Origin of the sequence: Palleniella muris (genome assembly GCF_004792655.1) — a bacterium.
GTDB classification, from domain to species: Bacteria; Bacteroidota; Bacteroidia; order Bacteroidales; family Bacteroidaceae; genus Prevotella; species Prevotella muris_A.
On the sequence record NZ_SRZC01000002.1, the window covers coordinates 1 to 57671 of the forward strand.

General features: G+C 48.0%; 40 protein-coding genes, 2 tRNA genes and 3 pseudogenes (1 of these 45 running past the window's edge). 19 read left to right on the top strand and 26 right to left on the bottom strand.

Features of this window, described 5'->3' with window-relative positions; all coding sequences use genetic code 11:
• Positions 1-932: 932 nt before the first annotated feature.
• The 10 genes and pseudogenes from E5358_RS01075 to E5358_RS01120 form a co-directional block, all read right to left on the bottom strand.
• The gene (locus E5358_RS01075; RefSeq protein WP_135938530.1) at positions 933-3092 is read right to left on the bottom strand and encodes an elongation factor G; all 2160 of its coding nucleotides are present in this window, start codon (positions 3090-3092) and stop codon (positions 933-935) included.
• 303 nt (positions 3093-3395) lie between these two features.
• Positions 3396-4679 (bottom strand): annotated as a pseudogene (locus tag E5358_RS01080) (ATP-binding protein); the annotation flags it as partial.
• 133 nt (positions 4680-4812) lie between these two features.
• The gene (locus E5358_RS01085; protein WP_135938531.1) at positions 4813-5763 is read right to left on the bottom strand and encodes a glucosaminidase domain-containing protein; all 951 of its coding nucleotides are present in this window, start codon (positions 5761-5763) and stop codon (positions 4813-4815) included.
• Between the two features lie 61 nt (positions 5764-5824).
• Positions 5825-5896, bottom strand: a tRNA-Glu gene (locus tag E5358_RS01090).
• 25 nt (positions 5897-5921) lie between these two features.
• Positions 5922-6008, bottom strand: a tRNA-Ser gene (locus tag E5358_RS01095).
• Between the two features lie 399 nt (positions 6009-6407).
• Positions 6408-7187, bottom strand: a complete 780-nt coding sequence (locus E5358_RS01100) for an antibiotic biosynthesis monooxygenase (RefSeq protein WP_135938532.1) — start codon at positions 7185-7187, stop codon at positions 6408-6410.
• Entirely contained in the window at positions 7177-8208 is a 1032-nt protein-coding gene (locus E5358_RS01105) for an amidohydrolase family protein (protein ID WP_277821117.1), read from the bottom strand. The genes E5358_RS01100 and E5358_RS01105 overlap by 11 nt, the downstream gene beginning before the upstream one ends.
• Positions 8205-9149: an aldo/keto reductase gene (locus E5358_RS01110; RefSeq protein ID WP_135938533.1), complete on the bottom strand. Its 945-nt coding sequence runs from the start codon at positions 9147-9149 to the stop codon at positions 8205-8207. Before E5358_RS01110 ends, E5358_RS01105 begins: the two co-directional genes overlap by 4 nt.
• A gap of 402 nt (positions 9150-9551) precedes the next feature.
• Complete coding sequence (locus tag E5358_RS01115) at positions 9552-11441, bottom strand: NAD(+) synthase (protein ID WP_135938534.1); 1890 nt, start codon at positions 11439-11441, stop codon at positions 9552-9554.
• A gap of 57 nt (positions 11442-11498) precedes the next feature.
• Positions 11499-12644, bottom strand: coding sequence for a DUF2027 domain-containing protein (locus tag E5358_RS01120; RefSeq protein ID WP_135938535.1), 1146 nt, complete (start codon positions 12642-12644; stop codon positions 11499-11501).
• Between the two features lie 243 nt (positions 12645-12887).
• Here E5358_RS01120 and E5358_RS01125 point away from each other — a divergent pair, with 243 nt between their 5' ends.
• Positions 12888-13652: a Fic family protein gene (locus E5358_RS01125; RefSeq protein WP_135938536.1), complete on the top strand. Its 765-nt coding sequence runs from the start codon at positions 12888-12890 to the stop codon at positions 13650-13652.
• Positions 13653-13790: 138 nt separating this feature from the next.
• Here E5358_RS01125 and E5358_RS01130 read toward each other — a convergent pair whose 3' ends face one another.
• From E5358_RS01130 to E5358_RS01155, 7 genes and pseudogenes are all read right to left on the bottom strand, one after another.
• On the bottom strand, positions 13791-15029 hold the full coding sequence (locus E5358_RS01130) for an S-adenosylmethionine:tRNA ribosyltransferase-isomerase (RefSeq protein ID WP_135938537.1): 1239 nt from the start codon (positions 15027-15029) through the stop codon (positions 13791-13793).
• The gene (locus E5358_RS01135; protein ID WP_277821118.1) at positions 15026-15724 is read right to left on the bottom strand and encodes a phosphatase PAP2 family protein; all 699 of its coding nucleotides are present in this window, start codon (positions 15722-15724) and stop codon (positions 15026-15028) included. Before E5358_RS01135 ends, E5358_RS01130 begins: the two co-directional genes overlap by 4 nt.
• Positions 15725-15840: 116 nt before the next feature.
• Entirely contained in the window at positions 15841-16470 is a 630-nt protein-coding gene (gene rsmG / locus E5358_RS01140) for a 16S rRNA (guanine(527)-N(7))-methyltransferase RsmG (protein ID WP_135938538.1), read from the bottom strand.
• Between the two features lie 605 nt (positions 16471-17075).
• Positions 17076-18293, bottom strand: coding sequence for a leucine-rich repeat domain-containing protein (locus tag E5358_RS15215; protein ID WP_277821129.1), 1218 nt, complete (start codon positions 18291-18293; stop codon positions 17076-17078).
• Between the two features lie 252 nt (positions 18294-18545).
• Positions 18546-19085 (bottom strand): annotated as a pseudogene (locus E5358_RS15220) (leucine-rich repeat domain-containing protein); the annotation flags it as partial.
• Between the two features lie 5 nt (positions 19086-19090).
• A complete protein-coding gene (locus E5358_RS01150; RefSeq protein ID WP_168354554.1) occupies positions 19091-20269 on the bottom strand; it encodes a TIR domain-containing protein in 1179 nt (392 codons plus the stop codon).
• Positions 20270-20294: 25 nt separating this feature from the next.
• Complete coding sequence (locus tag E5358_RS01155) at positions 20295-20789, bottom strand: hypothetical protein (RefSeq protein ID WP_168354555.1); 495 nt, start codon at positions 20787-20789, stop codon at positions 20295-20297.
• 1390 nt (positions 20790-22179) lie between these two features.
• On the opposite strand from E5358_RS01155, the gene E5358_RS01160 reads away from it, so the two are divergent.
• The 10 genes and pseudogenes from E5358_RS01160 (at position 22180) to speE (ending at position 34139) form a co-directional block, all read left to right on the top strand.
• The gene (locus E5358_RS01160; RefSeq protein WP_135938542.1) at positions 22180-22878 is read left to right on the top strand and encodes a NanQ anomerase/TabA/YiaL family protein; all 699 of its coding nucleotides are present in this window, start codon (positions 22180-22182) and stop codon (positions 22876-22878) included.
• Between the two features lie 536 nt (positions 22879-23414).
• Positions 23415-24719 carry a GTPase HflX gene (hflX, locus tag E5358_RS01165; RefSeq protein ID WP_135938543.1) on the top strand — a complete coding sequence of 435 codons (1305 nt, stop codon included), beginning with the start codon at positions 23415-23417 and terminating at the stop codon, positions 24717-24719.
• 34 nt (positions 24720-24753) lie between these two features.
• Positions 24754-26427, top strand: coding sequence for a DUF4954 family protein (locus E5358_RS01170; RefSeq protein WP_135938544.1), 1674 nt, complete (start codon positions 24754-24756; stop codon positions 26425-26427).
• 49 nt (positions 26428-26476) lie between these two features.
• Positions 26477-26674, top strand: coding sequence for a hypothetical protein (locus tag E5358_RS01175; RefSeq protein WP_135938545.1), 198 nt, complete (start codon positions 26477-26479; stop codon positions 26672-26674).
• Positions 26671-26885, top strand: a pseudogene (locus tag E5358_RS01180) (type II toxin-antitoxin system YafQ family toxin); the annotation flags it as partial. The gene E5358_RS01175 and the pseudogene E5358_RS01180, both read left to right, overlap by 4 nt.
• Positions 26874-26948, top strand: a complete 75-nt coding sequence (locus tag E5358_RS15475; RefSeq protein WP_338400485.1) for a type II toxin-antitoxin system RelE/ParE family toxin — start codon at positions 26874-26876, stop codon at positions 26946-26948. The pseudogene E5358_RS01180 and the gene E5358_RS15475, both read left to right, overlap by 12 nt.
• Positions 26949-26977: 29 nt before the next feature.
• Positions 26978-29878, top strand: a complete 2901-nt coding sequence (locus E5358_RS01185; protein WP_135938546.1) for a M16 family metallopeptidase — start codon at positions 26978-26980, stop codon at positions 29876-29878.
• A gap of 249 nt (positions 29879-30127) precedes the next feature.
• On the top strand, positions 30128-31747 hold the full coding sequence (locus E5358_RS01190; RefSeq protein WP_135938547.1) for a fumarate hydratase: 1620 nt from the start codon (positions 30128-30130) through the stop codon (positions 31745-31747).
• Positions 31748-33238: an aminotransferase class I/II-fold pyridoxal phosphate-dependent enzyme gene (locus E5358_RS01195; protein ID WP_135938548.1), complete on the top strand. Its 1491-nt coding sequence runs from the start codon at positions 31748-31750 to the stop codon at positions 33236-33238.
• A gap of 49 nt (positions 33239-33287) precedes the next feature.
• On the top strand, positions 33288-34139 hold the full coding sequence (gene speE, locus E5358_RS01200) for a polyamine aminopropyltransferase (RefSeq protein WP_135938549.1): 852 nt from the start codon (positions 33288-33290) through the stop codon (positions 34137-34139).
• Between the two features lie 104 nt (positions 34140-34243).
• Here the strand turns inward: speE and E5358_RS01205 are convergent, their stop codons facing one another.
• From E5358_RS01205 to E5358_RS01215, 3 genes are all read right to left on the bottom strand, one after another.
• Positions 34244-35440, bottom strand: a complete 1197-nt coding sequence (locus E5358_RS01205) for a BACON domain-containing protein (RefSeq protein ID WP_135938550.1) — start codon at positions 35438-35440, stop codon at positions 34244-34246.
• Between the two features lie 70 nt (positions 35441-35510).
• Entirely contained in the window at positions 35511-36986 is a 1476-nt protein-coding gene (locus E5358_RS01210) for a hypothetical protein (protein WP_135938551.1), read from the bottom strand.
• Between the two features lie 275 nt (positions 36987-37261).
• Positions 37262-38281 (bottom strand): hypothetical protein, encoded by a 1020-nt coding sequence (locus tag E5358_RS01215; protein ID WP_135938552.1) that lies wholly within the window; start codon positions 38279-38281, stop codon positions 37262-37264.
• Between the two features lie 480 nt (positions 38282-38761).
• Here E5358_RS01215 and E5358_RS01220 point away from each other — a divergent pair, with 480 nt between their 5' ends.
• The 4 genes from E5358_RS01220 (at position 38762) to E5358_RS01240 (ending at position 46002) form a co-directional block, all read left to right on the top strand.
• Entirely contained in the window at positions 38762-40582 is a 1821-nt protein-coding gene (locus E5358_RS01220) for a tetratricopeptide repeat-containing sensor histidine kinase (protein ID WP_135938553.1), read from the top strand.
• Complete coding sequence (locus E5358_RS01225) at positions 40579-41229, top strand: response regulator (RefSeq protein ID WP_135938554.1); 651 nt, start codon at positions 40579-40581, stop codon at positions 41227-41229. The genes E5358_RS01220 and E5358_RS01225 overlap by 4 nt, the downstream gene beginning before the upstream one ends.
• A 559-nt stretch (positions 41230-41788) precedes the next feature.
• On the top strand, positions 41789-45427 hold the full coding sequence (locus E5358_RS01235) for a DUF4922 domain-containing protein (protein WP_135938556.1): 3639 nt from the start codon (positions 41789-41791) through the stop codon (positions 45425-45427).
• Positions 45428-45579: 152 nt separating this feature from the next.
• Positions 45580-46002 (top strand): YraN family protein, encoded by a 423-nt coding sequence (locus E5358_RS01240; RefSeq protein ID WP_135938557.1) that lies wholly within the window; start codon positions 45580-45582, stop codon positions 46000-46002.
• On the opposite strand, the gene lptE is transcribed toward E5358_RS01240, so the two are convergent.
• The 6 genes from lptE to E5358_RS01270 all read right to left on the bottom strand — a co-directional run bounded on the left by lptE (position 45977) and on the right by E5358_RS01270 (position 51467).
• Positions 45977-46489: an LPS assembly lipoprotein LptE gene (lptE, locus tag E5358_RS01245; protein ID WP_135938558.1), complete on the bottom strand. Its 513-nt coding sequence runs from the start codon at positions 46487-46489 to the stop codon at positions 45977-45979. The two genes, E5358_RS01240 and lptE, sit on opposite strands and share 26 nt — an antisense overlap.
• A gap of 99 nt (positions 46490-46588) precedes the next feature.
• Positions 46589-47815 carry a sigma-54 interaction domain-containing protein gene (locus tag E5358_RS01250; RefSeq protein ID WP_135938559.1) on the bottom strand — a complete coding sequence of 409 codons (1227 nt, stop codon included), beginning with the start codon at positions 47813-47815 and terminating at the stop codon, positions 46589-46591.
• 39 nt (positions 47816-47854) lie between these two features.
• Positions 47855-48574: an SIR2 family NAD-dependent protein deacylase gene (locus tag E5358_RS01255; protein ID WP_135938560.1), complete on the bottom strand. Its 720-nt coding sequence runs from the start codon at positions 48572-48574 to the stop codon at positions 47855-47857.
• 351 nt (positions 48575-48925) lie between these two features.
• A complete protein-coding gene (locus E5358_RS01260; protein ID WP_135938561.1) occupies positions 48926-49780 on the bottom strand; it encodes a 4-hydroxythreonine-4-phosphate dehydrogenase PdxA in 855 nt (284 codons plus the stop codon).
• A 9-nt stretch (positions 49781-49789) separates the two neighbouring features.
• Positions 49790-50887 carry a dual-specificity RNA methyltransferase RlmN gene (rlmN, locus tag E5358_RS01265; protein WP_135938562.1) on the bottom strand — a complete coding sequence of 366 codons (1098 nt, stop codon included), beginning with the start codon at positions 50885-50887 and terminating at the stop codon, positions 49790-49792.
• 58 nt (positions 50888-50945) lie between these two features.
• Positions 50946-51467, bottom strand: coding sequence for a prolyl-tRNA synthetase associated domain-containing protein (locus E5358_RS01270; RefSeq protein ID WP_135938563.1), 522 nt, complete (start codon positions 51465-51467; stop codon positions 50946-50948).
• A gap of 495 nt (positions 51468-51962) precedes the next feature.
• Between E5358_RS01270 and E5358_RS01275 the strand changes: the two genes are divergently transcribed.
• The 4 genes from E5358_RS01275 to E5358_RS01290 form a co-directional block, all read left to right on the top strand.
• Positions 51963-53255, top strand: coding sequence for an ATP-binding protein (locus tag E5358_RS01275; protein ID WP_135938564.1), 1293 nt, complete (start codon positions 51963-51965; stop codon positions 53253-53255).
• A 113-nt stretch (positions 53256-53368) separates the two neighbouring features.
• Entirely contained in the window at positions 53369-55399 is a 2031-nt protein-coding gene (locus E5358_RS01280; RefSeq protein WP_135938565.1) for a CARDB domain-containing protein, read from the top strand.
• Positions 55359-56480, top strand: a complete 1122-nt coding sequence (locus tag E5358_RS01285; RefSeq protein WP_135938566.1) for a hypothetical protein — start codon at positions 55359-55361, stop codon at positions 56478-56480. Before E5358_RS01280 ends, E5358_RS01285 begins: the two co-directional genes overlap by 41 nt.
• Positions 56481-56497: 17 nt before the next feature.
• Positions 56498-57671: the 5' portion of an InlB B-repeat-containing protein gene (locus E5358_RS01290; RefSeq protein ID WP_135938668.1), read on the top strand. 1085 nt of this gene lie beyond the right edge of the window; only the first 1174 of its 2259 coding nucleotides appear in the window; its start codon is at positions 56498-56500; its stop codon lies off the right edge, out of view.

Here is a 57671-nt window from a genome sequence, read left to right on the forward strand (position 1 = left end):
AATAATATAATAAACCTTTTGGAAAATACGCTGTATTTTTTGTATTTTAGCGAATCATTAACGAATATAAATTAGTTTGAACAAGTTCGTATTGAGTTATAAGAGATGTTGTATAAAGGTATGGCAGATTCAAGGAATATTATACTCTGTATTTATCCTTTGCCTACTATGATAACTTTGATTGATTTCTATTATACATACATATAAAAAAGGTGTGGAGCCAGTCCTGCTGCCCGTCCCACAACCTAAAGGCCTTCGCATTGCCCGATTAGTCGAAACGAGCAACGCCAAAGCCCCACGCCGATGCATGTATATCAATACGCCTCAGTTCTTTGGAAGCCAGTAGGGCTGCCAAAGAAAGGAAAAGGCTGCATATCAATAATACACATCCCATAGGGCGTTTACGTTGCTTTGTTTTTTGACTAATCGTTTGAAGTTGCGAAGTTCTTAGGTTGTCAAAACCAAAGCGTCAGTTAAACGCCTTCAAAATATGTAGTGATTCCCCTTCCCTACCCGCTTCTGCAGTCATGCTTTTTGTGAAAGGAGACTTGCTTCAGCTCGGCGTGGGCTTATAGAACCTTTACCGGAGAGCCGAGGTGGCGCTTCCAAAAAGGACAATAAGGAAATCAGATACAAAAGTAATGAATTATTCTTAAATTTGGAAACTTTTTGAATATTTTTTATGCTGTCAAGCAAAATTATCAAGAAAATGAACATTTCAGACTCTGATATGCCACTGACTTTGGTGGATATAAAACAAGAATAACGTATGCCACCTAATGTATTCCTAAAATTTGAACTCACAAAACAAACCATCATATAGAAAAAAGGTGGTCGTGCTGTCACAGCATAACCACCTCTGTAAAAAAAATCACATGATGTTTGAATATATGTCCGGGAACTCCTTACTTTTCCCGAAATACATATATTTTTTAGTCTTCATTTGAACTCTCTGCCTCATGAGCCTTTATGAGTACCTGCTGCAAATCTGCCGGTACAAGCTCATAGGAAGCAAACTTTGTAGTGAACGATGCACGTCCGCCTGTGAGAGAACTGAGAGCAATGGAGTAGCTGGAAAGTTCCTTAAGTGGAATCTTTGCCTGCAACTTCTGATATCCGTTCTCTGTGTCCATACCCATAATGAGTGCACGGCGTCCCTGAAGGTCGGACATGACATCACCCATATAGTCTGCCGGAACATAGACCTCAAGGTCGTAGATAGGCTCAAGAATCTTCGGACCTGCCTCCTTGAACGCATCAGCAAAAGCGTGGCGTGCAGCAAGCATGAATGAAAGCTCGTTGGAGTCAACAGGGTGCATCTTGCCGTCATAGACTACAACACGCACGTCACGTGCATAAGAACCTGTCAGCGGACCGCGCTCGATGCACTCCATGATGCCTTTCAGGATTGCCGGCATAAAGCGTGCATCAATGGCACCACCTACCACAGAGTTGAGGAACTGCAGCTTTCCGCCCCAAGGGAGATCAACCTCCTCGCGTGACTTGATGTTCATGCGGAACTCCTGACCATTGAAACGGTATACCGTTGGGTCAGGCATTCCCTCAGCGTATGGCTCTACAATAAGGTGAACCTCGCCGAACTGTCCTGCTCCACCGGACTGTTTCTTGTGACGATAGTCAGCGCGTGCAGCCTTTGTGATTGTCTCACGGTAAGGGATGCGTGCTTCCTCAAACTTCACATTAATCTTCTCATTGTTCTCAAGACGCCACTTCAAGGTACGGAGATGGAACTCTCCCTGACCATGAACGATAATCTGACGGAGCTCTTTGCTCTGCTCAACAATCCATGTCGGGTCTTCCTGACGCATCTTCAGGAGGGCTGCCATCATCTTCTCTGTGTCGGCAGTATTCTCAGCAACGATAGCGCGTGAGTACTTTGAGTTAGGGAATTTGATGAAATCAAAATGGTTCTCGCAGTCCTTTCCGTTAAGGGTGTTCCCGGTTTTTACATCTTTCAGTTTGACTGCACAGCCGATATCTCCGGCTTTGAGTTCATCAACAGCAATTCGCTGAGCACCAGCACATACATAAATCTGTCCGATACGTTCCTTTGAGCCACGGTCAACGTTTGTCAATTCGTCACCGGTCTTTATCGAGCCTGACATCACTTTGAAATAAGCAACTTCTCCAATGTGAGGTTCTATGCCTGTCTTGAAGAAATAAACCGATGTCGGTTTGTCGGAATTACATTCTATCTCCTCACCACGTGTGTTGTGCACCTTAGGCATCTCATCCACGAACGGCACTACATTGCCCAAGAACTCCATGAGTCGACGCACGCCCATATCCTTGCCTGCACATACGCAGAACACAGGGAATATTGAGCGTGTGACAAGTCCCTTGCGTATGCCTTCACGCATTTCGTCCTCGGTGAGAGTCTCTGTATCGAAGAATTTGTCCATCAGTTCCTCATCATTCTCAGCAGCTGCCTCGACAAGAACCCTATGCATTTCCAGCGCTTTCTCCATCTCCTCTGCCGGAATGTCCTCAATGACAGGTGCTCCGCCTTCAGGCTTCCAAGAGTATTTCTTCATGAGAAGGACATCGATTATGGAGTTGAAATCCGGTCCTTCATTCACAGGGTACTGTACAGGAACGCACTTGTTACCGTAAATCTCGCGCAGACGCTCCACCACATTACTATAATCACACTTCTCGGAATCAAGCTGATTGACAAGGAATATTACCGGCTTCTTCAGCTTTTCGGTATAGCGGAAATGGTTTTGTGTACCAACTTCCGGTCCATATTGTCCGTTAAGCAGCAGCACACAAGTGTCTGTGACATTAAGTGCCGTTATTGCTGCACCGACAAAATCGTCTGAACCCGGACAGTCAATGATATTCAGTTTCTTGTTGTTATACTCAACATGATATACAGTTGAGAACACACTGTATCCATAATCTTGCTCTACAGGGAAATAGTCACTCACCGTTGTGCCGAGACTTACACGGCCACGACGCTGAATCAGACCAGCCTCGTAGAGCAGGGATTCAGTGAGGGTTGTCTTACCAGAACCGTCGTTGCCAAGCAACGCGATATTCTTAATCTCATTAGATTGATATACTTTCATAGCGATTCGTATATTAGGTTATTAGATTTTTGTATCTTTGTCTTAGATTCAGGGGTAAAATTACGTATTATTTCTGTAAACTCCAAAATATCTCCCAATATTTTAAAACATATTAAGGATATTATAAAAATTGACCAATATCAAAAGAGATATTGGTCAGTTTTATAGCGGTATTAAAAAAAAATGCTGTCCTAATTACATTATTATGTAGAGAACCTGCTGCCATTGGCTTCGCCCATTATCGGCTTCACCTCGACATAGCCCAAGCAAGCTTGGCTCTGTACTCGGTTCGCACGACAATTGCCCTTCATGGTCAGTATTATCGCAATAGGGGACAGTGGATAGGAATGTCTTCAAATGTCCAAGCGCACCTTCAAGGTCATCATTGTATATGCACTCATACATTCTTCCTATTGTAACCATTCCCTTCATCTTATACTGTTGCAGATATGATGGCAGCAAACTTTCCATCAGTCCTGTCCTAACCTCTTTGTTAGGGAAATCAAGATGATAAATTTCAGTTGTTGGTGAATAACTTTTTATGGTTATGTACCCACTTTGATACAACAATGGCATGATGCTTGTCATCTTCTCTGTCGGTGCATCAAAATCTGACGCCATAGCGTCAACGCCACCAATCTCTGATGGGCGCACACCGTATTTCCACAACATCTCTATAAGATAAGTCGGTGTGCCGGAGCCAAACCAATAGGAATTGACGGCATTATCAAATATGGCATTCAGCAGACTGAACGGATTGTAGATGTCAGGAGAGTTAGGAGTAAAATGATAGCCATCATAGTTTTCCTTCAGTTTCTCCATCAACTGTTCATAGGTCAAGCCCATGTTTGCAGCCATATTCTCAACTTCCGGACGCATCTGTGTCTGAAGCTCATCACTGCTTATGCCACAGATGGACGCATATTGCGGCGTCATGCTGATATTCTTGATGTTGTTCAGCTCACTGAATATGCTCAGTTGTGAAAATTTTGTGATACCTGTAAGGAATACAAAACGAAGATATGGGTCACAGGCTTTCAGTGGACTGTAGAAATTGCGCATAATGTTGCGCAACTTAGGCAGATTATCTTCCTCGTGCATAACATCAAGCAAAGGTGCGTCATACTCGTCAACAAGCACAACAACCTGCTTGCCGGTCTATTTCATAAACACACCGAATCAATATATCCAACCTATTGCCACTACCTATTACACCATTCTCACAATGATAAATGCGTTCATATTCACCAACCTGCAATCCAAGATAATACTCCAACTGCTCCTCATCCAGATGCTTGTTGCGGCTCATATCAAAATGCAGGACTGGATATTCCTTCCATTCTGTCTCCAAATCGGCAATGGCAAGCCCCTCGAACAAATCCTTGCGACCCTCGAAATAACTCTTCAGGGTACTCTGACAAGAAGGGATTTGCCAAAGCGGCGTGGACGGCTGAGGAAGTTGTACTTTGCAGGGCTTTGCACAAAGTCATAGACAAGTCCTGTCTTGTCGACATACAACAAGTTGCGTTCACGCAGTTCGGAGAATGTCTGAAGCCCAACGGGCGGTTTTCTGAGTGATGCTTTCATATATATACTCTTATTTTGCTGCTAAGTTACACATTTTTCCCAAAACAGGCAAAAAAAACGTCATTTATATCTCACATTTAAAGAAAACATGCGGTTATTCCACCGGCATAAACACCACGGAAACCAACGACATTTAGTAAACCCTGATTCTGTCCCCGACACGGATTGTATTGGCCGGTGTCATGTGATTCTTCTTGTAGAGTGATTTCAGGCGCACTCCATATTTCTGCGCTATGTCATACATCGACTCGCCTGCACGCACCACATGAGGGCGCTTCTTGTATTTCTTATCAGCCTTTGTACGCTTTTTCTCAAAATAAATAATATCACCCGGTCTGAGGACATCACGACGGTCACGCTCGTTATAGCGTGCAAGCTTGCGGTAAGATATGTCAAACTCCTTGCCTATACTCTTGAAAGTGTCACCCTGGCGCGCTATGATATAATAGTTGCGGTTGTTCATTTTCACTTCATGCCCTGTTCTTGCAACAGATGTCCCTCCCGAACTATTCTTTCTTGATACAACAACCGAAGAGCTGCCACCTCTGACATTCGCCGGATTATAGGACTTCGCCCTGTCCAAAGGAGACAGATTGTAACATTCGATAATGTCTATGAGCAACTGTGCATACTTTGGGTTTGTGGCATATCCACAGGATTTCAGACCTCGTGCCCACCCTTTGTAGTCTGTACGTGAGAGAGAGAACAGGCGGCTGTAGCGGCTACGACCGAGAAACTTCGAGTGGTCCTCATAACTGTCATAGACAGACTTATACACACGGAAGCATTCTCCCGTCTCGTCATCGTCATGATATGTTTTTGCCCCTGTCCAGTCATGGCACTTGATGCCGAAATGATTATTGCTCCTGCGTGCAAGCTCACTCTCGCCCGCACCGCTCTCAAGTACTCCCTGGGCAAGGGTGATACTTGCAGGAATGCCATGCCGCAACATCTCGCAGATGGCCAAATCCTTATATCTATCTATATAGCTTTGATAGCGCTGGTTCCATTTCACAGGAGGCAACGCTGACAGGATGCATGGAATAAAGGCAAGAATTATAATGAGGTATGCTTTACGAATCATGATAGACAATTAAAAGATAAAAATAAGGCGGTGCAAAAAATGCATCGCCCTGCTCTTTTTGTAGTGGATAGGGGATTCGAACCCCTATGGCAAGATTGAGAATCTTGAATCCTAACCCTTAGATGAATCCACCGAGTTACGTTGCAATTTGCGTAGTGCGGAAGGTACTGGATTCGAACCAGTGGTACGGAGTCCCGTACGTCAGTTTAGCAAACTGGTGGTTTAAGCCACTCACCCAACCTTCCAAACCGTTTGTCACTTTGCGGGTGCTTGGAAAAGCATCTGCTCAGAAAGCGTGTGCAAAGGTACAGAAAAAATCTGAAACTGTAAAGTATTCACGCAGATTTTGCCCTCTTATTAATTTTTTTTAAGGATTTTGGATTATAAAGGCATTACATTTATTTGGTATTGTTCCATATCCTTTATATTTCCGTGTCCTGCCCATACATGTACAATACCAATGCCTAATCGAGAGAGATGGTCTCCTGCAAGTACGCTGTAAGGGGGGTGGCATCGCTATGTTTTCCTTCACACACAAGGGCCTTGTCTCCCATGAATGCTGTCCGTTTGCAGGATCACCGCCACCCCATACACATTGTGACACGTTGAGGTCAGAATTACCTATTGAGAATATTCCATATCGGTTACATTTTACGGAATATAGCCGGCATTGCCGAAGGATTCATAGGGAACATATCCACGAGGTCAAGATGCTTGACCATGTGAAGCGTGCTTTGCTTGTAAGTCTGAAACCACGGTGTTGAAATATGATGACGGTAAGCATCCATATCCCGGTAGATTTCAAGAATACGCACTTTGCTGCCGTCACGTTTCTGCACCATAGGATAGATGCACACCACGCCCGGTTCGTTGGCTACGGAGTTGGCTCCGACAGTCAGGGCAGCCTTCATATATTCATCCAGATATTCAGGATGGACATCTATCTCGGATATTCGCACGAGCATCGAGTCCAAGTCTATATTCGGATTTCCGGATTGGAGCATATCGGTTTCATCGACCTTCCCGCACCATTCGATATGCGGTTTGTCGCTTATCTCGGATATGGTCAGTACCGTGCATCGGCTCCGGTTTGATGCTCCGTTCCAATGCTTTACATTCGCTTTGGATATGACAAAATCACCTTTACGAATGAGTTGCAGAGGTTTCCCTTCCTCTTGATACACACCTTCTCCTTCGACTATGAACATAGTCTGCATGGCATCGGGATGTATGTGCCAATCATTGTGCGCACCTTGAGGAAACTCTATTCTATAAGTGGACGTTTTGTCTGATTTGTGCATTTCAAACATGGACAATGTGTCCGTGTAATGCTCGTTCTTGACTTTTACCCATTCGGCACTGTTCTGTGCGCTCACGGCACAAGAGAAAAACAATGCAGGCAGTATCAATGATTTACTTTTCATTTTCTTGGAGATTAAATATTTTCACTGCGTTCTCCGTCAGGAACAAGGACTTGTATTGAGACAAATGACGGTTATTTGAAAGCATCTGTTCAAGGCGGTGCATCCCCGATACAAGTGCTGCCGCAGGCTGATACGGATAATCGGAGCCATACATGATATGGTCCGGCGTTGTAATGGTCAGCATGGACTCTATTGCTTCTGCCGATGGGGCACCTGCAAGGTCGTAATAGAACCGTGCAAGATTGGCTTCGAAGTCCACAGGCTGCATCAGTCCTTTGGCAACCATCACGGGAAGCACGGCTTTCATACGAGGAATCGCCATTGGCAGGAATGAACCGCAGTGAGGAACAATCCATTTTATATCGGGATAACGTGCCGGAACATTCCTCGCAATAAGGTTGATTATGGTGCGTGTGGTTTCCGCCGGATACTCATAGACAGCCAAAGGTGCGGTAGCAATGATATTGTCATTGACCGGCACCGGTTTGTGTGGATGTATGATGACAACCGCTTTGTGCTTGTTGAGAACCTGCATCAACGGCTCCAACTCCGCATCACCCAGATATTGACCACGGCTGTTGGTGGCAAGTTTCACCCCGACAGCTCCGAGAGTGTCAAAAGCATAAGCCACTTCCTCTATTGACAACCGAACATCCGGCAATGGCAAGGCTGCAACGAATTTGAACCTTTCGGGATGCTCACGACAGATTGCCGCCGTCTGTTCATTATACCTGCGGATAATGTCACGACATTCATCTGCATTGCCAAAATAAGGTTGCGGTGCCGGCATGGAAAGCACCGATATTCTTATTCCTGCTGAGTCCATAAACGCCAAATGCGATTCCACATTCCATTCAGGCAATGGAAATGTTTCATCCAATGCAGCATCATGTGCATCAAGAGAGTTTGTGAAATCCGGCATGATATTGTGGCAATGCACGTCCACAACCTGTTGCGCCATAGCTCCGCCAACGGACAATGCAGACAAGGCAACACTAATAACCGTTGTTTTCAACCTCATATCATCGGATTTTCCCATGAACCTCTTGTGTCTACCCCTGTTTCTTCTGCTGCACCCTCCAACACCTTCACTTCGTCTGTGGTCAATACGACCTGCATGGCACGGACGGCATCCTGTACTTGCGAAGGCTTCGTTACACCAATTATAGGTGTCGTTCCCTTAGCCATTGCCCACGCCAAAGCGACCTGAGCCGGAGTGATACAGTATTTGTCACCTATGGTACGCATGACGGCAACGAGGTTTTCTATTTGCGGCAACAACGGATTGTAGGTTTCTCCGCGCTGACTACCGACAGGCAGCGGGTGTGCCGTATCGTATTTCCCGCTTAACGCACCCTGCTCCAATACCATGTATGCCCAAAAGTCAATATTATGCTCCTTACAGTAATCTAAGATCCCGGCTTTTTCCGATGAGCGGTAAAGCAGACTGTAATGGTTTTGTACGGCAGACACATGTACGCCTTCCTTTGAGAGAATCTCCTCCGCACGCTTAATCTGTGCGAGGTTGTGATTGGAAACACCAACTCGTCTCACCTTGCCGCTTTTAACCAATGGGATAAGATACGGTGTCCACTTCTCCACATCGGCAGGATTGTGTATCCAATAGATGTCGATATAGTCGGTAGAGAAACGTTCAAGGCTTCCTGCCAGCATATCCAAAACCGGATTGTCCGAGTCCCCTGCAATCTGCGGTGTAAACTTGGTTGAGAGCAGAACATCCTTGCGGTTGCAAGTCTTAGTAAAGGTGGAAAGCAGAGATTCCGAAGCTCCCATGCCATAGACCACGGCTGAGTCCCATAAATTCAGCCCGTTTGCCATTGCCTCATTGAATACAGGCCTCAGTTCTTCCACACCGAGATTGTTTCCGAACACTTGGTCGCCACCGGCAAAGCCTGAGCCCCACGACCATGTCCCCAAGACGATTGATGGATGGTTGTTCATTTTATATTAATCCATTTTAATTGATTGTTTTAGCACATGAATTTAGCAATCATTTCTGTTTCGGCTGCAAAATTAGGAAAAAATATCATTCGGAGTTGTATCTGAATTTCGGTTCGTTGTACCAATATTACGGTTTCTTATTGTTGTTACACCGATTTTCCACATTATCGGCAAACTTTCCCAAAAACAAAACGCTAAACCTTCAAAAACATGGATTTATGACTTTACAACTTATCCATAACCGACACAAAAACGGAAGGTAACCTTTTGCATGATGAAGTGTAACACTTTATACAACAAAAGGTAACCTTTCACAATGCAAAAGGTTACCTTTCGTTTGCCACTATGTAGCACAAGTCCACAAATTACGCTATCTTGCTAAGAATCAAACCTTTCGAAACACTATTCCAACGTCCAAAGAGCGTTGGAAGCATCGGAAGGCATGCGCCAGTCGCCACGCGGAGATAATGACACGGAACCTACCTTCGGACCATCCGGAAGACATGAGCGCTTGAACTGCTGCTGGAAGAAACGGCGCATGAATGTGCGCAACCAATGTTTGATCACGTCATCGTCATACACACCGGAGAAGGCTTTCTGTGCTAATAGCATCAGCTTTTCAGGCGAGAATCCGAAGCGTATGAAATGGTACAGGAAGAAGTCGTGCAGTTCGTATGGTCCTACAAGGTCTTCCGTCTTCTGCTTGATGTTTCCGTCCTCGTCCGCAGGAATAAGCTCCGGGGATATCGGTGTGTCGATTATATCCATAAGGGTCTCCTTGGCAGACTTGTCCACCTCATAGTCCGCAACATACTTCACAAGGTACTGTATGAGCGTCTTCGGCACGGAAGCATTGACACCGTACATGGACATATGGTCGCCGTTGTATGTCGCCCAACCAAGAGCAAGTTCCGAAAGGTCACCGGTGCCGATGACAATGCCATTGACTTGATTGGCGATGTCCATAAGAAGCATTGTGCGGTAGCGTGCCTGCGAGTTCTCGTATGTGACATCATGCTTGCCGATGTCATGCCCTATGTCAGTGAAATGCTGCTTCACGGCATCCACGATGCTTATCTCGCGCTGTGTGATGCCGAGGCTTGTCATCAGCGATACAGCATTGTCATGCGTGCGGTCGGTAGTGCCAAATCCCGGCATTGTTATGCCGTGGATGCCTTTCCTGTCATATCCCAACTTATCGAAAGTGCGCACACATACAAGCAGGGCAAGCGTTGAATCCAGTCCGCCGCTTATGCCGACAACCACATCCTTGCACCGGATGTGCGTCAGTCGCTTGGCAAGTCCCATGACCTGTATGTTGAAAATCTCCTCGCAGGATGCTTTCATGTCCTCCGACTTCGGTATAAACGGATGTGGCTCATACATACGTGCAAGTTCAAACTTGCGCTTCAGCGCGTTATAAGCATCGTCATCCGGTTCAAGACTGACAATCTCCGCATGCTGCATCTGTGTCCCTTGGGCACGCCCGAACGTTGTGTTTGTGCGGCGTTCCGTGCGCAGTCGCTGCACGTCCACCTGCCCTATGATAAGCTGAGAGTCAAGGGAGAAGCGTTCGGAATGCGCGAGTTGCACACCATTTTCATATATTATGGCATTTCCGACATAGACAACATCCTGCGTAGACTCACCGAAACCTGCCGAACTGTAGACATATCCGCACATCGTGCGCGCACTCTGCTGTGCAAGAAGCGACAGCAGATACTTGTGCTTTCCTATCACTTCGTTTGATGCGGAAAGGTTAAGTATGATGTCTGCACCTGCCGTTGCAAGGCGGCTTGACGGCGGAAGGGCTGTCCAAAGATCCTCGCAAATCTCCACGCCGAATGTCACTCCCGACGGCAGACGGAAGAGAAGTGGCTCGGCAGAGACAGCCTCAACGGAGAACCAACGCTTCTCGTAGAACTCATTGTAGTTCGGAAGAAATGTCTTATGGACATAATGACGCTCGCCATTGCAGATGACAACGGCTGAATTCATGAGCCTGTCATCCTGGCGATGCGGAGCACCGACAACAAAGGTTATGGCTCTGCCTATGCTGAAATCGCAGAGAATGTTCAACGCCTCGTCGGAAGCATCAAGCAGATGTTCACTCCGGAACAAGTCCTGACAAGTGTAGCCTGTGACTGAAAGTTCGGGGAACACAAGGAGCTCCACCCCACTCTGCTCTGCCTTCTCCACAAGTTTCTCTATTTCCTCTATATTATATGCCACATCGGCAACACGCACTGACGGTATCGCCGCTGCCACTGTTATGAATCCGTGGTTTGTCATGTTGATTGTATTGTTTAGGGATGTTGGTTCTCTATTTATATTAATATTGTGGGAACACTATTTTATTGTCACCTGTGTCGCGCCATATCCGTATTCTTGGAATGATGCATCCTGCCATGTGCAAGGGCGGTAACGGTAGCTGAGCTCATGGATTATGGCATGGCGGAGCACTCCCTCGCCCTTTCCATGAATGAAGATTATCTTCTTTCCCTTCTCGTGACGGTAGTTTTTCATCACCTCACGGAACTTGTCAAGCTGATAGTTGAGTATGTCGGACGACGACATTCCGCCAGTATTATCAAGGAGTTTATCAGCATGAAGGTCAATGACTTCCGCATCTTCCATCCCCTTACGTTTAGGAGTTGTGTTCATTGAGTTTAGCTTATCAAGCTCATCCGGCTTGGCATACATCTCTTCTTTCAGTCCGTCCGGGTCAAGATTGATGGAGCGTGTTACCTTATCATCCTCGACAATGGTGTAGAGCATCGCCGGCTCTTCAAAGAAATCATTCGGCTTGAATGTATGGAGCTTGTAGAACTTTACAGGGTCTATGCGCATCTGCACACTAAGAGGGTTCTTCAAAGCAAAAGGCTTGTCCTCCTTGAACGCCACCATCTGTATGCACACACGGCTCAATGCGTTCACCTCACGCTGGGAGAATTCCTCGATGAACTCCTTGGTGTTTGGTTCAAGCACGCCTTGTTTGCGGAGATGCCAGTTGCTGTTTTCTGCGGAAAGGTAGGTGTATTGCAGATAATAGTTTGAGTCATTGACAAGATATGTGTCAAACCTTGTGTCCGTCACCTTCTTTATATCCTCCGGAACAAATGCGAGATAGGCACTGAGAAGGTTACCTCCCTTGCGCTCTTCGACAGGAGCCTTGAACGTGATGTCCTTCATTGACGGGTCGTCGTCATTGGCGTCACGTGTCATGTCGACATCTTCGTCAAGCCCTTCGTTGAGCAATGCCTTCATGCTTCGCCCGTCCGACTGTATCTGCCGGCGGCGTTCCATGCTCTGCATAGCCTTGACCATGTTGCCGGTTGAGTAGCTGTCGGCGGAAGATTCCACCACAACCTCATTTATCGGGGTGGGAATCTGGAAGCCGTCCGCATCCTCTACATATACTATATTTCCTTTTATTGCAGCGACTTTTCCGCCACCTTTGTCAAAAAGGAAACTCACTTTATCTCCTATTTTCATACTTTATTTTGTATAACTTATTTATTGTCAATAATTTATCCTACACAAAGAACATTATGAGTGGTAACATTACCTTGCTTCAAACGTCTTTTGTGGACTTTATGATGCAAAGATAGTCAAAAATATCAAAAAAAGATATGGAAGCAAGGAAAAATTAAGAAAAAGTATAATCTCCTTTGAAAACATTTGGTTGTTGTTGGACTTATTGCTATCTTTGCATAAAACAAAATTAGAATGATGGTTATGAACGAGAAACTAAAACAGTTGCTTTGCGAATGCGACACACTTAAGAAACGCTTGTCGGAGCTTCGTCCGTTACCAGCGGAAGCTCTGCAGAAGATTGAGGATGCGTTTGCAATAGAATATACATACGAAAGTAACCGCATCGAAGGGAATACCCTGACATTGCAGGAAACGGATTTGGTTGTAAATGAAGGGGTGACCATTGCCGGCAAATCCATGCGAGAACATCTCGAAGCAATCAACCATGCGGAAGCAATAAGCTATGTAAAGGATTTTGCAAAAGACGACATAGAAATATCGGAAAGCACAATCAAAGACATACATGCTCTTATCCTGCATGGCATAGACAGAAACAATGCAGGACGGTACAGGAATGTGCCGGTAATGATTTCCGGCAGCAGGCACGTGCCACCACAGCCGTATCTGATACAGCCGCAAATGGAACAATTCATGACAAGGTTTGCGGAAATGGAGCGACAGAAGACACATCCCGTAATCATTGCGGCATTTATGCACGACGAACTTGTACGCATCCACCCTTTCATTGACGGCAACGGACGGACATCAAGGCTTCTGATGAATCTGTACTTGCTACGCTCCGGTTATACGTTGATAACACTTAAAGGCAGCAACGAAGAGAAAATCAACTATTACAAAGCATTGGAAACCTCACACACCGAGAACAATCCGACAGATTTCCAACAGTTGGTAGCATCAGCGGAAATTGCATCCTTGCAACGATATTTATCTGTTCTCGGAGGATAAACTGCTCATTGCGAGACTTGCAGAAGGGCATTCATGCAAACCATTGCCACACTTGCTATTTGCCTTAACCAACACACAAGCACGCCCCTGCTTCCTTTTTACGGAAACAGGGGCGTGTATCATTCTTTTTGTTTGTTATCATTCTCCGTCAGGAATGAGCAGGGACGAGTCGCCATAGCTCAGGAAACGGAAGTCATTCGCCAACGCATAGTCGTAGATTCTGTGCCAGTCGTCACCGACAAGGGCGGAGACAAGCAACAGCAAGGTTGACTGGGGCTGGTGGAAATTTGTCACAAGGCGTGACACAATGTGGTACTTGTAGCCCGGAGCGATAATGATTTGCGTGGAAGCATTGAGCACTTCAAGGTCGTTTCCGACAAGATAGTCGCGGATGGCGGTGAGCGATTCCTCCGCACTTATCGCCGAATACTCCTCCGCATCGTCATAAGGTTCCCACTGTCTGACATGCAAATCGTTGTCCGTAACTCCTTCCTGATGCTTCAGAATATGACAACCTATATAATAAAGGCTCTCCAAAGTGCGCACAGAGGTTGTTCCTACGGCTATCGCACGGCAGCCATGGGCAAGCAATCGCTCTATGGTATGCAGGCGAACAGAGACATATTCGGTGTGCATGTCATGACCACTGACAAGTTCGGACTTCACAGGACGGAACGTTCCTGCACCGACATGGAGGGTGAGTTCCTCACGCTCTATGCCGTGGCTGTCGATGTCCGCAAGCACTCTTTCCGTGAAATGAAGCCCTGCGGTAGGAGCTGCCACACTGCCTTTTATCTTGGAGTAGACCGTCTGGTATGTCGTCAGGTCACTCTCCTGAGTATCGCGGTTGAGATAAGGCGGTATAGGCAACTCGCCGGCAGCGTCTATCACATCGGCAAAACTTGCACCGCCTGTCCAGCGAAGTCTGACAATCTGGCTTGTGCCATGTGTGCCAAGATGCTCGGCAGAAAGTGTAGTTTCCTCATCTTTCACAAGGAATGCACGGTGCAAAGCACCCTCTTTCCATTTCTTAAGGTTACCTATCAGGCACAGCCACTCACATTCTCCGCAAGTCTGGAACATCCGCTCATAGTCGGCAGGAGCATGTGGCTCAAGCAGAAACACCTCAATCAGCGCGCCTGTCTCCTTGCGGAAATGCAGACGGGCACGGATGACACGAGTGTTGTTGAACACCATCAGCGCACCTTCCGGCAACAGTTCCGGAAGATTAAAGAACTGCCTGTGGCTTATATTTCCCTTGTCGTAGACCAACAATTTGCTTTGGTCACGCTGTTCAAGCGGGAATTTAGCAATCCTGCTGTCAGGGAGCGGATAGTCATAATCCGAGATTCTTATGTTTTTTGGGTCGTTTGTCATTGTGCAACTATAAGTGCTTTGAAAATCGCATAAAGCACCGTTATCAGTAAAACATTAGCAATAAGGTTCATGTCCATAAGCGCATAACCCGTCCTCGTATATTGTGATGAGATGAAATGCAGCTTATCCGTCACCTTGAAATAGAAATACCTGTATCCGTAATACACACCCGTACCGACAAGAATGCCCCATAGCAGACCGACAATGATGTCCGAAGGATAGTGCATACCGAGATATATCCTCGTCCAGCAGTTGGTCAGTGACCACAGCACCAGTGCCGTTGTAAGCCGCCAATGCCGCATCATCAGCGAGAAGAATACACAGATTGACATCGTGTTTGCTGCGTGCGCGGAGAAGAAACTGTAATTCTTGTTTGCCACTCCGGGCACTATGTCCAGCAGAGGGCGTACATCCGGGTCGTTGAGAGGGCGCAGACGCATGACCATAGGTTTCACTATTCCGTCTGCCATACCGTCAGCAAGAAGTATGCATACTCCCGCCGACAATACGACAAGGAGTATCTGCATCATCGTCTCATTGTTCTTGATTGTGACAAAGAACAGTGTGAGATACAGTGGTATCCACGTCAGTCCCGATGTGAGAACGAGTGCCATTTCGTCAAAGAACAATGAATGTTCCCCCGCCAGCAACGGCATCCACCACAGGTCTACTTGAGTTATAGCTGAAAAGTCCAAGGTCGGTAATTTCTTATATATTCTTGAAAATCAATACTTGCATTATTTACGGAAGAGAGGCTGTTGCCTTTCCTCCTTCGCCCACAGTGCAAATGTGCACGAGAACCGACGAGTGCTTATCCAAGAGGAAGATAGACAAGGTATTTCTCCTTGAACCACTCTTCCTTGAAATACGCCGTCAGCTCCGTTTTCTCCGCTATGCGGATGAACGGATGAATCTCTGCATCAAGATTGCCGCCCTTCAGCACAATCACACCGTTAGGCATGGAGTTCTTCTGCGCTTTGGCAATGTTCTTGCGCACAATCTTCACCAAATCAGGCAAAGGCATCACGGCACGTGAGACAATGAAGTCGTATTTGCCTTTCTCTTCCTCACCTCTGATATGGCAGGCGTCAACATTCTCCAGCCCTATCGCATCGGCAACCTCCTGTGCCACACGCACTTTCTTGCCCGTACCGTCAATCAGGCGGAACTGCACCTCCGGGAACATTATCGCCAAAGGCACTCCGGGGAAACCTCCACCGCACCCGAAGTCCAGCACTTTGGTGCCTGGACGGAATCGCAGCGCCTTGGCAATCGCCAGAGAATGAAGGACATGATGTTCATAAAGATTGTCAATGTCCTTTCGCGAGATGACATTTATCTTTGCATTCCAGTCATGATAGAGGGCATCAAGCCGGGCGAACTGCTCTTTCTGCCTGTCCGTCAGTTCCGGGAAATATCTTAGTATTTTTTCCATTTCCATTGAATTGTTTCTGCAAAAGTACCTATTTTATTTTTAATATCCAAATAAAACCGCGTTTAGGGAACATTTTTTTAGGATAATCCATACTCATTTTTCCGTGCAGAGACTCTATGCTCTTAAAATCCAACCATTCATTTTTCTTTAATCTTGACTTTATCCATGTCCACAACTCATGAAACAACTCTCCTGCGACCAATCCAAAAACGGACTATAAAATTGTCATGAAATCATGTTTCTTTCAAGTCTAACATTCAGAGTCTCCTACCAGACTGTCGTCCCGTGCATCCACATTTCTGGTTCATGAAAATAAAAAGATAGCCCGGCCTCAGCCGAGCTATCCACCCTTTCGGGTTAAAGAAGAATGTGTAATATTGAGGCAAGCAATACCACCCATTCAGGGAAAGTGAGTTCCACCTCAACCTTGTCATGTTTGATTTTCATAACGATATGGTTTTCAGAGTTACATCTTAATATAGGCGTCTTTCCAGCTACCTCCCTACGAATCTGTAAGAGAATGCCCAGTAGAGACCGACACTCAATTCTGTAAGAATGTCACCTAACGACAACCTTCTTACCATTTATTATATATATTCCCTCTGGTAAAGCTACTTCATCATTTTCGCCGTAGTACCGTCAGCATAGCGTATGATAACGAGCCCCTTATAAGATTTGGTCACTCTGCGTCCGCTCATGTCATAGCGTGCTGTCTCTGTCTTTTCATTGCCTGTGGCAACAGTTTTGTCTATGGCTGTAGGGACATAGTTTGCCACATCATCGACAAAGAAGAAATTCTTCCACTGGTCTGCACCTTTATAAGCCTCTGCGGCTGTAGCAGGAACGTAAAGGGTGCACTCCCACTTGTTTATATCGTCAAGAGCCTCATTGCCACAAACTGGGGGCACAGGATTATGGCTGACAAGCTTGGTCATTGATGTGCAGTCTGAGAATGCCTCCGCGCCTATGGTCTCAACATGGGAGCCGAACTCAAATGCTTCTATTGCCGAACATCCGGAGAAGGCATACATACCGAAAGAGGTGACGCCATTGCCTATCTTCACATTCTTCAGATTAGTGCAGCCGTAGAACTCATTGTCATAGACAGTGGTCTCCGTGTCTGTTATTGTCACTGTGCGCAACGAGGTGTTGCGGTAAAACGGTGAATAGCCGTAATTGCTGTTTGTATCGTATTTTATCTTTCCGCCGATATACACCTCATCAAGAGGACAGTCTGAGAACAAAGGACTGCTGCCGTTACTTCCAAGCGTAAGCTCCGTCTCCCTGTCTTCTATCGTCACATCACCAATCTTCTTACAACCAGAAAAAGCATAATCTCCAATCGCCGTTACCGTGGGTGCTATGCGCAACGATGCTGCACTTGTACATCCTGAGAAAGCAGAAGTACCAATACTTCCTGTGTTCCGCAAATCAATGTATGCCAAGGAAGAGCAATCGTAGAACGCATCGTTGCCAATATCACCTTGATTCGATATCGTTGCAGAAGTTAAACCGGAACAACTATAGAACGCATCGTTGCCAATATTGGTTATTTCAGACCCAATATGTACCTCAGGAATAAAATCGCAATCATAGAAAGCATAATTCGGAATTTCTCCAAAAAAGTTTATCTTAAGGCTCTTAATATAATCATTGTCATAAAAAGCATACGGGCGTATATTCACAACATTCATGGCTATGCCCTTGTAATTAACAGTCTTTTCTACATCTATAGCATTTGCCTTCTCCGAATAACTACAGTCTATAATATCGCATGTGCGCTCTGCCGGATTTACAGGAACATAAATAACACCATCAGACTCAAACATTGAACTCAAATGATCGTATATGTAAGTTGTGCTCCAATTAAAATTATAACTGCTATTCGCTACATAATTTACCTTTCCTCCTACCCCATATCCACTTGGTGGAGTATTTGGCAGCCAAATGACCTTGGCTGGATTGTTGCCACCAAATATATTGTTAGCAGAAATAACACCAGAGCCTATAACTACAGAACTAAGACCGGAACAATATGCAAAAGCATACGACCCTATGCTCGTAACGGAATTAGGTATGACTACACTCTCAAGACCGGAACAATATGCAAAAGCATACGACCCTATGCTCGTAACGGAATTAGGTATGACTACACTCTCAAGACCGGAACAATATGCAAAAGCATACGACCCTATGCTCGTAACGGAATTAGGTATGACTACACTCTCAAGACCGGAACAATATGCAAAAGCATACGACCCTATGCTCGTAACGGAATTAGGTATGACTACACTCTCAAGACCGGAACAATATGCAAAAGCATACGACCCTATGCTCGTAACGGAATTAGGTATGACTACACTCTCAAGACCGGAACAATATGCAAAAGCATACGACCCTATGCTCGTAACTTTATATATGTTTCCATTGTACACAGCCTCTTGTGGAATAACTACAGCACCTGAATATTCTGACGAGCCTGATGTTACTTCACAAGTCAACTCCGTTGCCGAAGTGATGTTGTAATAAATCCTATCCACTCTAAAGTCATAGGCTGACACACTAATGCTGCACAACATACATATCATTGCAAACAGCGATTTTAAAATTCTTTTTTTCATTGTTGCTACTTGTTTTTATTTATATTTGAAATTCTTTTTATAAAACTTGATAATGGCTTTTTATCTGTTCCTTGCACAACGACTCCATCCTGAATCACCGCCCGAGGATATAAATCGAGATATGCCGGCATATCTTCCTTGTTTTCCGTATCGACAAGAACGAATATTGGCTTACCTGAAGCATGAAAAAGTCCCAATTCCCATGGTGACCATTGCGAATGCGCACTTCCGTTCGTGTAGACATAAAGAAGCACAGAAGAATTGTTTAGCCTTTCTGCCAGAACTTTTGCTGTATCTTTGTTGGTCATACTACGATGCAAAGCATTACGGTCACACACCCAGTCTATATAGACATTCAGGCCGTCTGTGTTCAACATCATTTTCATGTCGAGTATACGCTCATTGTCTTTGTAACTGTGCGACACGAAAACATCATACACTTTGTTTTGTTCCATCTGTAAATTATATATCAAATTCAACAATTCCGCTGGAGTATCTATCTTACTGAAATGTTCTGTATCCCCCAGATGTTTCTTTCCTTTCCGATTTTTTCCGAGTTTAACTTCCTCACCCCACCTCTGCAGAGTTTGGAAAGCGAAAAATCTCAGATTATAATTTCGTTCCGAAGCATTAACCTTATACAGCAGAGCCTTGGTCTTCTCACATTTATACCGTGCAGCTTCCAGAAGCATGATATATCTTTGTGTGACATCACTCGGTTTGTTATGCTTTATTCTGAAATATTCTTTCTCAAGATAGTTTGTATAATATGGTGTGACAGTCTGAACATATCTCATGTTATATTCTCTTTTCGCTTTCCTCCCAGCCATTTTCTTATCACTTTTACTTCTATATAAGGCTTCAAGTTGCGCACGCTCCATATCCGGCATTACTTGTCTGGCCTGATGTTGCTTACGTACTCTTTTCATTCCATGAAAAGCCACGAAACACAAATAGGGTTTAGGATTGGGAAATTTATATTTTAACTTCAAACCGATTTTTCTACGCCGTTTATCCATATCACGATACGACATATATGTCTTTATGATGTCTGTCCACAAATATTCATAGCAATAAGCAAATTTATTACAGAACTCTTCGTCTGAGAATCCTATATCCATCAACTGAAGAACATTGGCAACAGGCTTCTTCAACTGTTTGCGGAGCCGTATCATCTCCGCCATATATTTCCTCTTCACACTACCCATATCAATAATTTATCAAACAATAAATCATAATAAGTATAACACCATAAAAAGGCAATGTGGAAAAAGAGAATATAGCCTTAAAGGTTTCTTTTATATCACGTAACAGCCCGTGTTCATACTTTAGCAAGAAACACTCACGGTGAGCATTCTTTCCTTGACGCACAAACTTTGTCTGCGCACGCCTTATACGCCGCTCAACACCAAGATAGTAGCAATCCAAAAAGAAGAACAGAAGAGCCGGGATATAACATATCCATAATTTATCATAGCATGGATACAGTCCGTTATTCACATTGATTGCAATCAGCGCCGATATAACGGTTACTGTCCATGTCTTACAATTGGCACTGTTATCAGACATTCGGCAAATAATTCCTTGCAACATTTCTATATGAGCAATTATATTGTCCGCAGCATGTTTTTCATTGGGAAACTCACCCACATTCACTCTATTTACTACGCTTTTCAAGCCTCTGCGATCTCCCTGCTTCGGCATTTCAAATAAGAATATTGATTACGGCTATATACAAAAAAGCGTGGAAATCTGACTTGTCGCCCGTTCCACGTCTTGAGGCCTTCGCATTGCCCGATATAGTTGAACGAGCAACGCAGAACCCACGCCGATAGTTTATACAATTATCCCTATACCCCAATATTTATATACTCTTATCACAAGATGCAATAAGTGCATATAATACACGGGGATAGGGATGCTTATAAAAACATCCCATGAGCATCTACCGTTGCCATGTTCGTGACTATATCTGGAAGTTTGCGAAGTTTCAAGACGTCAAGAACAAAGCGCATGTAAACGCTTTCCCATAAATAGCAATCCCCTCCCACCAGACAATGCCAGCGATAAAGAACGATGCTCCTCCATCTGGCTCGGCGCGGGTGTGACCTTCTTTTCTGAGGTGGTTTACGACTGACGCATCGGCACATCCGTCAAGAATGTAAGGTACTTAGGGAAGTATTTGCAAAATTATACGTTTTTCTTGACCAAGCACAAATTTAAGTGTTAAAAATATATAAACCGGCGAATTTTATCAATGAGACTCACAAAAACGTATTGAAGTTGTTCAAACTATTCCCACTGCATTGGTATAGCAGTCACCTCTCCACAGCTGAAGCCTGCTCAGGCCGTTTCCCGTATGCTTCACTGTATTGAGGAAAACACATCTTGCCATAAACGAGGCAGCAGTACAGACAGTACCCGCTATTCTGCCGTGCTCCACAGCCCGCCTTACTATAGGAACAACTGCCTAAGCAACGGGAGGCTGCCACCCTAAACTGCCTCGTTATTCATAACAATCTTTGTCTCTAAGTGACTGTTAGAAATTAATTTATACTAACCTGCACATTCATTGGCAAAAAAACAGGGGATAACCTGTTGGCGGAATTGAATTTTAGAAAACTCCAGCGGAGTTTACTCTGTGTAGCGCAGGGTTTTAACCCTGGGAGAGAGGATTATTATATTTTCATCCTCTCCAGTGGAGAGGTCTATGTTTCCTTTATTAAGGTATTACGGAGGGAACTCCGCTGGAGTTCTTTAGTTGGATGTCTGGTTTTGCCCCAGGGTTGAAACCCTGCACTACACAAAGGTTATGCCTAATGGCATAAAAACCAGCAAATTACCATTTGGGAGTATATGTCAGAATCATGAAATTTAATTCCGCCAACGAGTAGGGGATAGTAAAAAATACAATATGAACTAATTTTCAAAAGTTACTTCATTTCACCTCTTCTATCTTTCCACTAAATTATGAATCCGTAATTATTTCCCGCCGTTTTTGTTTGCACAAACGGAAAAAATAAGTAATTTTGCAGTCGGAAAAGCAAAACGGAAGTGAAAGAAAAACATAATAAAGACTATAATACTAAGGACAATGAAAAAGACAATCTTATCACTGCTCGCCCTCGCTGCTATAACAACAGCCAATGCACAGGAAATCTACACGGCACAATTCACCGATTCAGCACTCGTCAGAAAGGCGCAAATGTGGGTGGCATCGGGTGAGTGGAAGAACGGATTCACAAAGGCAGAGCCGGACAACAGCGTGAATCTCACGGACTTTTACATACAGTACCACCGCGAACCGGAGACGTGGAAGGCTCTCTTCGCATGGCTCGAAAAGACGGATTTGCTCGCCATCCCTGCCGGAAAACACCTCATACCCGGCACTGACCTCATCGTCAGCGTGGAGGACAGCCAGAACGAGGACCTCAAAAAGCGGAAGACGGAGAGCCACCGGTACAACTGCGACTTCATGTTTGTCGTGAAAGGCACGGAGGGCTTCCGCTTCCTTGACCACAACACATCCACGCAAAACACTAAGTATCAATATGATGTCGTGCGCTACGACTACAACCCTGCCAAGGCAAAGACCGTCGAATCCACACCGGAACGCTTCTTCATCATGTTCCCCGAGGACTGGCACATTGCCAAAGTAAAAACCTCAAAGCCTGACCAGAACCTCCGCGTCATAGTGGTGAAAATGCCATACCGTTACAGAGACAGTCGGGAACGCACAGGAGACAGTCAGGAATGCACAGGAAAATGCTGCATGAAGAAAGGGCAAAAATAAGAAAACTCACGCTGTTTTTGCCCTCCGAGAATCGCGCAAAAACAAACGAGAAATGGCAAACTGCAAAATAACGCATATTTTTACATTTTCGCTATTTCATTATATATCAAACAAATAGCCACAAACCATAACATCAACAACCATAAAAAGTCCTGCAATCCGATACCTTTTGCACCCTAAAAGGCACTGAATTGCAGGACTTTTCGTATTGATTTATGGTGCAAAAGGTTACCAATCGCATCATAAAGTGATACCATTGACATTGCGAATGGTATCACTTCACGTTGTCAACCACTATTTTTCGTCAAAAAGAACGTTAATTTTCCCATTATGATAAACAGTGGATTAGAAAACTCACGCTTCTCTCACGAGCTTTACAGCAAAGCAGTTTTGTACATAAAAGAATTGTGCTTTTCTGTCAAGCAATATTCCAAAAGAATTATTTTTGTTATAATTCCATAAAATAACGCGTGCGTGTGGTCATATTATAAAATAAATTCTGTAACTTTGCATACTATAATGTATATTGTTTTTTAATGAAAGAATTTGTAATATCAGAGACGAGGTCGGAGACAGCTGTGCTTGTCGGCATCATCACTCCACGCCAGGACGAGGTAAAAACGACAGAATACCTTGACGAACTGGAGTTCCTTGCCGACACTGCCGGTGCGCGTGTGGTGAGGCGATTCACACAGCGCGTCCAGGGACCGTCGTCCGTGACATACGTGGGAAAGGGCAAACTCGAGGAGATTGCCGAATACATAAAGCAGTGCGAGGACGCTTACGACGAGTGGCAGGAGGAGTTCCATGCACCGGAAGAGGGCGAAGGACCGCAGCCGGTGGGCATGGTTATCTTCGACGATGAGCTCTCCGCAAAGCAGATGCGCAACATCGAGGCGGAGCTGAAGGTGAAGATTCTCGACCGCACATCACTCATTCTCGACATCTTTGCCATGCGCGCACAGACGGCAAACGCCAAGACTCAGGTCGAATTGGCACAGTATCGCTACATGCTTCCGCGTCTGCAACGCCTGTGGACTCACCTCGAACGACAGAGCGGTGGTTCCGGCGGCTCGGGCGGAAAAGGCGGTTCGGTGGGTCTGCGCGGACCGGGCGAGACACAGTTGGAGATGGACCGCCGCATAATCCTCAACCGCATGTCGCTCCTGAAAGAGCGTCTCGCAGAGATTGACAAGCAGAAAACCACGCAGAGGAAGAACCGCGGACGGCTTATCCGTGTGGCTCTCGTGGGTTATACCAACGTCGGAAAGTCCACTATCATGAACATGCTCGCCAAGAGTGAGGTGTTTGCGGAGAACAAACTCTTTGCCACTCTTGACACAACCGTGAGGAAAGTGGTCATCGACAATCTGCCTTTCCTCCTCGCAGACACAGTGGGCTTCATCCGAAAGCTCCCTACCGACCTTGTGGATTCGTTCAAGTCCACACTTGACGAGACGCGCGAGGCAGACCTTCTGCTGCACGTTGTGGACATCTCACACCCTGACTTTGAGGAGCAAATCACTGTCGTCGAGAAGACTCTCGCCGACCTCGGATGTGCCGAAAAGCCGTCGATGATTGTCTTCAACAAGATTGATGCCTACTCATGGACAGAGCATGAGGAGGACGACCTCACACCTGTGAAGAAGAACGAGATACCTTTGGACGACCTGAAGAAGACGTGGATGGCGAAACTAAATGACAACTGCCTCTTCATTTCGGCAAAGGAGAAGGAGAACATCGACGAATTCCGCGAGACTATCTACAAGAAAGTCCGTGAGATGCACGTGCAGAAATATCCTTACAACGACTTCCTTTACGGTGACTATTCCGAGGAATAAAAAGACAAAAACAAACCACAAAACATATCGCCCTATGTACCGCGAACTGACAGAAATAGAGAAAGAACAGCTTGAAACACAAGGCTGCCGTTGCCATGACTGGAGCAACATCGAGGTGGCGGAGGACTTCACTCCTCTGCATATCTACAACACGTATTTTGAAGGGCATATCCGTATCGGTGCGGACTGCAGGATTATCAATGTCGGAATCATACGCTCCACACCAGAAGCGACCTTCGGCGAGGGCGTGACTATCAGCGTCCTTAACGAAGCAGGTGACGGAAACCTTGTCCTTTACTCTGACCTGACGGCGCAAATGGCGGCACTTATGGTGCGTAATGCCTGTGACACGGCAGTTTGGGAGCGGTTGAAAGGCATGGTTATGCAGGAGATTGACATCACACGGCAGCCATGCACGACCATCGGAGACGGTGTTTCCATCACTGACACACGCGAACTGACCAACGTAATCATAGGCGACAAATGTGAGATTACCGGTGCTGCAAGGCTCTCGGAGTGCACACTGAAAAGCACATCCGAGGCGAGCATACTCGTCTCCGACGGCGTTATCTGTGACAACTGTATCATACAGGCAGGCTCTTCAGTGACCGATTTCGCAAAGCTCTATGACTCTTTTGTCGGCGAGGCGTGCCACGTGGGACGAGGATTCACATCGGAAAACTCTGTGTTCTTTGCCAATTCCCACATGGACAATGGTGAGTCATGTGCTGCTCTCTGCGGTCCTTTCTCTGTCTCTCATCACAAATCGACATTGCTTATCGGAGGGGAATATTCCTTCTACAATGCCGGTTCGGGCACGAATTTCTCCAATCATGCCTACAAAATGGGACCTATCCATTGGGGAACACTGATGCGTGGCTCAAAGACAGCCAGCGGTTCGCACACGCTTTGGCCTGCACAAGTCGGCACATTCTCCATGCTCATGGGCAAGATTCAGTCGCATCCGGACACACGGAAGCTGCCTCTCTCTTACCTCATAGCGCATGAAAGTGGAACATATCTTGTCCCGGGACGCAACCTTACTACAGTGGGAACGTACCGTGACATAGAGAAATGGCAGAAGCGTGACCGCCGTCCGAAGAACGGAAGGAAATCGCTTGTGCAGTATGATTGGCTCAACCCGCTTGTCATCCGCCAGTGCATCGACGGCAAAGAGACTCTGGAAATGCTGCAAAGGGAGCAAGGCGAGAATGTTGCGGCATACCAATACAACGGGACTGTAATCAAGAACCGGTCGCTGCTGAAAGGCATCCGCTACTACGACCTTGCCCTGAGAATGGCGCTGCTTGCAGCTCTTGAGGAGCACGAGGCGGCTCTTCCCCACTCCACTGTCGGTGCAGGAGAATGGACAGACCTGCTCGGCATGCTTGCACCTAAGGCGGAAGTGGACAACATCCTTGACGACATCCGTAGCGGAGAGTTAGCGGACATCAGCGATGTGGCTGCCGCATTGGAGCATATACATAATGATTATGCGGAACACAAATGGGCTGCCGCCTACCGCGCCATACTTGATTACAAGGGACTTGACTCTCTTACGGAGGATGACCGCGAATGTCTCCTGCAGGAATTTGCCGGCGCACGCCGGGAATGGCTTGACTCTATCCGCTGCGATGCAGAACGCGAACATGCTCTTGGCGATGTCGAGGACAGCACTCTCAAAGACTTTATAGGGAAGATAAAATAGCATACGCAAGCAGGATAGACATTTTTGTACATTACAAAACAACAACGATATGACTACCATTACAATAGAAATTACTAATCCCAGTATACTTTCAAGACTGAAGGAAACTTTAAGCACTTTTGAAGGAATAAGGATTATCAAATCAGACAAGCACTCACAAATGCAAAAAGCTGTTGAGGATGCCCATGCCGGCAACAATTTCCGTGCGGAATCTGTTGACGAATTAATGAATCATCTAATGGCATGAAATATCAGATTGAGACTTCGCGCCATTTTAAAAAGGCATTCAAGAAATGCATAAAAAGAGGGCTTAACCCTGAGGATTTCCGTGTCGTAGCCAACTACCTCATGGAAACAGGTACTGTGCCAAAGCAGTATAAGCCGCATAAATTGTCTGGCGAATGGAATGGTTTTTGGAATGCCACATCCAATCCGACTGGCTTCTGATTTGGGAAAAAGTTGATAAGACACTGACCCTAATACTCATTGATACGGGAACACATTCCGACCTATTCAAATAACAAGCAACAACACTCAAACAAAACATATAATGAAAAAAACATTCCTCTCACTTGCGCTCCTCGCAACCGTCATGGCTGCGGCGGCAAAAGAGCACAAGTATGTCACTGTTCCGGGCGATCCGATGCAGACAAGGCTGTACACCATGCCTAACGGTCTGAAGGTTTACCTTTCTATAAACAAGGAGAAACCACGCGTGACAGCACATATCGCCGTGAACACCGGCCACAGAAACGACCCTGCCGACTGTACAGGTCTCGCCCATTACCTCGAGCATCTCATGTTCAAAGGCTCAAAAAAGTTCGGCACAACAGACTATAATGCAGAGAAACCTTATATCGACAAGATAACATCCCTTTACGAAGAATACCGTAAACTCACCGACCCTGCGGAGCGAAAGGCAAAGTACCACGAGATTGACTCCGTATCACAGATTGCAGCACAGTACAATATTCCTAACGAATACGACAAACTCATGGCTGCCATCGGTGGCGACGGCTCAAACGCCTACACATCATTCGATGTAACATGCTACACGGAGGACATCCCTGCCAACGAGATACAGCGCTGGGCAGAGGTACAGTCCGACAGATTCCGGAACCTCGTAATGCGTGGCTTCCATACCGAATTGGAGGCTGTCTATGAGGAGAAGAACATGTCGCTGACCAACGACGACTCAAAACTCTTTGACGCTGTGTTCGCACAACTGTTCCCTTCCCACTCCTACGGCACACAGACTACCATCGGCACACAGGACCATCTGAAGAACCCTTCACTTGTGGAGATACAGAAATACTATGACCGTTACTACAAACCTAACAACATAGCAATCTGTATGGCGGGAGACTTCGACTGCGACAAGGTCATGGATATTCTTGAAGAGCAGTTCGGTTCATGGAAGCCGGGCAAGGACACCACACCGCGACAGTTTGCGAAACAGCCTCTGTTCACACAGCCTAAGGACACTACCGTTGTCGGTCAGGAGAAGGAACAGATAATGATGGCATGGCGATTCGACGGCGCCGCGTCCCACCAGTGTGACACTCTCGAAATCATCTCTGACATCCTGATGAACGGACGCTGCGGACTTGTTGACCTGAACATCAACCAGAAGATGCTGATGCAGAGTGCCGAAGCAGGCTCTTTCTCACTGAAGGACTACAGCATCCTCATCATGGGCGGCACACCAAAGGAGGGTCAGTCGCTTGACGAGATACGCAACATCCTCCTCGGCGAAGTGAAGAAACTCAAAGCCGGTGACTTTGACGAAGACCTTATTATATCCATCATCAACAATAGGAAACGCCAGTATCTGCAGAAGATGGAAAACAACAGCTCGCGTGTGAGAACAATGGTGGACGCTTTCATTGACGAACAGCCTTGGGAAGACCAGGTCCGCCAAATCGAACGCATGTCAAAAATCACAAAAGCTGACATCATTGCATTCGCAAACAAGCACCTCACCGACGGCTATGTATGCGGATACAAACTGAAAGGCGAGGACAAGAACATCAAGAAAATCGAGAAACCGGCAATCACTCCGATACCGGCAAACCGTGACAAGGCGTCAAAGTTCCTCACCGAAATCACCGCACGCACCACGGAACCTATCCATCCGCAGTTCGTGGACTTCAACACCGACCTGACAAAGGTCACCACGAAGACCAAGCTTCCTATGCTCTACGTGCAGAACAAGGAGAACGGACTCTTCCAACTCGTCTTCCGTTATGAGTTCGGAGACCGTGCCGACGTGCGCTACTCTGTCATAAACGACTACATTCCGCTGCTCGGCACGTCAAAGATGTCCAACGAACAGATTAAGAAGCAGTTCTACAAACTCGCCTGCGACTACAACATCTCTGTCGGCAACACCAATGTCACGGTGCGCCTTGCCGGACTTGACGAGAACATGGAAGAGGCTCTCGCACTCCTCGAATCAATCATCAACGACTCAAAGGCTGACAAGAAAGTCTATGACCTCTATGTTGAGAACACCCTGAAAGAGCGTGCCGAAAGCAAGAAAAACCAGCGCACATGCTTCGGATTCCTTTGGGAATATGCTATGCACGGTGCAAAGAACGACTACACAAACATGCTTTCCGAAAGCGAACTGAAGGCTACTGCACCGGAAGTGTTCACCGATTTGCTGAAAGGTCTCTCACAAATGAAGCACACTGTCCTTTACTACGGCCCGCGTTCCGTGAAGGATATTACAAAATCTGTTGAGAAAAACCATAAGGTTGCAAAGCGTCTCGCCGATATTCCTGTAAACAAAGAGTGGGCATGGACCACCACTGAGACTCCGCAGGTCATCATCGCACCGTACAAGGCGAACAACATCCACCTCCGTATGCTCAGCAATGAGAAGAAACCACTCGACGTTACAGCAATCCCTACGACACGACTCTTCAACGAATATTTCGGAGGTGGCATGAACGCAATCGTCTTCCAGGAACTCCGTGAAACACGAGGACTGGCATACAATGCTGCCGCATTCTACTCCACCCCTTCACGCAAGGAAGACCCGCAGTATTGGGTTCAGCACATCATCTCACAGAACGACAAGATGATGGACTGTGTCAACACGTTCAAGGACATCACCGACAACATGCCGCAGACAGAGGCGAACTTCAACATCGCCAAGCAGAGCATACTCAAGAACATCGCTTCCGAGCGCACAACAAAGATGAACATCATCTACAAGTATCTCAACGCGCAGCGCATGGGTATCGACTACGACATCAACAAGGACATCTACAACGCAGTGCCTGACATGACTCTGCAAACCCTTGTTGACTTCGAGCAGAACAACATCAAGGGAAAACCTCTGCATTATGTCATCCTCGGCGACGAGAAAGAACTCGACATCAAGGCCATCGAGCAGGTAGCTCCAGTGAAGCGTGTGACACTTGAGGAAATCTTCGGTTACTGAAAAACAATCGTTCGCACACGACTGAAAAACCGAACAATTATCCTGCAGAAAACAGCGTGCCGTACATCACTTTGTGAAAGGTAACCTTTTACAATGCAAAAAGCAACCTTTCACCGTGCAAAGTGTCACCTTTTGCCAAACAAAAGGTAACCTTTCGTACAGCATAAAATCGCAAACATGCAACTCAAAGCAAATCAACTATTTACAAATCAACACATAAACAACAAACAATAAAAACATAAAAGAAAAATGGCTAATCCGGAATTCAAGTACGCGCCAATGTTCCAGCTTGGCGAAGACAAGACAGAGTACCGCCTTATCTCCAAGGAAGGCGTAAGCGTTAGTGAGTTTGAGGGCACACCAATCCTCAAAGTTTCAAAGGAAGCTCTTGAGCTTCTCACAACCCAGGCGTTCCACGACGTGAACTTCATGCTGCGCCGTGAGCACAACGAGAAAGTAGCTGAAATCCTCAACTCTCCCGAAGCGTCCGACAATGACAAGTATGTCGCACTGACCATGCTCCGCAACGCCGAGGTGGCTTGCAAGGGTCAGCTGCCTTTCTGCCAGGACACAGGCACAGCTATCATCCACGGCGAGAAGGGACAGCAGGTGTGGACAGGCTTCGAGGATGAGGAGCCTCTGGCAAAAGGTGTCTACAACACCTACACCGAGGACAACCTCCGCTACTCACAGAACGCACCACTCGACATGTACAACGAGGTGAACACTCGCTGCAACCTCCCTGCACAGATTGACATCGAAGCCACTCACGGCATGGAATACAAGTTCCTCTGCGTCGTGAAAGGTGGCGGCTCTGCCAACAAGACCTATCTCTATCAGGAGACAAAGGCACGCATCCAGAACCCTGGCACACTGATTCCGTTCCTCGTGGAGAAGATGAAGAGCCTCGGGACTGCCGCCTGTCCTCCTTACCACATTGCTTTCGTCATCGGCGGAACAAGTGCCGAGAAGAACCTCCTCACCGTGAAACTCGCATCAACAAAGTACTATGACGCACTGCCTACGACAGGCGACGAGACAGGACGCGCCTTCCGCGACATCGAACTCGAGAAGCAGCTCCTCGAGGAAGCTAAGAAAATCGGCTTCGGAGCACAGTTCGGTGGCACAGCGTTCGCTCACGACGTGCGCGTAATCCGTCTTCCACGCCACGGTGCATCCTGCCCTATCGGTCTCGGTGTGTCATGCTCCGCTGACAGAAACATCAAGGCTAAAATCAACAAGGATGGCGTTTGGATTGAGAAGATGGACGACAAACCATACGAGCTCATACCTGAGGCTCTCCGTCAGGCAGGCGAAGGCGACGCTGTCTCTATCGATCTCGACCAGCCGATAGCAGAGGTTTGCAAGGAACTCTCCAAGTACCCTGTATCCACACGTGTCAGCCTCAACGGCACAATCATAGTGGCACGCGACATCGCCCATGCGAAAATCAAGGCACGTCTTGACGCCGGCGAGGGAATGCCACAGTATTTCAAGGACCATCCTGTGCTCTATGCAGGCCCGGCAAAGACTCCGGAAGGCATGCCTTGCGGCTCCATGGGACCTACAACAGCCAACCGCATGGACCCATACACCGACGAGTTCCAGGAGAATGGCGGCTCACTCGTGATGATTGCCAAGGGCAACCGCACACAAGTTGTCACCGACGCATGCAAGAAGCATGGCGGATTCTACCTCGGAAGTATCGGCGGACCGGCTGCTTTACTCTCTTCAAGCAACATCAAGTCTATCGAATGTGTCGAGTATCCAGAGCTTGGCATGGAGGCTATCTGGAAAATCCGCGTAGAGGATTTCCCTGCTTTCATCCTCGTGGACGACAAGGGCAATGACTTCTTCAAGCAATTCTAAATGACAAAAGAACAACAGATTCAACCGAACCTGCTGGAGCAGAACAATGCTCCCATTTACGAGGCTCTGAAGGAATTCTCACGCAAGCATGTCGTGCCCTTTGATGTTCCCGGACACAAGCGTGGCAGGGGAAATCCCGAACTTGTGAAACTCCTTGGCAAGCAGTGTATCGAGCTGGACGTCAACTCCATGAAACCGCTTGACAATCTCTGCCACCCAATCTCCGTAATCAAGGAAGCGGAATCGCTTTGCGCCAAGGCTTTCGGAGCAAAGCACGCTTTCCTCATGGTGGGAGGAACGACAAGTGCGGTGCAGACCATGGTGCTCACGGCGTCCAAGAAAGGTGAAAAAATAATCCTTCCGCGCAATGTCCACCGCTCTGTCATCAACGCTCTGGTCGTCAACGGTGCGACACCTATCTATGTCAACCCTGACACCGACAAGCGTCTCGGCATTGCCCTCGGCATGAAAATCTCACAGATAGAGAAAGCCATTGAGGAGAATCCTGACGCCGTGGCAATCCTTGTCAACAACCCGACATACTACGGCATCTGCTCCAACCTTAAGAAAATCGTGGAACTCGCCCACGCCAACAACATGATGGTGCTGGTCGACGAAGCCCACGGCACACACTTCTATTTCGGAGAAAACATGCCAATCTCCGCCATGGCGGCAGGAGCAGACATGTCATGTGTGTCCATGCACAAGAGCGGTGGTTCACTGACACAAAGCTCTGTACTGCTTACAGGCGAGAATGTATCGCCTGGCTATGTGCGGCAGGTCATCAACCTGACACAGACAACATCAGCATCCTACCTCCTCCTCGCTTCGCTTGACATCTCGCGGCGCAACCTTGCCCTGCGCGGCAAGGAGGCTTTCGCCAAGGTGGTCGAAATGGCTGAGTACGGCAGACAGGAGATAAACAAGATCGGAGGATACTATGCCTACGGTTCGGAGATAATCAACAGGGACTCTGTCTATGACTTCGACAAGACCAAACTGTCAATCTTTACCCTTGACATCGGTCTTGCCGGCATCGAGGTCTATGACCTTCTGCGCGACGAATACGACATACAGATGGAACTCGGCGATATCGGCAACACCCTCGCCTATATCTCAATCGGCGACCGAATGCGTGAAATGGAACGCCTTGTCTCAGCACTCTACGACATCCGCCGCCGCTACCACAAGGACCGCACGGGCATGTTCGACCATGAGTACATCAACCCGTCCGTCGTCATGACTCCTCAGGAGGCGTTCTATGCACCGAAGGAAGAGATGTTGCCCATACGCGAATGCAACGGCAGGATATGCACGGAGTTCGTCATGTCCTACCCTCCCGGGATACCAATCCTCGCTCCCGGAGAGCGCATAACGCAGGAGATTATCGACTACATCCTCTATGCAAAGGAGAAGGGGTGCTCCATGACAGGAGCAGAAGACGAAAACATCGAGAGGCTTAATGTCATAAAGGAAGCCACCACATATTAACCCAACATTTTGTCAATTTGTCAATTTGACAAAGAAAAGAACAATAACTATGGATTTCTGGTTCACTGAACGACATACAGAGGATGTGCAGCTGAGCATCCGACTGGACAAGCACATATTCTCAGAAGAGAACGACAACAACAGGATTGACATATTCGAATCGCCCGAATACGGCAAGATTCTTACCGCCGACGGATACATTGTAATGACCGAAAAAGACGAGTTCATCTACCATGAGATGATGACCCACATCCCTATGGCTGTGCATCCCAATCCACAACGCATACTTGTCTTCGGCGCAGGAGACGGCGGTGTGGTGCGCGAGCTGCTGAAATATCCTGAGGTGGAGCGCATTGACATGGTGGAGGTGAACACCGGCGTTGTGGAGGCGGCAAAGAAATACCTGCCGTTCTCTGCCGGCGGACTTGACGACCCTAAGGTCACTATCCACCAGCAGAACGCTCTCCGCTACATCCGCCATATCGTCGGCGAATATGATGTGATAATCATTGACTCGGCAGGCTACTACGGACCGGGCGAAAGCCTTCTCTCACGAGAGTTCTACGGCTCATGCTACAAGGCATTGAAGGACGACGGCATCATGGTCAACCAGCACCAGTCGCCGTTCTACGATGAGGACCGTGTGGAGACACAGAACGCACACAAGCGCATCGTCAACTCCTTCCCTATCAGCCGTGTCTATCAGGCGCACATCCCTTCCTATCCTTCCGGCTACTGGCTCTTCGGCTTCGCGTCCAAGAAGTATCACCCCACGGATGACCTTGACGCAAAGCGGTGGAACGAACGTGGCATAATCACCAACTACTACACAACCAACCTCCACCGAGGCTCTTTCGCCCTCCCTGCCTATGTGGAGCGGTTGCTGAAGCGGGTTGAATAGGATAGTTATTTCAGCTTAAACACATAAAAAGAGAATCACTCACAATGCTTTAGCTGCATATTATGAGTGATTCTCTTTTTATTTTTCTCAGTTCTATTAATAGTTTACAAAACATTTACATAATTTATTTCATACTCGTAGGAATAACTTTGTCTGCCATTATTATAATATTCCACTCTGACGACAGTCCTTTCCATAGAGTTTTCCTTGTATATCATGCGGCATGAACGAGTGCCACCACTGTCACTTTCGGAAATTTCTGTCGCAAGAAGCGGTGATGGTTCCCCCATAAAGCCGAATACAGCAAAGTGGCGTGTCACATCGCCTGCTGCGAAATCATAATGTTCCATATCCTGTGGAAGAACCCAGTTGAGGTCAAAAGTTCTATGATGGTTTCTCAACGACTCGTCAGAATAAGCCAGATTTACGACTCCTCCATAAGAGGTTTCTATCTTCTTCAACAAGTAATTATCCCATGTTAAGCTATATGAGTCCCAAACAGTCTTTCCATCCTGATTCTTTGTAGTAAGAAGATGACCATTGCTATCGTATGAAGCTGTCCACAGTGAAGGTCTTTCGTTATCCCAACTATAGCTTCCGCTAACCACACGCTTTCCTTCTATCTTTGCTACATGGTGGCTCTTCTCTCCTTGAACGACATTGCCAGAATGATCAGTCTCCACATCAGAGCCGTTGATAGTCACACTATTCTCACCCCAAACAAAATCATAAGTTTGCACAATATCACGATAGCCAACGCCAGAAATGCTGGTATAATTTTCACGCCAAGCGGACTTCATCTGTATTGGTCTGTTGTCTCTGCCATATTCGACAGTTGTCACAGTTGTTTCCGTAGGTATTCCTTCGCCATAATTTGCCGTACAGATGATTTTAATGTGCCCTGATGCTAAATCATCCTCCACGGTTTGGGTTATCTCAATAACGATTTTCTCATCTTCACAGATAATGACGATATATGCCGTACGTGACTTCCCTGTTTTGTTAGGCTCAAGAGTGATTGTGATGGAAGCCGTGCCTGCACTGCCACGTGACTCGCCTATAGTCAGCCAATCAACTTCCTCAGGACCGCCATTAGTGGTCTTCGCTGTCCATGCGCTCCATGATGCGGAAGCGGTGAAGTTCACCACTCCGTTGGTCTGGTTAGCTGTAAGGTTGAGTTTTGCTGGTGTCCCATCGGCAAGTTCAATCTTCTTTGGGTCATCATCCGAGGAACATGCTGTCATTGCCACTAACGAAATGAACAATGACATGATTAAAAATACAAAATAGTTCTTCTTCATTTGGTGTTATTTTTGTTTATAATTCAATTATAGCCCACTCACATTATATTTAAATGAATAATCCCATGCCTTAACGGCTGATTACATAAAACCGCAGATAGTTGAACAAACCTACAAATGGCATCAACAGCCCTAAAAAGACAAGTGCCATGAACCCCATAAACCCGAAAGCTATATGCTCGGAATCATCCCTGCCTTCCTGTTCCGGACGCTCTATGCCGTTCATATAGTATTTAGTGATGTAAGTCCTTGACGATGCCATAAAGCCGAATACTGCAAGAATGGCTGCCGCACTCGACTTAGGTCCTGCAGGTCTCTTCAGTTCTGAGCCTATCACACGGTACAACTGGCGCTTGCACCCGAGCCAATAGGCAAAGAAAGAGAACAGGAAATATGCTGCACCCTGAATGATATGGCCTTCAAAAATGCGCATGACAGCAATAACGCCCACCACAACTACTCCCAAAACAAGATACATCTTGCTGCCTGAAAACACACGCTTCTCCGAGGCTTCCACCATATCCACAGCAGCATTGTACGTGTCTACTACGCGACAACCATGCGGCTCTGCACTTTGCACCTCACGCATGGCAGCCTTGATATTCTTCAGCTGGTCGCGAGTGACAGGCACACTGTCATCAACGCCAAGTGGCTGCAACGATGTGACATTAGCGTTGACGACACCATGAAGTCTTTCTGCAAGCTTCTCCTCCTCAGGAGTGTCAGCCTCAGAACCCTCAGGAAGCCTTACGAACTCCGGCTTCTTGACATAATTCACATAAATGGCATGGACGACAAGTGCAGCGAACAACACTCCCCACAGCAACTCCCAAAACCAATCCTTAGGGCTTCTCCCCACCCTCTTCTTAGCGTCCAAGGCAGAAGAAATAGAATCATCAAAAGACGCATCAACAGCCTTTCGCTCACCGACAGCGGCAGTCGGTTCCTCCGAAGCAGCAGGCACGTTCAATGAAACCTCACGTGTCTCCTCTACATCATCAAGACCTTGAGACGTCTCTTTTACTGTTCTTTTCAGCCAGTTGCCGGATTTGTCTTTGCCAACGTATGTATAGACATAGGCAGCACGTACAGAACCATCCTCATTGTAGTACGTTTCCTTCACAGGGAATCCATCACTATTATACTCGCGAACCATCCTTGAATCAAGAACTTCCTCGTCTGTATCAATGTTCATGAAATAATCCTTCACCTCAATGACCTTTCCCTTATGGTCATAGGAGAAGACATTCACACGGTCAGCGTCACCGGCAGAAAAATCAAGGCGCACAATACGGTTCTTCGTGTCACGCTTCACAGCATAAGATCCATTATCCACCGTCATGTCCATCCCACCCAACTTCACCAGCGTCCCCCTTTCAGAGAACTCCGCACGAAGGGAAGGGAGTGCAAATCCATTGTCTGCCACAGAAGGTACACAAAGACGCACATCACCACATAAGTCAAAACTCAATCTGTCATCCTGAGCAGAAAGTCCTGTGACTATGCCTAAAAAGAACATTATTGCAATAAAACTGTTATTTCTCATAAGCATTATTGATAAAAGTCGATTTATAAATCAATTTATAAGTTTGTCAACAAAATTAATGTAATGTCTTTTTACAGAAACTCATTCCCTTGTAGTTACTTACAGCCATTCCTGATATATGGGGGGGGGCAGTACACCCACACTGCCATAAAGAACAGTGTGAGTGCTTTTTGCCGGCACTCCGGCACCTATATAACCTCTCCCATAAGTAACTTCTGAAAATCATTTCATATCCGGGTTGCATGTTACCGGAACCCGTTTCCTGCAATCATCGCTCACCATCGGCGGACAACATAATAGCGTGCCGGGAAGCACACACACAGTATCAGCAGGATGAGCAACAAAGCCAGCATTGCCATTACAGCATATATGATGACAAGGCATATCAGGTATATCGCCACCAGACACATTATAGAGTAGATGGTCATCCACCGTGCCGCCTTCTTGCCATGCTCCTCACGATATTTCAAATACCAATGGCGCAGAATCATGAAAGGGACTGCCTGTGTCACAACTACTCCGATGCAGACAGCCACACCGCAGACAATCATCTGTGTGCTTTCCTGCCATGCCATGACCGTTTCCTGCAACTGGCCGGCAAGCAAGCCGCCAACACCGAATACCAGCATGTTTGCTGCTATCGCGCCAATGCCGGCATAGACAGGCGGCAGCAGCAACTTGTTGAAACGCTTCGCCGGAATGACATCCTCACCACAACGTTCATTGAACCACGCCGCCAACTTCTTCGGACAAAAGGCATAACAAACCGTGAAAACCACACCTGCAAGCCCAAACAAAAAGAAGACGATTCCCAACACCAAAAGCGGAATGCCTATCAGGGCAGTCCCCTTTGTATTGAGTGCTTTTTCCACTGCCGTGCTTCCCCTTGTTTCAGCGTCAGCCACCTGTTCTACCTTGGCAGAAGTGGCAGCGACGGCTTTCTCGGCAGAAAGTGCCTGACGAGTCTGTTTGGCGGTTCCCTCTTCCACAACAGGCTGCTCCTGTCCGACACTCTCTTCCAGAACACGCCGGCAGCAATAGGTTGCGACATAGGCTGTCATGCCCTCATACTCGAACCGTATCATGTCTCCTTCGATAGCAATGGCATCAATTTCATAGCCACGCGTCACCATTCCGAGTTTCTTCAGATAGTCCGGTGAGTCCCACACTGTCAATTCGTTGTCCGTCACCACCCATTTTTCTCCTGCATGTACAGGCAACAAACAGCCGGCAAGCAGCAGGATGACGAATAATATTTTGGCAATTCCGGCAATACTCTTATGAGTGTTCTTCATTGTCATTGTCTTTCCGTTCTTGCTGCCTGTTAATGAAAAAGCGAAAGGCGCTGCCTATCAAGCCGAACAATTTTACAATAATCCACTGTATGATACGCACGCAGTCATACAGGAGTTCTTTTCCGATGTCTCTCATAAACAAATAGTATCTTATAGGTTACACGATTATAGGTATAGGTTAGGGGGGGCACAAGGTTTAGGGTGTGGGTATACGGTTTTTATGGAATTATAAATTTTCATTGCAAATTTAACATAAAAACATCATAAAACCGTCATTTTCCCTCCTCTACGCATTGAAAACTACGGAGTTCCGTAGTCAAAATAACACCAAAGCCCCAAAAAACATACAAAATACCTTTCTTATTATAAAAAATAATGTAACTTTGTAGAAAAGATTACACGGCGGCAGCATCCCCACCCCACTGCCACCACTCATTTATTGCCAAAAATAAGCATACACACTTTAAAGCAGCATACCACATGAAAAACAGACATCCCTACATCATTGCATGGTTCCTTATTCTTTGCATCTCAGCATGTTCCGAAAGAAACGGGACGGACACCTCGGACCGCGCCGCAGCATTCCTTGACAGCGCACAGACCCTTTCTGGCCAATCGCAACACGCACAAGCCGTTTCCATACTTGACAGTGCCATGGCATACTCCAATGGGAACGATACACTCATGGCATACATCTATGCGGAAAAGGCAAACAACCTCATGACCATCGGGAGAATGGAAGAGGCTCTGCCATTAGCAAAGCAGGCTCTCAGCCTTGGCGAAAAGCTCAACGACAACGAAATCCTCATAAACCAATATTCCACAACGGGGATAATCTACCGACGGACAAACATACCTGACTCCGCATTGATGGCTTACCGCAAAGGCATTGACATTGCACGAAAGGTCGATGCGAAGGATTATGTCGCCAACTTGTACAACAACATCGCCGTGATGTTTGTCGAACAGGACCGCTACAAGGAAGGAACAGAATACGCCGCCCTCGCAACAAAATGGGCACGGGAAGCAAAAGACTCCATAGAACTCTTTTCCGCCCTCGCTACAAAGTCCGCAGCCATGCTGCGCATGAAGCGCTACAAGGAGTCTGCCGAAGCAATCTCCTCGGAATTCAAGAACATACTCGCCCTCGGCTATGTCCCTCTTACGCTGAAGACCGCCTCACCAATGCTGCGCTCATTGGTGGAACTTGGCAAGACCGCTGAAGCACAAACGTTCATGCAGCAGATACAGCCTGCACTGCAAGCCGCCGACCCGACAAGCAACGGAGCCATCGGAATCCTCGAAATACAGGCTGCCTTGCTCCACTCGCAAGGCGACTACCGCAAGGAACTGGCATTATTGAACCGACTCGACACTCTCACAAAACAGAACGGTGGCATACCACGGGAGCGCATCCTCGTCTCGCAGGCTGACTGCCTCGGAAAGCTTGGGGACACAAGCGCCGCCCTCAGACTCATGAACAAAGCGTATGCCCTCACCGATTCACTGAAGAACAGCGGCATGAGCCGCCAAATGACAGAATTCACCGTAAAATACAAAACACAAGAAAAAGAACTGATGATAGCACAACTTGCAGCAGAAAGGGCTAACCAGCAATCGCTGATTACCATACTCATACTCGCCCTTGTCCTGCTCGCCGCCGGCATACTCTTCGCACTCTACCGTCGGCATATCGCACGCAAAGAGAACGAACTTGCCTTGCAGCGACGCTTCATCGAAGGACTTGAAAGTGAGCGCGCACGTCTGGCCCGCGAACTGCATGACGGTGTCTGCAACGACCTGCTCGGCGTGCAACTGGCACTGGACTCCGGGCAAAGCAATGCCGCACAGCTTGTAAGGCATATCATGACCGACGTCCGACAGATTTCCCACGAACTCATGCCACCACGGTTCACAATGGAGAACGTGGCACAAATCCTGTCCGACTACATGGAAAACATCCCTTTGCCTGACTGCAAAGTGGACTTCCGCTGCACTCCTGCCAAGGATGATGAGCAATGGGACACGGTCAACACGGCCGTAAGTTTTGACATCTACCGTATCATACAGGAACTTACGGGAAATATTGTCCGCCACGCAAAACCGTCATTCATCAATGTCACCATTGAGAAAAATGACGGGCAAATCCACCTCACAGTGGAGAACGACGGAGCTGAAGGCGGCAGCGACGGACAAGGCATCGGGCTGCAGAGCATGGCAGTGCGCGTGAAAAGCCTCAACGGGGAAATCTCACATGCTGACATGGGGAACGGACGATACAGAGTGGAGGTGGAACTATGAAAAAACAGACAAGAATCCTCGTGGTTGACGACCATGCCATAGTGCGCAACAGCTTAGCGGCATTCCTTTCTGCAAAATGCGAAGGAGTCACCGTCACGGAAGCTGCAAGCTGCCAAGAGGCTGCTGACATTGCGGCAGAAGATGACCATACCATTGCCATTGTCGACCTTGAACTCCCTGACGCCAAAGGGACAGAGGTGCTCCACAAACTACAGAATATACGCCCGGCGATGCGCATAATCGTCTACACCATGCACGAAGAACCATGGCTTGCCCGCGAACTCCTGGAAAGCAAAGCGGCAGCCATAGTCCTCAAAGGGGAAGAGACAACAGAACTTGTGACTGCCGTGGAGTCTGTGGCTGCAGGGATGCCATACTTCAGTCCGCGCTTCCTCACCATTGCCGCATCAAAAGTCGAACTGTCGGAACGTGCCTTGGAGGTTCTGCAACTCATTGCCAAAGGAATGTCAAGCCGCGAGATAGCAGAGCAAATCTTCGTAAGTGAAAATACCATAGAATACCACCGCAAACTTATCCTGCGCCATCTTGGGGCAAAGAACAACGCCCATGCCGTAAGCATAGCCATCGCCAAAGGACTCATAAAGGGGGGGGGTAATCACCACAGGACACAAGAACTACAGCCCTGAGACATGACAGAAGCATGCCTAACAACATACAATAAGGAGGCATGAAAGTCAAGGCAATGACAACCTCTGAACGAAAGGTTACCTTCCATGGTGCAAAAGGTAACACTTTACATGCCAAAAGGTTACCTTTCATGATGCTAAAGGTAACCTTTTGATTCTTCGCCTTGACAAGTCCAATGAGGCATTCCGCCAACCTGCTATCATTCAACGCTTTACTCCAAAAGCCGGCATGTACGCCGCCACAGCCGAGACCTTAATGCTATTCCCTGGCAATAATATGACAATAAGTAACTGCGGTTTAGTATAAACTGATTTCCAACTGTTACTTATCGGAAAAAATAGCGCAAAATGTATGATTCTCGGAAAATATTTACTACCTTTGCATAAGATAAGCTGCACCTCAGCAATAAGAGCAAGCTCTTGATGCATTCGGTTTGCATTATCTTTGCATAAGATAAGCTGCACCTCAGCAATAAGAGCAAGCTCTTGATGCACTCGGTTTGCATTATCTTTGCAGCACATATAAAGTAAAACTCCTTAAAAAAAAACGATAAAGACCATGCGAGCACGAATAGACTGCTTCGTCACTTCCGAGGCACTCGCCTCACAACTGGCGGACAATGCCGTTGTCAAACAGACCGTGATGCTCCCCCGCGCCGAGATAAACGCAGGCGAGACAATCTGCGAAATAGCACAGAAGGCAAAGGCGGACTTCACTCTTCTTGCCATAAAGTCCGTACCGCTGACCTTGGGGCAGTATGCCTTGGAACGCATGCTGCGCACTGCCATGGACACCGGGGCGGCAATGGTCTACAGTGACTATCACAAGACCCTTGGCGGCAAACGCGAGAAACATCCTACAATAGACTACCAGGAAGGGGCGTTGCGTGACGATTTCGACTTCGGCACGCTGCTCCTTGTCCGCACATCGCTACTGAAAGAGTATGCGAAAAACCACTCCAACATCCTTAAACCCCTGAAATTCGCGGGACTCTACGCCCTGCGCCTGTGGCTCTCCACGAAAGGAGAACTTTTCCATCTTGACGAACCGCTCTATACGGAGGAGGAACTGGACAACAGGAAATCGGGCGAAAAACAGTTCGACTATGTCAACCCACGCAACCGCGAAGTGCAGGCTGAGATGGAGAAGGTCGTCACGCACCACCTTGAAGAAGTCGGCGCGCTGGTTGACCCGGAGGACTATATCACCCCGGACTTCAGTGAACAGGAATTTGAAATAGAGGCTTCCGTCGTCATCCCGGTCTACAATCGCGAAAGAACTGTCCGCGATGCGGTGGAATCGGCATTAGCCCAAGAGACTAAATTCCAATTTAATGTCATCGTTGTTGACAACCATTCGACAGACAAAACAACAGAGATTCTTCGCGAACTGGCAGCGAATGACAACCGTCTGATACACATCATTCCCGAGCGTGACGACCTTGGCATAGGCGGATGCTGGAATGTGGCGGTGGATTCCCTGCACTGCGGCAGGTTTGCCGTACAGCTTGACTCTGATGACTTGTACTCTTCCCCAAGGACATTGCAGCAGATAATCGATGCGTTCTACCGCCAGAAGGCTGCCATGGTCATAGGCTCTTACCGCATGTGCGACTTCGACCTCAACACGCTCCCTCCGGGTCTCATCGACCATAAGGAGTGGACGGACGAGAACGGCATGAACAATGCGCTGCGCATCAACGGTCTTGGAGCACCTCGCGCGTTCTTCACCCCTATCCTGCGCCAATACCGTTTCCCGAACACAAGTTATGGCGAGGACTATGCTCTCGGGCTTGCATTCTCACGCAAATACCGCATCGGGCGCATCTATGACGAGTTATACCTCTGCCGCCGTTGGGGTGGCAACAGCGATGCGGCACTCTCCGTGGACAGGGTGAACGCCAACAACATGTACAAAGACCGTCTGCGAACCATGGAATTAAAGGCACGCATTGCCATGGAGGCACGTGCCGACCGTCTTGACGGCAACAGCACGCCAGACGCAAGCACGGCAAAGCTGCAGCGTTTCTTCAACCGCCAGCTTGAACTTTGGGACGATGCGAGAAAGAGATACATAGACCTTAACGGTGTGCAGGTGAGGGACATAACCGATGACAGTACGGGCACACTGCTAAAACTGCAGTACAATCCGGCGCGCATCGTCTCCACAGGAGCAAGCATAAGCAATGCTGCAATTGCCAAGCGTCCGTGCTTCCTGTGCAAGGACAACCGCCCACAGGAGCAGATGGTGAAGCATCTCGACGACACGCTTGACATGCTTGTCAATCCGTTCCCTATCCTTCCGACTCATTTCACACTTCCTTCCAACACCCACAGACCACAGTTGATAAAGGATGTGCATACGAAGATATTCCGTCTGCTGGAGCATTATCCTGACATAATGGTGTTCTATAACGGACCGAAATGCGGTGCTTCATGCCCTGACCATCTGCATCTGCAGGCAGGAACATCGGGAATCGTGCCGTTGCAAAAGCAATGGGCAAGACTCTCCCGCTCACTGCACCGGATTGTAAAGCTGAACGACTGCGAGGACATCTCGGCTATCAACGATTATGTGTGCCCAGCATTGCTCCTGCGTTCACGCTCCGAGAAAGGTTTCCGACAGATGTTCAAGACTGTCTATGACGCGCTTCCTGTGCAGAAGGATGAGACAGAGCCAATGATGAACATCATCGCTTGGCGCAACGGCGAAGAGACCCTGACCGTCATTTTCCCACGCAAGAACCACCGTCCGGCATGCTATCCGAGCCCGATGGTGTCCCCCGGTGCGCTTGACATGGCAGGTCTGATTATCACTCCGCAAGAATCTGATTTCAACACAATGACCTCTCAGACTGCTGCTGACATCCTCCGTGAAGCGGCTCTGTCACAAAAGGAAATGGAGAAGGTCATCACACAGATTGCCGGAGAAAAGAAAAACGATGACGAAAACCTTAAATACGAAAAGGTGCCGCATGTCACTGTCGGCATCATCTCAGGCGAAGAGATACGCTTCTCACTCAATTCCCCTTATGTGGCAAAGGGCGAGACGATTGTCGGAGAACAGACTGTGAAGCATTCTGAGGGAAGCATCCTGTGGAACGGCAACGAATATCGCGAACTGTCATTTGTCCCCGGAAAGGCGGAAAGCTCAAAGGTGGAAGCGTCGTTCACAATCCATGATGTGACAATCGGTGTCAACTTCCATTGGGAACGCCTGGAGGAACAGACATTCAAAGGTTCGCTGCGCTTCGTTGTGCATGAGGGAAAGGTGTGCGCTATAAACGAACTTTCCGTTGAGGACTACCTGACAAGCGTCATTTCTTCCGAGATGTCGGCAACCTCTTCCTTGGAACTCCTGAAGGCACATGCCGTAATCTCACGCTCATGGCTTCTTGCCCAGATTCAGCACAGGCACAGCAGTCAGGGACAGAGTGCGGGGTTCTTCTCGTTCATCAAGAAGGACAACGAACTCATACGGTGGTATGACCGTGAGGACCACACTATCTTTGATGTCTGCGCCGATGACCATTGCCAACGTTATCAGGGCATTACGAAGCAGACATCCGCCCATGTCCGCGAGGCGATACGGCAGACTCAGGGCGAGATTCTCATGTCAGGCGACGAGATTTGTGACGCACGTTTCTCAAAATGCTGTGGTGGTGTGACAGAGGAATACCGCTATTGCTGGGAGAACATCAACAAGCCGTACCTTGTCTCTGTTGCTGACCCATACTGCAACACGCACGACACGAAAGTGCTGCGGCAGGTGCTTAACGACTATGACCAGGAGACTCAGGACTTCTATGAGTGGGAGGTGCGCATCAGCAAGGCGAAGGTTAAGTCGCTGCTTATGGAGAAACTGCATCTTGACCTTGGAAACATCGTTGCCATGGAGCCACTCGAACGCGGAAAGTCTGGCAGGATTTCACGCCTGAAGGTGATAGGGACAGAGCGTTCCTTCACTATCGGCAAGGAACTGGAAATACGCCGTGCACTCTCTGACACGCATCTTTACAGCTCAGCTTTCACGGTCACTGACGAAGGCGAGGATTTCCTTCTCAAAGGAAAAGGCTGGGGACATGGCGTGGGACTGTGTCAGATTGGCGCTGCCGTAATGGGTGAAAAGGGGTTCAAATACGATGAGATTCTGCTGCATTACTACAAGAATGCCGAGATAAAGAAGATTTACAGATAGAGTCAATCATGATGTAGCAAGATGCAGCACGAGTCATCACGATGCCTCATGATACATCAAGTTACATCATGATATATCAGGTCACATCAGATTACATCATGATACACCATGTTATACCATGTTGTATCATGACAAAAAAATAAAAAACCACCATGGCAGAGCATAACGACCTCGGACGCTGGGGTGAGGAACGCGCAGCGGAATATATGGAAGAGAAAGGCTGGTATGTAAGGGAGCGCGACTGGCGGCATGGCAATACGGACATCGACCTTATATGCATCGACGAGGATGACACAACCCTTGTCTTCGTAGAGGTGAAGACACGCTCCACGGATGACTATGGAGAGCCTTACGAAGCAGTGAACGCTGAGAAACGCCGCCATATCGTCAGTGCCGCGGCACACTACAAATCCATCTTCCGAAAGGAGAACCGCCGCACACGGTATGACATCATCTCCATAGTCGGAAGCCCCCATGGGACAATAAAAATCGAGCATATCGAAGATGCTTTCGATATGCTCGACCTTTACGAAGATTACAATGTCCGTCCTACCAGTTGGCGACGCAGGCATTGAATATCTGGTCACAGATGTCATCAATCATTTCCGTGACAAGCTGCTCCTGCACGGCAGCCAACGATTGTGTTGTCTCGTAAGTCGAGGTTGCTGTAAACTGACGCTCAAAATCCTCATTGTGGTTGGCGTTGTTCGTGAACCTCACATTCACTGTTATCGCCAATTCCGTCTGTGCCGAGAAACCGTCAGCCGACACAGACTTGTTGCGCTGCGTATAATTTGTTATCTCACCGTCCAGTTTTATATCGCCATTGCGCTTCACCTGTATGAGCTTTGTATGGTCAGCAAACTGGTCTTTCAACGTATTGTTGAACATCGGTCCCATCGGTCCCCATACGTATTGGGAGCGTATAGGGAACTCGGCAATCTGGATTGTCTTTACCTTAGAGTAGTCAATGCTTGACATATTGAACTTGTAACTCACTTTGCAAGCGCAAAGAAAGAGCACAAAGGCAAGGACTGATAGTAGTTTTATTCGTTTTGTCATCATTTTATTCGGGCTGTTGGCAGCCCGTTTTTTTATTATTGTTTTACAAGGACAATTGCGTTTTCGCATAAGCAAAAGGGCACAAACCTCCAACCATGCTTATTCCAGATTAAGCTGTTTCAGTCGCCTGTACAATGTCCTGTCGGAGATTCCCAGCTCCTTTGCAGCATTCTTTCTGTTGCCTCCGCAACGCCGGAGAGCCTTTTTCAGCAGTTCCATTTCATTGTCACCGACATTAAGGCTCTCAACGACAGGATTGCTTTCCGTCTTTATCTCCTCACTGTCCGCCATTTCGTAGGCAGGAGTCTCTATCTGTGGTATGGAAGAAGGAAGGGAAAGCACAGGATGAGACATCTGTACCGGCTGCCCTCCAAGTGCGGTTATCTGCTTCTGCAGTTCCTGAACTTCTCCGTTAAGCCTCTGCACACTGTTCTGCAACTCTACAAGAAAGTTGAACAGCAGCCGGCGCTCCTGCTCGTAAGAGTGGCTTTCTCCCGACGGCTTTGTGGAATATGACGCCACTGCCATCGTCTCTTCATCCTCAGGAATGAACCTGCGAAGAGTCTCCGCCGTTATGGTCCTCTCTTCAGAAAGCAGCGAAATCTGCTCCGTAAGGTTCTTCAGTTGGCGCACATTTCCGGGCCATTTGTATTTCAACAGCAAGCGTTTTGCATCCTCCGTAAGGTCAAGGCGCGGCATCTTGTACTTCTCCACCATCTGCAAGGCAAACAGCCGGAAGAGCGAAAGGATGTCATTGCCACGCTCACGCAATGCCGGCATGCGCACAGGTATGGAGTTCAGGCGATAATAAAGGTCTTGGCGGAACTTTCCTTCACTGACAGCCTTCACCATATTCACATTCGTTGCTGCCACGATACGCACATCAGTCTTCAGCACTTCCGTGCCGCCAACGCGGATATACTCTCCTGTTTCAAGCACACGAAGCAGACGTGCCTGTGTGGCAAGAGGCAGCTCTCCCACCTCATCAAGAAACAGTGTGCCCTTGTTTGCTATGCCAAAGTATCCTTCTCCCTCGTCAATCGCACCGGTATATGCGCCTTTCTCATGGCCGAAAAGCTCGGAATCGATAGTCCCTTCCGGAATGGAACCGCAGTTTATCGCCAAATATCTTTCACGCTTCCGTGGCGAATTGTCATGTATGATACGCGGAAGAATCTCCTTTCCGACACCACTCTCGCCAATGATGAGCACAGACAGGTCGGTATGAGCCACCTGAAGACAGACATCAAGCGCATGGTTCAACTGCTCACAGTTGCCCACCACTCCATATCTTTGCTTTATCTGTTGTAACAGTCTCTGTTCCACTTCCCTTTTATTTTATTTCTTTTCCGGGACAATCCCTCACTACTCACCAAGAATTTCCATAAGTTCCTTCATGCCTTCACTCGCACCTTTCGCGATGACATGCACCCCATGAGCCCCTTCCGCCATAGCCGGCTTTGGGTCAATCAGGTACACTTTCGCCGTCTTCGGCACATATTGCAGCAGTGAGGCGGCAGGATAGACATTGAGAGAGGTGCCGATAATCACAAAAACATCTGCCTTCTGTGCCTCCTGCACGGCATCATACATGTTCGGGACATTCTCCTGAAAGAACACGATGTATGGTCTCAGCAATGAACCGTCGCCGGCTTTCGCGCCCTTAGGCACTTCCAGTCCGTCTGCCTCCCACCCCTCATGAGGCAGCGAAACCCAGAATCTTGGGTTGTCGACATCACGGCTTGAGCACATCTTCATCATCTCTCCGTGAAGGTGGATGACATTCTTTGAACCTGCAAGTTCATGTAGGCTGTCAACATTCTGTGTGACAACGACAACATCATGGTTACCGTTATTCTCCAGTTCCGCTACAAACCGATGCCCCTCGTTAGGCTTCACATCCTTGTATTTCGTACGCAGCATGTTATAGAACTCATTGACATACTCCGGGTCGCGCAACCATCCGTCGTGGCTTGCCACAGACATCACGGGATAGTTCTCCCACAACCCTCCTGCATCGCGGAAGGTTGTAAGCCCGCTTTCGACAGACATTCCGGCACCGGTAAGGAAGACTATTTTCATGATTTACAATGTTTTGATGTTATGATTCAAATCTAACAAGTGAGAATTTATGCCGACTAACCGCATTAGCGGTTGAATACAGTAGCCGTGGGTCATACCCACGGATTCAGCATTTGTTTCGCTATGTTTCCGACCGATTTATTGGTCGAATAGGAAAATATGTTTTTTATTCGACCGATAAATCGGTCGTGGCTATCACCGGATTGCTTTTGTTCCGTGGGTTGCGACCCACGGCTACCTTCTTGTCACCGCTAACGCGGTTCCTGTACACAGAGTGTGCAAATCGTATGCAAAGGTCAAGCCCTTCTTGTCACCAATACGCAATTCTGGGCATCCCGGGAACACCAAAAACTGTCAGTTGCCGTTCTCCGGAGCATTATTCTGCTTCCTGACGGCAAAGCGCACCTTCTCCGAATCGTCACGGCGTTCATGATAGAGCTTCGGCAACGGATCACTATGCCCCTCATCGTACGCCTCACGGCAGCGCACCACATCGATGACTGTGTACACCGCCTTGCGCAAGGCGTAGGCAGGCTGCACTATACCACTCGCATCGAAATCGTTGGTCGCTCCATACTCCGTAGAAGCCATGACCATAGGAATACCGATAAGCAGCTTTGTGCGCGACTCATCTGTCACTGCTCCAAGCACCTCCTTAGCCTCACCGTCAAGAATGGCAAGTGTGGCATCGAAATGCAGGAACTGCTGCCGGTCTATATAGTCATTCGTGTTATATGGACCGAAAACTCCAATCCCTTGCTCCGAAAGTCCTGCAACAACCGCTGCAAGAGTGTCTGCCACATCCTCCGTCATGCCGTCAGGAGCAAGCAGCGCTATGCGCGGCATGGAGACAAGGAAGTCGCGCTTCAGTGACATCCACACCTTATTTATTCTTTCGGCAAGCACATCACGGTCGAATGACTCCATGAGTTCCTCCGCAGATTTGTCAGGAAACACTGTGGCAAGACGCATGCGCTCAGCGACATACATCGTCATCGCACTGTCAAAACTGAACTCCGTCGCAGAGCCCGGAGCGACGACTATGCCCGAAATGTTCCCGAATTTCAAGTCTGCACCGACATTCTTGTCGTTGCCATTGTCCTTGCTGTATATGGTCGCTGTGAATACATCGTCATTGTCCGGTGTACTGAGAGCGCACTCTATGACTGTACCGGCGATGCCGGCTGATTGTAGGATACCTATGTTCATGTCAAAATATTATTTTTCAGAGGCTTTGCTTTCGCTGGCTTTCAGTGCCTCCTCCTTGTGTTTTGTGTTAAGCAGTCCGCAGGCAGCATAGATGTCCTGTCCGCGTGACGCTCGTATTGTGGTCGTTATGCCGTTGCGGTTGAGATAGTCGCAGATATGCTCCATCTGCTTCTCCGCAGCCCCTTTCAGCGGCACATCAGGGATTTGGTGGAAGCGGATAAGGTTGACACGGCAGTCCAACGGCCGCAGAAGTTTCACCAGTTCCTTAAGATGCGTCGGCGTATCGTTGGTCCCGCCGAGGACAGTGTACTCGAATGTCAGGCGGCGCTGGTGCGATGCACCCTCCACTCCCCCACGCGGCACGCGACGGTCGGCAGGGAAATAGTCCTGCAGGAGCGTTACAATCTCCATGATTCCCATACCTTTCTCGGCAGGCATAAGCTGCTCGCGCTGTGCAGGCAACGGTGTATGGAGCGAGATTGCTACATGGCATTCGCTCTCGTCGAGGAACCTTTTGAGCTTTCCGCGTATGCCAACACTGCTCACCGTGATGCGCCGCGGACTCCATGCGTAGGCGTATGGGGCGGTGAGAATCTCTGTTGCGCGCAGCACATTGTCAAGATTGTCCATCGGTTCGCCCTGCCCCATGAACACGATGTTTGTCAGTCGCTCGCGCTCAGGCAGCGCATAAATCTGGTTGAGGATGTCCCTCACGGTCAGCTGTCCTTCAAATCCCTGCTTGCCGGTCTGGCAGAAGAGGCAGTTCATCTTGCATCCCACCTGGCAGGAAACGCACAGTGTGGCGCGGTCACCGTCAGGGATGAAGACAGTCTCGACAGTCTTTCCGCTTTCGGTCGGGAACAGATACTTCACCGTGCCGTCCTTGGAACGTTGGCAGTCGACAGGCGCAGCCGAACCGACACAGTACATTTCGGACAACCGTTCGCGGTTCTGCTTGGAGATGTTGGTCATCCCGTCGATGTCCTCCACATGGCTCACATAGAGCCAGCGCGCTATCTGTCCGCCGGTGAATGCCGGCATGCCAAGCTCCTTGGCTATGGCTTTCAGTTCAGTTTCCGTATGTCCTATGAGTGGTTTCTTGTCCATTATTGTTCTTTTGTTTGTCTCCGTATGGGGCGCATGGTGCGGATGTTGCGTGAGAGAATCAGTAGAGCGTAAGATATTCGTAGGTGTTTCCCACACAGGCAAGATAGCGTTCAAAATCCTCATGCCTTATGACCACCGTCCCACGGCAGTCGTTCGGGTGGAAGGACAATGTCTCTGCATCCCTGAGTGCGTTGTCAAGGAACAGGTGCACATGGTGGGTCTCGTCGTTGATAAGTCCGAAAGGCGACACGCTTCCGGGTTCGAGTCCGAGATATTTCATCATTCTTTCCGGAGAGGCGAAGGACAGCTTGCCGCATGAGGGAAGCCCTTTTGCCACAAGCGACTCCTTCAGTCGCCGTTCAAGGTCGTGGATGTCGAGGTCGTGATCACAGTGGAAGCAGACAAGATAATGCCTGTTGCCCTTGTGGTTGCGGAAGAAGAGGTTCTTGCAATGCACCGAACCGTCATCTTTCCACCAGCGTTTCGCCTCCTCGATAGTCTTTCCCTCCGGATGATTGTAGCACGAGAACGGAATCCCGTGGCTACGCAGATATTCAAGTACTGTTTCTTCTCGCGACATTTTTTGCGGATTCTTTTTTATCTGCAAATATACTTGTTTTCCCTGACAGTTCAAAGAAAACACACCTAAAATAATATAAGTATATGAAAATTTACGACAAAATAACAGATTTCCGCGCTTGGAAACTGCCACGGACGCTCATGGGTAACCTTTGACGGCATGTAACATGCTCTTGACAAAAGGTTATGGTTGGCATGGCAAAAAGTAACCTTTGGCATGGCAAAAAGTAACCTTTGGCATGGTAAAGTGTCACCCCTCACAAAGCCATGTGACAACAGCATCAATATCATGCCAAATGGCAAAGTAAAACAATGCCAAATGACAAAGTGAAATCATGCCAAATGGCAAAGTGAAATCATGCCAAATGGCAAAGTGAAATCATGCCAAATGGCAAAGTAAAATCGTGCCAAATGGCAAAGTTTATGTTATTTTATTTGTCTAATCCACAAAAAATCACTAACTTTGCCGTTGAATACAACAAACTCATTTTCGCTTATGAATAACAATGATTATAGACCAAGAATAGCAGACATTCTTCTCAGGGATTTGTTGGATGCCATGGGTGCTGTTGTTATTGAAGGCGCAAAGTGGTGCGGTAAAACAACCACTGCCGAACAAGCAGCAAACAGCGTGCTATACCTTAGTGACACAGAGAATCTGGCACAAAACATGGCAATGATAGACATGCACCCAAGAACAGTCCTTTCCGGTGAAGCACCAATGCTTATCGACGAATGGCAGGAAGCACCCAAACTTTGGGATGCCATCCGCTTTGAAATAGACCATCGCAAAGAAGACGGACAATTCATATTGACAGGCTCTGCCGTGCCGGACAAGAAAAAGATGGACGAGATTCACCATACAGGCACAGGACGATTCGCATGGCTGAAAATGCGCCCTATGAGCTTGTGGGAATCAGGCGAATCCAATGGCGCAGTCAGCTTTAAGGAATTGTTTTACGGCAACACAAACATTGCCGCACCCACTCCCAACCTGCCATTGGAAACCATTGCATTCTTAATGTGCAGAGGAGGATGGCCGGGCACATTACGGAAGAAAACAGAAAAAGCGGCTTTATTAGTCGCCTATGAATACTATAAGGCTACCACCCATAAGGATATTTCAAGAGTGGATGGCATCTCCAGAAACCCTGAACGGGCAAAGCGACTTATGAAATCTTATGCCAGACACCAAGGGGCACAAGTTTCACTTTCAATGATTTCCGCTGACATCTCAACCAACGAAGCTGAGAAATTGTCAGAGGTAACAATCAGCGAATACATCAATGCACTGAAGAAGATATATGTCATCGAGGATGCCTTGGCTTGGAATCCTAACCTGCGCTCCAAAACAACCGTGCGCAGCAGTGACACACGCTATTTCGTCGACCCCTCGATTGCCACCTCCGCCCTTGACCTTGGTCCGGGTGATTTGATTAATGACCTTGAGACAATGGGGCTGCTCTTCGAGACAATGGCCGTGCGGGATTTGCGCTGCTACGCCGACGCTTTGGACGGCTCTATGTATCATTATAGAGACAAAACAGGATTGGAATGTGATGCAGTGATGCATTTGAGAGGCGGCAGATATGGTCTGATAGAAATAAAGCTGGGAGGCGACACCGGAATAGAAACAGGTGCTGCAACACTGAAGAAGCTGGCAGAAAACATAGACACCACCAAAATGAAACAGCCATCGTTCCTCATGGTGCTTACAGCCGTAGGACAATATGCCTATACTCGCAATGACAGCGTTGTCGTTGTGCCAATCACATGCCTGAAACCGTGAATGCAGCATGACAGCTTGGTGTGGGCTTTAGTTTGTCTCATGCGGATTTTCTGTCTCGCATCTCATGCGGCTCCGCCACACCTTATTACTATATCTCGTGAACGACAAAGCGAGTGATTTCGCACCGTGAAACGGTGACCTGTGGCATTGAAGGACAGTTCAAGGTCAAGGTGGAGCTTATTGGAAACAAAGCCCTCAACGAGCCAGCGGCTTATCAGGGCAACAATGTACTGACCACCTCAGGCTATGTGGGAGAGATGGGCAAGGTGCTTACGCTCACCGCTCCCAAGCAGGAAGTGGACGAGGGAACAGGACAGGTGGAGTGCAGTGTCAGCCGCAGCGGTTATCGCGGTGTGGAGGAGACAGTGATGCTTTCATCTTCAAACACCGGCAGGCTTACCGTGCCTGCAAGCGTGGTGATTCCGGCAGGGTCAGCAACTGCAAAGTTTATGGCAACGGTTGTTGATGACAACTTGTGGAACAAGAATGTTGATGTGGAGATTACCGCACAGCTCAAAGGATATGCGGATGCCCGTGGCACGGTGAGCATCACAGACAATGAGACTGCAACACTCATGATAACGACCGACAAGGAGAATTATGTCGAGGGTGACAAGATGGCAATCAGCATCGAGTCAACATCCGCGAACACCGAGGATGTGACATTGATGATTGGCATATCGCCGTCACAGCGCATCGCATGTCCTGCCTCGGTAATCCTGCCGGCAGGAAAGACAAAGGTCATGGTGGATGCTGTTGTCACGGACGACAAGCGTGTCAGTGTGGACTATCATGCCACGCTGACGGTCAGTGCAACCAATTACACTTCCGGCCGTTGCGAGGTTGCTGTGGCGGACAATGATGTGCCGCGGTTTGAGCTGGTACTGTCTCCGTCAACAGTGTCGGAAGGCGACGGACCGCAGTGTGTCGTTGCCACTCTGCGCCGTACAGACAATATCGACAAGGCGGTCAATGTCCGTGTAAAGGCGAGTGACGCTGACGGTGTGCTTTGTTCAGTCTCGCAAGTAGGCTTTGCTGCCGGTGTCCTGGAACAGTCATTCTTTATCGGTGTTGTGGACAATGCAGTCGTGGATGGTGAGCGCGAATATCAGATAAGTGCCGGTGTGCATTTTCCGGACTATGGATTGACAGCAGGTGAAGGAGAGCAAGGCTTTGCCTGTGCGCTGTTAAAGGTTTTGGACGATGATGGTCCGACACTGAAGATGAGCATTGACAATGTTAATGTGAAAGAGGGTGGCACAGCGATTCTTACTGTCACAAGAAACACCTCAACGGACAGTCCGCTGACAGTGAGAGTCACGAGCGATGAGCCGGGGCGTGTCACCCACCCTGCCGGCGTGACTATCGCGACGGGACAGACTTCGGCGAAGATGCAGGTGGAGGTGAACAAGAATGATACGGACATGGACAATCACCTTGTCACGTTCTTTGCCAATGCCGACGGCTATACGTTGGGCAAGACAAACATGCAGATTGTCAACCAGACGCTGCCAGACATTTCTGATGTGAAGCTGACGGCAGAGAAGGAGGAGTTGATGGCAAAGACTGCCATGAAGGTCACAGCAAGCCTAAGGAACAGTGGTGTGACAGAGCTGCCTGCCGGAGCAAAGGTGAATATATGGTTCAGCTATCTGCAGACATACACCAAGGGCGGCATACTCCTTGGCACACAGATTCTTGATGCTCCGTTAGCGATTGGCGAAACAAGGGATGTCGATTTCTATGTGGAGATGCCGAACAAGATGGGAGTGTACTACCTGTATGCACAGGTTGATGCGCCTTCCAATGCTCAGGAAATCAACGAGCATAACAATGTCAGCACTGCGTGCAAGGTGACGCTTACCGCTCCATTCACTGTGCGTACATCCGTGGACAAGGATGAGGTGAAAGTCGGTGAGACTGTCACTATCAGTGGAAAGGCTACGGGAAGTAATGTCGTGAATGCTGCTGTAAACATCATATATGAATGGAACGGCAAGGTGTACAAGGTTGCATCCGTGACAACAGACTCCAAGGGTGAGTTCGCCGTGCAGTATGTAATCCCGAAGACACAGCCGGGAAGCTACCGTTTCGGTGCTTGCTATGGCAAGGACGCCAAAGCTGCTGATGAGGATAGCTGCTGATGAGGATATGTGCAGCCTGTGTGCTTATGGCTGGAAAGTGGACAACAAGATGTTTGTCAGCAAGTCCATAGAAGTGGGACAGAAGTACACCGGTTCTGTGACAATAACCAACAACTGCCCGAAACCGCTGACAGGCGTGAGGGTGGACTGTGGCGAGTTGCCGGAGGGTGTCACGCTGACATGGGATGTCCCTTCAAGGATAGAAGGCAACGAGTCTGTCAAAGCTTCGTTCGCCCTGACACCTAAGGTACAGGCAAGTGAGGCGGTGAATCTGGCTGTTATGCTGAAATCCGACCAATGCAATGACATGGAACTCAGCGGAAGATATGCGGCTTACAATCCGTACCCGAACCTTGAATCTGAGGTCAGCCATATAAGCACATCTGCCACTAAAGGCAGGCAGAAGATTTACAAGCTGTCCATAGGCAACAGCGGCAACGGTCCGACAGGCGCTATAACACTTGCATTGCCTGACTTCATAAAGTCGCTTTCCGGCACAACAATCAAGTCATTGGCGTACGGAGAGACAACGACAATAACGTTGGGCATCACTCCTGCCGACGATGCGGCAGTGAATGTCAGTGTGAGCGGACGTATCGGCGTAAACTGCGCTAACGGCAACGGTATAGCCATTCCTTATGACATTAATATAGTATCGGAAGAGACTGGTACGTTGCATGTGGACGTATGTGATGAGTTTACTTATTACACTGACGGTGCGCCACAAGTGCAGGGTGCAGAGGTGGAAGTGCGCAACTATAACACTAATGAGGTGGCATACAGCGGTACTACCAACGAGAAAGGATGTGTCGAACCTATACTTACCGAGGGCTATTACAGGCTTAAAGTCAGTGCAAGCGGTCATGAGACGTTCAGCGGAATGGTGTGTGTCGACCCGGGCAAGACGACATTCAAGACTGTGAACCTTGCAATTGTCGATGACATTAAGGTGAAGTATGAGGTTGTCGAGACAGAGGTGGAGGATGTCTATGAGATTGTCACCACAACTACTTTCGAGACTGCTGTACCGAAACCGCAGTTGCGTCTGGCTACATCGGCAACATCGATGGCGACGCGCTGACAGAGGTTGGGCAAAGCATGGTATACTCGGTTGTAGTGACCAATGAAGGACTTATCACTGCCAAGAACGTGAATGTGAGCAAGCCTTTGGTTGAAAATGCATTGACAGGAAAGTTCAGAAACACTGCAGACTTGAAAGTGGAGTACCTGACCGACCATGTGTTTGACCTTCGCCCGAAGGAGAGTGCTGTGGTGACATACAAAGTGACAAGGGCTGCATTCACTGAGCTTGACGGATGTACTGCTGTTATTACCGGAACATTCCAATATGACTTGGGTAGTGACACGAAACAAGGGCAGTTATCCGGTGGATTATTGATCAGCCAAAAGTGTAAGAAAGAAGACCTTCTTGGCGGATTGGGCAACGACAGTGGTGAAGAATTCGAAATGGAAGAAGGTGAGGAAGGCGACGATAATGATGGTGAATTCAAACTGGAATGGCCTGATGAGGATAAGACGTATGATGAAACAAAAAGCGACAATAAGCCGGAAGAAGAGATTGAGGATGACGAGGGCATAGTGATTGCCAAGATTAAGCTTCAGTTCAACCAGCGCATGACAATGACCCGACAGGCATTCCGTGGCACACTGGTGGTGGAGAACGGCACTGACGGTCAGATGAAAGACATCGTGCTGACACTCCGCGAGACAGACCCTCAGGGCAATGTTGCGACATCGCATGAGTTCCAGGTGAACAATGAGACGATAGAGGGCTTCGGCGGTACGCTCGAAGGTCCATGGACACTTGACGCCAAAAAGACCGGAAAAGCAACAATACTTTACATTCCTACAAAATATGCAGCACCTTATGAGCCTGTGGAATACACTTTCGGCGGACAGCTGTCATTCAAAGACCCTGCCAACGGCAGTGTGGCAACAGAGGAGGTGACGGACATAAAGGTGGAGTTCAACAAACCTATCACTGAGAGCACTTTCACAACTGATGACATCGAACTGATGATTCAGGGCAACAAGGTGGCATGTGACAAGGTTGTGATAAGCAAGGTTGACGAACTGACTTACAATGTGAACATCGCCAATGTTGAGCGTGCCGATGGTCTGTACATACTGACTGTGCAGACAGCGACCATAGATGATGCCGAGGGGTATTACGGTGGTGAGGGCAGTCAGTGCTCATGGAACGAGTTTACAGGCAAACCTGTCGCGCTGAAGTTCGCACTGAAACGCAACG

Excerpts from the sequence above, each read along its gene's own strand:
- E5358_RS01075 (WP_135938530.1), bottom strand. The coding sequence starts at position 3,092 with ATGAAAGTATATCAATCTAATGAGATTAAGAATATCGCGTTGCTTGGC.
- E5358_RS01085 (WP_135938531.1), bottom strand. The coding sequence starts at position 5,763 with ATGATTCGTAAAGCATACCTCATTATAATTCTTGCCTTTATTCCATGC.
- E5358_RS01100 (WP_135938532.1), bottom strand. The coding sequence starts at position 7,187 with ATGAAAAGTAAATCATTGATACTGCCTGCATTGTTTTTCTCTTGTGCC.
- E5358_RS01105 (WP_277821117.1), bottom strand. The coding sequence starts at position 8,208 with ATGAGGTTGAAAACAACGGTTATTAGTGTTGCCTTGTCTGCATTGTCC.
- E5358_RS01110 (WP_135938533.1), bottom strand. The coding sequence starts at position 9,149 with ATGAACAACCATCCATCAATCGTCTTGGGGACATGGTCGTGGGGCTCA.
- E5358_RS01115 (WP_135938534.1), bottom strand. The coding sequence starts at position 11,441 with ATGACAAACCACGGATTCATAACAGTGGCAGCGGCGATACCGTCAGTG.
- E5358_RS01120 (WP_135938535.1), bottom strand. The coding sequence starts at position 12,644 with ATGAAAATAGGAGATAAAGTGAGTTTCCTTTTTGACAAAGGTGGCGGA.
- E5358_RS01125 (WP_135938536.1), top strand. The coding sequence starts at position 12,888 with ATGAACGAGAAACTAAAACAGTTGCTTTGCGAATGCGACACACTTAAG.
- E5358_RS01130 (WP_135938537.1), bottom strand. The coding sequence starts at position 15,029 with ATGACAAACGACCCAAAAAACATAAGAATCTCGGATTATGACTATCCG.
- rsmG (WP_135938538.1), bottom strand. The coding sequence starts at position 16,470 with ATGGAAATGGAAAAAATACTAAGATATTTCCCGGAACTGACGGACAGG.
- E5358_RS15215 (WP_277821129.1), bottom strand. The coding sequence starts at position 18,293 with ATGTTTGAGTCTGATGGTGTTATTTATGTTCCTGTAAATCCGGCAGAG.
- E5358_RS01150 (WP_168354554.1), bottom strand. The coding sequence starts at position 20,269 with ATGGCGGAGATGATACGGCTCCGCAAACAGTTGAAGAAGCCTGTTGCC.
- E5358_RS01155 (WP_168354555.1), bottom strand. The coding sequence starts at position 20,789 with ATGCCGAAGCAGGGAGATCGCAGAGGCTTGAAAAGCGTAGTAAATAGA.
- E5358_RS01160 (WP_135938542.1), top strand. The coding sequence starts at position 22,180 with ATGAAAAAGACAATCTTATCACTGCTCGCCCTCGCTGCTATAACAACA.
- hflX (WP_135938543.1), top strand. The coding sequence starts at position 23,415 with ATGAAAGAATTTGTAATATCAGAGACGAGGTCGGAGACAGCTGTGCTT.
- E5358_RS01170 (WP_135938544.1), top strand. The coding sequence starts at position 24,754 with ATGTACCGCGAACTGACAGAAATAGAGAAAGAACAGCTTGAAACACAA.
- E5358_RS01175 (WP_135938545.1), top strand. The coding sequence starts at position 26,477 with ATGACTACCATTACAATAGAAATTACTAATCCCAGTATACTTTCAAGA.
- E5358_RS01185 (WP_135938546.1), top strand. The coding sequence starts at position 26,978 with ATGAAAAAAACATTCCTCTCACTTGCGCTCCTCGCAACCGTCATGGCT.
- E5358_RS01190 (WP_135938547.1), top strand. The coding sequence starts at position 30,128 with ATGGCTAATCCGGAATTCAAGTACGCGCCAATGTTCCAGCTTGGCGAA.
- E5358_RS01195 (WP_135938548.1), top strand. The coding sequence starts at position 31,748 with ATGACAAAAGAACAACAGATTCAACCGAACCTGCTGGAGCAGAACAAT.
- speE (WP_135938549.1), top strand. The coding sequence starts at position 33,288 with ATGGATTTCTGGTTCACTGAACGACATACAGAGGATGTGCAGCTGAGC.
- E5358_RS01205 (WP_135938550.1), bottom strand. The coding sequence starts at position 35,440 with ATGAAGAAGAACTATTTTGTATTTTTAATCATGTCATTGTTCATTTCG.
- E5358_RS01210 (WP_135938551.1), bottom strand. The coding sequence starts at position 36,986 with ATGAGAAATAACAGTTTTATTGCAATAATGTTCTTTTTAGGCATAGTC.
- E5358_RS01215 (WP_135938552.1), bottom strand. The coding sequence starts at position 38,281 with ATGAAGAACACTCATAAGAGTATTGCCGGAATTGCCAAAATATTATTC.
- E5358_RS01220 (WP_135938553.1), top strand. The coding sequence starts at position 38,762 with ATGAAAAACAGACATCCCTACATCATTGCATGGTTCCTTATTCTTTGC.
- E5358_RS01225 (WP_135938554.1), top strand. The coding sequence starts at position 40,579 with ATGAAAAAACAGACAAGAATCCTCGTGGTTGACGACCATGCCATAGTG.
- E5358_RS01235 (WP_135938556.1), top strand. The coding sequence starts at position 41,789 with ATGCGAGCACGAATAGACTGCTTCGTCACTTCCGAGGCACTCGCCTCA.
- E5358_RS01240 (WP_135938557.1), top strand. The coding sequence starts at position 45,580 with ATGGCAGAGCATAACGACCTCGGACGCTGGGGTGAGGAACGCGCAGCG.
- lptE (WP_135938558.1), bottom strand. The coding sequence starts at position 46,489 with ATGACAAAACGAATAAAACTACTATCAGTCCTTGCCTTTGTGCTCTTT.
- E5358_RS01260 (WP_135938561.1), bottom strand. The coding sequence starts at position 49,780 with ATGAACATAGGTATCCTACAATCAGCCGGCATCGCCGGTACAGTCATA.
- rlmN (WP_135938562.1), bottom strand. The coding sequence starts at position 50,887 with ATGGACAAGAAACCACTCATAGGACATACGGAAACTGAACTGAAAGCC.
- E5358_RS01270 (WP_135938563.1), bottom strand. The coding sequence starts at position 51,467 with ATGTCGCGAGAAGAAACAGTACTTGAATATCTGCGTAGCCACGGGATT.
- E5358_RS01275 (WP_135938564.1), top strand. The coding sequence starts at position 51,963 with ATGAATAACAATGATTATAGACCAAGAATAGCAGACATTCTTCTCAGG.
- E5358_RS01285 (WP_135938566.1), top strand. The coding sequence starts at position 55,359 with ATGGCAAGGACGCCAAAGCTGCTGATGAGGATAGCTGCTGATGAGGAT.